Here is a 56150-nt window from a genome sequence, read left to right on the forward strand (position 1 = left end):
TCGTCATCGACATGCAGACCGACTTCTGCGGCTCGGGCGGCTATGTCGACCATATGGGATACGACCTGTCGCTGGTCCGGGCGCCGATCGAGCCGATCAAGTCGGTGCTGTCGGCCATGCGGGCCAAGGGCTATACCATCATCCACACGCGCGAGGGCCACCGCCCGGACCTCGCCGACCTGCCCGCCAACAAGCGCTGGCGCTCGCGCCGCATCAATGCCGGCATCGGCGACCTTGGCCCCTGCGGGCGCATCCTGGTGCGCGGCGAGCCGGGCTGGGACATCATCCCCGACCTCTATCCGGCCGAGGGGGAACCGATTATCGACAAGCCCGGCAAGGGTTCGTTCTGCGCCACCGATCTCGAGTTGATCCTCAACCAGCGCGGCATCGACAACGTCGTGCTCACCGGCATCACCACCGACGTTTGCGTGCACACCACCATGCGCGAGGCGAACGACCGCGGCTTCGAATGCGTGATGCTGGAGGATTGCTGCGGAGCGACCGACTACGACAACCATCTGGCGGCGATCAAGATGATCAAGATGCAGGGCGGCGTGTTCGGCGCGGTGTCGAATTCCGCTGCGCTCGTTGCCCAGCTGCCTTGAGGAGCCGGCGATGAGCGGACCTTCACAGGGCAAGGCGATCGGCGTCGAGACGATCGGCATGACCATGCGCTTCGGTGCTTTCACGGCACTCGACGACGTCTCGATCAAAGTGCCTGCCGGGTCCTTCCACGCGCTGCTCGGCGAGAACGGCGCCGGCAAGTCGACGCTGGTTAAATGCATGATGGGTTTTTACCAGCCGACATCGGGCGACATGCTGGTCGACGGACGCGAAGCGACGATCGCCAGCCCCAGGGATGCCTCGGCGCTCGGCCTCGGCATGGTCTATCAGCATTTCACGCTCGTCCCCTCGCTGACGGGCGCCGAGAACCTCGTCATCTCGCGCGAAAAGGTGCCCGGCGTCATCGACTGGCGCAAGGAGCGCACAGCACTGGCCGCCTTCATGGAGCGCATGCCGTTCAAGCTGCCGCTCGACGTCAAGGTGGCCGAACTTGCCGCCGGCGAGAAGCAGAAGCTGGAGATCATCAAGCAGCTCTATCTCGGCCGCAATTTCCTGGTGCTGGACGAGCCAACATCCGTGCTCACTCCAGGCGAGGCGCAGGAAGTGCTCGGCCTGGTGCGCGGCATGACCAGGGCCGGCGACCTCACGGTGCTGATGATCTCGCACAAATTCCACGAGGTGACCGCATTCGCCGACGACATCACGGTGCTGCGCAAGGGCAGGCTCACCGGGGCCGGTAAGGTCTCCGATCTCTCGCACGCGGAGATGGCGGCGATGATGATCGGCGACCAGCCGATCGCGGCCCTCGACAGCCGCGCCGAACCGAAGCCGGACGCCGAGATCGTGCTCAAGGTCACGGCGCTGAGAGCGCCGGACCGCACTGGCCTCAAATCGATCAACATCGCGGATCTCGGCGTGCGCTCCGGCGAGATCGTTGGCATCGCCGGCATTTCCGGCAATGGCCAGAAGGAATTCCTGGAGGTGCTGGCCGGGCAGCGCGCCCGCGACGCCGGCCAAGTCATGGTTCGCGGCGCCGCCTACGCGGCGACGCGCTCGGAGGCGCGCGCGCTCAACGTCCGCCTCATCCCGGAGGAGCCTCTGAAGAATGCCTGCGCGCCGAGGATGACGGTGGCCGAGAACATTGCCTTCCGCACCTTCGACGTCGACGGCAACGGCAAGCCGGTGAGTTGGGTTAGCGCCGGCGCCATCAAGTCCTTCAGCGCTCGCCTGGTCGAGCAGTTCAAGGTCAAGACGGCGTCGCTCTCCTCGCCCATCGCCTCGCTATCGGGCGGCAATGTGCAGCGCGCGGTGCTCGCCCGCGAGCTGACGGGCGAAGTCGACCTACTGATCGTGTCGAACCCATGCTTCGGCCTCGACTTTTCCGCCGTCGCCGAAATCCGCGCCCGCATCATGAAGGCGCGCAATGCGGGCGCCGCGGTGCTCTTGATGTCGGAAGACCTCGACGAGCTGCTGGAGCTGTCCGATCGCATCCTCGTCATGTCCGACGGCGCGCTGGTCTACGAGACTCCGATCGCGCAGGCGAGCGTGCAGATGATTGGCGAGCATATGGCGGGCCACCACTGATGGCGGAAATCGCAGCCCTGCCCTTCGCCTTTGGCTTCAACCCCGGGACGACGGCGCTCATCGTCATCGACATGCAGCGCGACTTCGCCGAAGCGGGCGGCTTCGGCGCCAGCCTCGGCAACGACGTCAGCCGGGTGGTGGCGATCGTGCCGACCGTGAAGCGGCTGATCGAGGGTTTTCGCGCCGCCGGCCTGCCGGTGATCCACACTATGGAGTGCCACAGGCCGGATCTTTCGGACCTGCCGCCAGCCAAGCGCGACCGCGGCAGTCCCTCGATCCGCATCGGCGACGTCGGCCCGATGGGGCGCGTGCTGATCGCCGGCGAACCCGGCACCGCGATCCTCGACGAGCTCGCGCCCCTGCCCGGCGAGATCGTCATCGAGAAGCCCGGCAAGGGTGCTTTCTACGCGACTGCACTCAACCATGACCTCAAGCGGCTCGGCGCCCGCCAGCTGGTCTTTGCCGGCGTGACGACGGAAGTCTGCGTGCAGACGACGATGCGCGAGGCCAACGACCGGGGCTATGAGTGCCTGGTCGCCGAGGATGCGACGGAAAGCTACTTTCCCGAATTCAAGGCAGCGGCTCTGGCCATGATCAGGGCGCAAGGCGCGATCGTCGGTTGGACGGCGACGACCGAACAGGTGCTCGAGGGAATCGCGAATGCCTAATCTTGCCTTTGCCGGCCTGCTCGACGTCGCCTGGCGTGATCTGGCGTTCGAGCCTTTCCGCGATGGCGTGACGGTGCACTGGTTGCTCAAGGGCGGACCGGTCGAACCGTCGGTGGCGCTTCTCAAATACCAGCCGGGCGCCGGCGTGCCGCGCCATCGCCATGCCGGGTTGGAGACCATCGTCGTGCTGGAAGGCATCCAGAGCGACGAGAACGGCGACTATCCCTCCGGCAGCGTCGTCTTGAACCCGGTCGGCACAGAGCATTCGGTGTGGACGAGAGATGGCTGCGTCGTGCTGATCCAATGGGACCTGCCGGTGATCATTCTGGGGGAGACGGGATGAGCGACATCCGCTTTGACATCGGCAGCCTGCACGCGGCCTATCGGGCTGGTACCGGGGTCGCGGAGGTGGTCGACGCTGTCTATGCCCGCCTCGCCGCCGCCGACGATCCCGGCATCTTCATCCATCTGCCCGACAAAAGGATACTGCTGGCGGCGGCCGCCGCCCTCGGCCCGTTCGATCCGGTGGCGAAACCGCTCTGGGGCATTCCCTTCGCCGTCAAGGACAACATCGACGTCGCCGGCATGCCGACGACGGCGGCCTGTGCCGAATATACCTATTGGCCGGACAGAGACGCCACGGTGGTGGCACGGCTGAAGGCGGCCGGGGCGCTGGTCGTCGGCAAGACCAATCTCGACCAGTTCGCCACCGGGCTTGTCGGCGTGCGCACGCCCTGGCCGATTCCGCGCAACGCCATTGACGAGGACCTGGTGCCCGGCGGTTCCTCCTCGGGCTCGGCGGTGGCGACGGCGCGCGGCATCGTCTCTTTCGCGCTCGGCACCGACACCGCTGGCTCCGGACGCATTCCGGCCGGCCTCAACAACATTGTCGGGCTGAAGCCGACCGTCGGCGCCCTGTCGACGACAGGCGTGGTGCCGGCCTGCCGGACGCTCGACTGCGTCTCGGTCTTCGCCCTAACCGTCGATGATGCCTTCGCCGTGCTCAGCGCCGCCTCCGGTTTCGATCCGACCGATCCCTATTCCAAGGCGGTTCCGACAGGACCACTCGGACCGCGCCCGCCCGCACTGACCGTCGGCGTTCCAGCCGCTGCGGACCGGAAATTCTTCGGGGATGCTTCGATGCAGGCGGGTTTCGAGGCCGCTCTCGCCACGCTGGAGGGACTCGGCGCCCGACTTGTCGAAGTACCGTTCGGCGATTTCTATGCCACCGCCGATCTGCTCTACGAAGGCGCCTGGGTTTCGGAGCGCTATGCGGCGATCCGTGATTTCTTCGAGGAGAATGAAGCGGCGCTCCATCCTGTCACGCGCAAGATCATCGGCGGCGCCAGAAACCTGTCGGCCGCCGACGCCTTCCGCGGGCTCTATGCCTTGCAGGCCTGTAAGGCGCTGCTCGCCCCGGTCATCGCCTCCGTCGACCTTTTTTGCGTGCCTACCGCGCCGACCCACTACACGATCGATGCCGTGCTTGCCGATCCGATCGCAACCAACAGCCGGCTGGGCACCTATACCAACTTCGTCAATCTGCTCGACATGTGCGGCATCGCCGTGCCAACCAGCAAGCGCGACGACGGCCTGCCGATGAGCGTTACCCTGCTGGCCGCCGCGGGGCGCGATACGCTGACGACGGCGCTTGCCCGCGACCTGCATGCGGCGAGCGGCCTGCCGCTCGGCGCCACGGCTTGGCCTCAACCCGGCCCGCAGCCAGCGGCCACTCCGGCTGGCGACGGCATGATCGACCTTGTGGTGGTCGGCGCGCATCTGTCGGGGATGCCGCTCAGCTGCCAGCTCGCCGAACTCGGCGCGCAATTCCTACGGGAGACCAGGACCGCCGCCGCCTACAGGCTCTATGCCTTGGCTGGCCAGTCCGTGCCAAAGCCCGGCCTAATCCGTGTCGCCGAAGGCGGCATGCCGATCGATGTCGAGGTCTGGCGACTTTGCCACGAAGCCTTCGGCCGTTTTGTTGCAGCCATTCCTGCGCCGCTTGGCATCGGCACCATCGAACTCGAAGACCGCAGTTCGGCCAAGGGTTTCCTGGTCGAAACCGTGGGCTTGCTAGACGCTTCCGACATCTCGTCATTCGGCGGCTGGCGCCGCTTTGTTGGCGGTAAACCTATCCGCGAGGGTGATGAGCAGTCGAATCGGCCGCCTGTGATTTCTGCCTGATCGCGTTCCTGCATGAGCACCTGCTTTGAAATTTGCGAAGGCAAGGGCCGATATGAGTTAGTTCACGACCCGACTCGACAGGTTGAACGACCGATATCGTGAAGAGTTTCGGGCGCCGGCAGGCATAGGAAAGTCCTAGAGCGGGCATTTGCACGTCGCCGCGCCGAAGCTGTCTGGACACTAAGCGGTCTCGGCAATATTCAGCACGGCGTCGATCTCGGCCATTACCGCCGCCGGCAGCGGCCCTTTTTCCAGCGCACCGAGATTGTCCTCGACCTGCTCGGGCCGCGTGAAGCCGGGAACCGGCAAGGCGATCGCCGACTTGGCGAGGATCCAGCCCAGCGCGCCCTGTGCAAGCGTGCGCCCGCCCGAGGTGAGCAGGTCGCGGATTGCCGCGAGCCTTGACAGATATTGCGGGTTGGCGGCGCCATCCCTGAAAAACACCATCCATTCGGCGTTCCCGCCGCGCACGTCGTCGGCGGGCAGCTTCATGGCCGGCGTGTATTTACCGGTGAGCAGCCCCATGGCCAGGGGCAGCCGGCTGAACGAGACGAGGTTCTCGCGCGCCGCAACGGCCATCAGCTCGTTCGCCGGGGTAAACACATTGAAGTCGTTCTCTACGGCGACGAAACCCTCGCGCGGCGCGTAGGCAGCAAGCCGTTCGCTGTGATCGGTGCTCCAGCCGAAGCCACCGATTTTGCCCTCCTGGTGCAATTGGCCGAGCGTATCGAACACCTCGCCGGCGCGCTCGATCGGGTACTCGTTGATATGCAGCAGCGCGACGTCGATACAATCGCGCTGCAGGCGCTGCCGCGAATTGTCGATCGAAGTCCGGATCGCCGCGGCGGAGGCATCCTCGGGAGCGATCTTCCGCGTTTCGGGATCGCCGAAATAGCCGACTTTGGTGACGATAACGGCGTCGTCCTTGCCCTTCAACGCCCGCCCGAGGATCAGTTCGGCATTGCCGGCGCCATAGGCGGCAGCTGTGTCGAATACCCGCGCGCCGATGTCATAGGCCAATGCCAGCGCGGCTTGCGACCTGACATCGTCGACCTCGCCGTAGATGGTCGCCGTGTCACGCCAGCGCGCAGCGCCACCTGCCGCCCAGGTGCCGATCCCCATGCGCGGAACCGAGCGGCCATCCCAAAGCTCCATCATCTGCATCCCCGCCTCCATTATCTTAACGACGCAGGCTGGCGTGGCGGGCACGTTCGCGGATCTCATCGCGAGAAATGCCGGCATCCACCAGTGTGCTGTCCGGGGCCTGCCGCAAGCTCGCAAGCGTCTGGCGATAGGCAAGCCAGCGGACGAAACGGTGTCGAAGTTCATACAGCATTGTCGTCTCCTTTGGCGCGGAATCCCCCGCCCGCTTGGGTCACTCGAATGCGCAAAGCATCCGCACAAACCCATACGCGATCGAACGAATTGTGCTGGCGTCCTGGCCGTTCGAGAGGCTTGTCACTGTCGCGCCAGGCAAGATTGTCCAACGCCTGCAATGCCTGCATACTTGCGTCTAATACCCGCTTCGCGCTACAGCCACGGTCGCAAGGAGTTTTTCATTTCTGCAAAATGGATATCGACTGGGACGATCTGAGGTTGTTTCTGGACGTCGCGCGGCTGGGTGGCTTGAGCGCAGCGACGGGAACCACGCGCCTCAGCGCGGCTACCCTTGGACGACGCGTCACCGCGCTCGAAAAGCAGGTCGGCGAACCATTGTTCGTGCGTCAGCAGACCGGCTACCGGCTGACCCCGGTCGGGGAAGAACTGCTGCGGCGCGCCGAAGACGTCGAGGCTGCGATGCAGTCGCTGACCCGCTGGCGCGAGGGAAGCCTGCCCGACCGCATTGTCCGCATCTCGGCCGGGCCATGGACCTCGGCCTTCGTTTCCGCCCATATCGGCGAGATCTGGACGGTCGATGACGGCATCAGGGTGGAGTTCGTCACCACCACCCACCGGGTCGACATCGGACGCCGTGCCGCCGACATCGGCATCCGCAACGAGCGCCCGACCGAACAGTGGCTGGCCGGTCGTCAGAGCGGCAAGGTCGCCCACGCCATCTATTCCGGACGCCACCTGATCAACGGCATCGCCGCCGGGTTGTTCGTCGGCGTCACCGGCGAAGGGGCAAACGTTGCTTCGGCGCGCTGGCTGCAAGCCCATCACGGCGACCGCATCGCCGTGCGCGGCAACAACACCCATTCGGTGCGCGAACTGGTGGCCGCTGGCGCCGGCCTTTCGATCTTTCCATGCTTCGTGGGTGACAGCGATCCGCGGCTGGTTCGCGTCGCTCAGCCTATCCCCGAACTCGAAACCGACCAATGGATTGTTACCCATCACGAGGAACGTCACTCCCCGCCGGTACGAAAAGTAGCCGATCGGGTTACCGCCTTGATGCGGGCGCACCAACCGCTGTTTCGCGGCGAGACGCCGATCCGGTAAGCCTCAGGCGTCGATCGGCCGCCAGTTGAAGCCGCAAGCTGGCCCGCTCATGCCCTGGCCGGGCTCCAGCGCCTCCAGACCTTGGTCGAGATGGTCGTCGACCGCATGCGACACCGGTTCTCGACCATATTGTGCAGGCCAAGGACAAGGGCGAGCTATCTTTTCCCACAGCAAGCATCAATTCGAAAATAGGAACTCAGCGCGTTACCGCCCGGTGCTCGTCAACGACCGCCCTGGCGGTCAAAAACGGCCTCCGGTGTCGAGCCGACGATCCTGGTGTATATCCCGGGATCAGTCGCACCTTCGCATCCGAACAGCAGGACGCGACTCGACGCGTCGAGCCCCAAGGCTCTCTTCAACGCATCGTCGGTTAGGCATTTGATGAGTATGCCTGTGCTTCCGGCCGCCGACTCCCCGCACACGATCGGGACGTCACCGCCGCCATCCGCCAAGGCGCGCATTCCGTCCTCGGCCCAATCATCCGGTATCGTGACGAAGTCGCTAACGAGCCAATCCAACAGTGTCCAGGCAGCGGGAGAAACCTCGCGGCATGCGAGGCCCGCCATGATGGTTCTCAGGGTTCCCGCCGACGGCGTCGGACCGCCCGCCTTCGCGCTTTGGTAGCAACAATCCGCCTCCGAGGGTTCCACGACAACAAACCGCGGGAGACTCGCTTTAAGCCGCTGCGCAATTCCCAGAAACACGGCAGCAGGAATGCTGCCGACCCCGGCCGCCATGAAGACATGGGTGATCCCATCCAGGGACGGCACTTGCGCGATGGCTTCCTCCACCATCACCATGTAACCGCTCATGACATTGCGTGGGAGGCTCGCCCGGTAATCGTCCCATGACGTGCTGGAAACGAAACTCCATCCATTCATGCGGGCATCTTCCTTGGCGCGATTTACCGAGGCCTCATATTCTCCGTCCACGCGGATGACGATCGCTCCGTAGGCTTCCATGGCATCCTTCCGAGCGGCGCTGACGTGGCCATGGATGTAAACCACACATCGGCACCCGAATGTCTTGGCCGCGAATGCCAAGCCCTTGCCCTGGTTACCATCGGTCGCAACGCAGACCGTGATACGCCCGGTGATCTCCCGGAACTCTCCGGTTCGCAATTGCGCCGACGTCGGCCGTCTGCCCGTTTCATTCTCGACTGCGTCGGCCAGCAAGACCGACACGGCGTAGGGCGCACCCAAGGCTTTGAAACTGCCTAACTGGCGGCCGAAGCGCTGACTCTCGTCCTTGAAGAACAGTTCTCCCAGCCCCAGACGCCTGGCAGTCTTGGCTAAGCTATGCAGTGGTTGCTCGCCGTATTCAGGCCAGGATCTGATCTCGCCGACGGCGCGCTCCCAGCCCGAGAGGTTCGCGACGGAACTGGCGGCGCGCTCTTCGGCCTCAGGAGAGAGACGCCGAGGGTTGGCAAAATGGGCGAAACTCGATTCCATGGGCAGTAGCAGGTCCTTGCTGGATCAATGTCGAACACGGCGTCGGCCGCCCCGTGGCCGATGTCCACATTCTGGTCAATGATGCCGTCCAATCAAACGAATAGAATTGTTAATCGCTATTCGATATGCTGATAGCGAAATGCGCACGATACTCGACCTTGAACTCCTGAACACTTTTGTCGCCGTCGTCGAAACGGAGAGCTTCACAGCAGCCGCGCCCTATGTTGGCCGCAGCCAGTCCGCCGTAAGCATGCAGATGCAGAGGCTGGAGCAATCCCTGGGAAAACAGCTCCTTGTCCGAACACCCAAGGCCGTGGTTCCAAATGCGAGCGGCAACCAGTTGCTCGAATACGCACGCCGTCTTTTGGCATTATCCGACGAAGCATCGGCGACGATTACCCGGCAATCGGAATTGGCGCGTGTTCGTCTCGGCGTCCCGGACGACTACGCCGCCTCTCTGCTTCCGCAGATTCTACGGCGGTTCGCGAACGAACATCCGCGGGTCGTCATCGAATTGGTCTGCGAGCCTTCGGAGAGGCTGAATAGGGCAATCCGCGACAATCGAATCGACCTTGCGGTTGTGACGCGCGCCGCGGATCAGAGCATTGAAGTACTGAGGCGGGAACGATTGGTGTGGGTGTCGTCTCCAACACACGCAGCCTGGTATTCCGATCCCCTCCCCGTCGCTCTTTTCGAAACAGGAACGGCCCGCGCGCATGTACTGCGCGCGCTTGCCGATAGCGGTCGCGCGTACCACTGCACCTATTCCAGCGCTAGCCTCTCAGGCCTCGTGACGGTCGTCCGGTCCGGGCTATCCGTCGCGGGCTTGGCGTTGTGCAGTGTTCCCGATTCACTTCGTGTCATCCAGGATGTTGAGGGACTTCCGCAACTCGACGACCTGGAGATCGGGATTCTTCAAAACCCGATATGCGATCTTCGTGCGGTCGATCGTCTGCGCGATAGCCTTCGCCGCGATCTTTCGAACTAGATCCGACCGCCGTCCACGATAAATTCTTGCGACGTGCACAGCGCGCTGTCATCAGCGGCCAGGAACAACGTCATCGCTGCGATATCGTCGGGCTGAATGCGCGTTCGAATGGAGCTTCGATACGGGATTCTCCTTCGGGAGTGAGATGCTCGCGCCTCTGTCTCTCGGTCATCACTTTCGAAGAGCATTCTTGAGGTAGGCAGGCGTCCAGTGCTTTCGATGAGAAGGAGACATTGACGGACAAAAAGCCCAACTAATTTCCTTGGAACCCAGAACTTTGACGGAGAGCACTTACACCTACTTATAAACAAGTAGGTGTAAGCGATCGATTTTTAACAAGTTGGTGGGCCCGGAGGATGTGATACTTCTAAGGAAAATCAATGGTTTAGTGGATGGTTAGCCAACCCATATCCTTCGTATGATCTCGTATGGTCTGGCGAACCGCGGGGCGAAGAATAACATAACTGGTTCGAATCGCCCGCCTGAAAACCCCGCGGTTGGTGCTTAAATCGGACCAGCCACGAGAACCCCATAGAGCATCCCCAAAACGGAACACCCCACAAGCACCTGGATCATACCAACCTTAAAGCGGAAGACTGCCACCATCGCGCCAAGCGTCAGAATCAGGGAGGCGATTTTCAAGGACGTCATGACAGGGGCATCCACAGTAATCCCAAAGCCATGAATCTGATGGAGCTGAGCAAACAGGACGTGCAACGCAAACCACACGGCCAAATTGAGAACGACGCCGACGATCGCAGCTGTGATCGCCGACAACGCCGCAGACAGCGCCTTGTTGCTGCGCAGCACTTCCATGTACGGAGCCCCAAGGAAGATCCATAGGAAGCAGGGGACGAAAGTCACCCACGTCGTGAGAAGGCCGCCGAGCGTGCCCGCGAGCAGCGGCGACATGGAGCCCGGCGATCTGTATGCCCCCATGAAGCCGACGAATTGCGTGACCATGATGAGTGGGCCGGGCGTCGTCTCAGCCATGCCGAGGCCGTCCAGCATTTCGCCCGGCTTCAGCCAGCCATAGTGGTCGACAGCTTGCTGCGCGACATAAGCCAACACCGCGTATGCGCCGCCGAACGATACCGCAGCCGTCTTGGAGAAGAAGAAACCGATATCCGTGAACACGTTGCCTTGCCCGAACATCGCCCACAAGACGAGAGTGGGAGCGAGCCACAGTACCAGGAAGATGCCGGCAACCCTGAGGGACCAGCCTATCGCTGGGCGCGCATGGGCGGGCGTCTCCTCACCGAGCGCCGTGTCGGCATCGGCGACTTGCTTGCCGCCGACCTTGGCGTGGCTACCGCCCGGTGCAAAAGCGGCCCAGCCAACCCGATTGCCGAAATACCCAATGAGGGCTGCTGCAAGAACAACCAGCGGAAACGGAACATGGAATAATGCGAGCGCGACAAAGGCCGCAACGGCCAGCCCCCTTAGGACATTGTTCTTCAGGGCGCGGCGACCGATCCTGAGCACGGCTTCGATCACAATTGCCAAAACTGCTGCCTTCAGCCCGAAGAACAGCGCCTGGACCGCCCCGACGTTGCCGAAAATGGCATAGACCCAGCTGAGGGCCATGATGGCGACAGCGCCGGGTAGCACGAAGAGAATACCCGCAACCAGTCCGCCCTTGGTCTTGTGCAGAAGCCAGCCGATGTAGATCGCGAGCTGCTGCGCTTCCGGACCTGGCAGGAGGTGGCAATAGTTCAGGGCCTGGAGGAAGCGGTTTTCTCCGATCCAGCGCTTTTCCTCCACGATGATCCGGTGCATCACCGCAATCTGGCCGACAGGGCCGCCAAAGCTCAACGCGGCGACACGCGCCCAGACGCGGACGGCCTCGCCGAAGGAAATGCCGTGTGCGGGCACATCGGCAGACTGGGCTGGCGCGATGTCTATGTTTTTGATCTTGCTCATGGCCAATTCCTGCTCGGTCAGCCGCGCTGGGTGCTGAAGTATTGATAGAGGTTGTCGAAGACCGGCCCGCCTTGGGCGATGCGCTGGTCGTCCCGCTCGTTGGCCGCGCAGATACCTGCGACGAGGCTGGCGATGCCCGTCGTCTCCTCGCGGCCGAACTTCGAATCCTTCAGGTCTATGTCATGGACGATCTCGGAGATGGCCTCGAGGGCTGGATCGGCCAGGCCCGCGCGGGTCAGCAGGACCTCGAAGCTGCAGCGGTCTCCTTCGTGAGTAATCTCCCCCTCGAACATGTCGAAGCGCAGTTCCCCCGCTTTCGGGACGTAGCTCTTTCCCGGCACGAAGCGGATGACGGCGTCGGGATCGATGAAACGGCGGATCAGCCAGCTGCAGGCAATGCGATCGACATGCACGCCCTTTCGCGTGACCCAGGTTCTTCCCTTGAGATCAAGCGCCCGCGGCGGTGGTTCCGGCTGTTGCTTGGTCATGTCAGCATCCTCTGCGAGCCTGTGCTCCAGCTCGGCGAGCAAGCCCTCTGCCGAAAGGCGGCCCGTTGCTCCGAAGAAGTCGATCGTCGCGACATCGGCAAGCCGCTTGCGCAGGCGCGCAGCCTGTGTGCGGAGCTCGGCCCGGTCCTCGGCCGGCGCGGCCGCAAGCCGCGTTGACAGGTCTTTCGCTTCCTCGATTATCTCCCCGTAGTCCTCGTCGCGAGCGGCATCGAACAGAGCGCGGGCCTGGTCATCCGAGAAACCGTCGATCAGCCGCGCCTCGCACACCATCGCTTCGCCGCCGCCCTCGACGATCTCCTTCAGGAGCCATTCGAAATCCTCCTGAGTCTCGGCGTTCGCAGGAAGCGCATAGACTGTGCTCCTGACCGCTACCGCGCCGATGCCCTGCAAACGCCGCCAGACCTTCACCCGGAAGTAGGCTGGCTTGCTCGGCAGTTGGTGGATCAATGCACGACTTGCTTTCGGTTCCCCGCGATCAAAACGTATAACTTGGAAAGCTGACCGTCTTTTCCAGTCTCGGCATTCTTCTCGGCGAATTCGGCGTGGTCGACCTTCGGCAGCTTTACCGAGCACGTCTGCACCGCTCGCCCTTCCATGCTGCCCTTGGTGACGGCAACCGTCGTCCCATTCGGCAGGTCTTCCCCTGCCTGCCAGCCACGAAAAGCCTTGACGCCTTGGACCGGGGCAAGGGCCGCGTCGCCGGAGAGCGGTGTCCAACGGCGTGTCATTGCGAGCGCCACCGTTCGCTCGAAGTCAGGACCGTGGGCGAGACAGGTCCTGTGAAAGGCGTCCACGGCCTGATCGACACCGTCGGCAAGCGAAGGCAGCGGAACCAGGGACACACCTGCAAGCGTCACGAAGAAAATGCACTTGCACATCAGCGTGCCTTCCAACGAGGACGGAGCAGCCCCAGACACCCGATGCAGCCAACATAGGTCGAAGCTGGGCGCCGGCAAGCCAGGCCGCCCGGCCCAATTCCTTAGGCTGGCCCGCCCCTGCTCGCCGTCGCGCGGACATAGTTCAGGTTCATTGTCCCGACGGGACCGCTGTCGGCGATCTTGAATCCGTCTTCGGCCAAAAGAACCCCAACCGCATCCATGTCGACATGACCGTGCCGGTGCAGCCGCGGCATCCGGGATTGGCGCGCCGGCCTGCCGAAATCGATCAGCAGCAGCCGGCCGCCAGGCTTCAGCACGCGCCGAGCCTCTCGGAAGAAGGCCGAGCGGACGGGCTTCGATAGGTGGTGCAGCATCAGCGTGCCAATCACGACGTCAAAATGTCCGTCAGGGAAGGGAATTTCCTGGGCGGTCGCATTGACGAAGTCGATTTCCAAGCCGGCGCGAATGGCCTTGGAGCGCGCCTGGTCGATCATCTCGGCAGATGCGTCGACACCAGCGACGCTGCCGGCCGGACCGACCAGCCGCCTTGCTGCAATTGCCAGCGTGCCCGTGCCGCACGCAACGTCGAGCACCGCCTCACCGGACTGGAGGCAGGCAAGCCTCAGCATGCGGTCACGGAACGAGCCCTCGCGGCCGAATGTCAGCACGCGCGCCAGAAGATCATAGCCTGCGGCCCGATGTAGGACGATGCCAATGCCTCTGTCGCTGGCGCCATGCACGCCGCGATTGGACCTTCTGTGGCGAAGGCTGCCCCAGAACAGCACTGCCGCGACAACGGCGAGGATGAGGCCGTGCAGCGCGCCAGTCCAGACACCAGCATCGAGATAGCCGGCCCCGAGCTTCAGCATGATCAGGAAAGCGGCGACTAGCGAAAGTTTGACAACTACGGCAAGCGCGACAAAGCCTTTGCGGGACTGCTGTCCATTGCCGGCTCGACGACCGGTCGAATACATATCTGCCTCCTTTTCAAATTCTTCGGCGGGCTCAGAGACACTCCTGAGCTCTGGACTTTGCGTATCATATTGGACAGAATGTCCAGAAATGCCGTTCTCGGACACCGGGATGCCGAATGTCCGAAACCGCACGCGGCAGAGGACGGTGACCATGAAAATCGATCGGAGCGACGACAGCGGCACGATCGACCGGCGCGTCGCCCGTACGCGCGCCATGCTGCAGGACGCGCTGATCGCACTGATTCCTGAACGTGGCTATGCGGCCCTTACCGTCGAAGACATCTGCGAGAAGGCCAATATCGGCAGGTCGACCTTCTACACCCACTATGCCGGCAAGGATGAGCTGCGCAGCGCGACGCTTGAAGCGCATCTGCGCTCGCTGACCCAGAAGCGCCCGTCGTCAAGCACAGAGCCAGGCAAGCGGCTGTTCGAATTCAGCCTGCCAATGTTCGAGCATGCGCATGCGTTCCGCTCGCTTCACCATGCGTTGTTGTCAAGCAGCGGCGATACGATCCACGACCAGCTGCGTGACCGTATCCGGCGCGCCGTGCGTAGCGAGCTCGCCGGCAATATGCCGGCCGGCATTCCGCTGGAATTCGCCGTCCAGTTCGTATCGGGAGCGTTCCTTGCGGTGCTCGCCTGGTGGATCGCCGAAGGGGCAAGCCTGTCGGTGCCGCAAATCGACGAGCTGTTCCAGCGAATGGCGGCTGAGGGTATCGGCTTCCCCGACGTCGATGGCGTGGATGCCAAACCCGCGCGGCGGTAGCGTTGTGCATCGGCGACTGGCGAGGTGACTCCAGCCGCCTACAGCCAGTTGAGAACGGCGCTCGAGAGGGCGAGATAACGGGCGGCTTTCGCGGCCATGACGATGGGAACAAAGCTCCAGAGCGGTTCACGAAGCACGCCGGCCACCACCGTCAACGGATCGCCGATGACGGGAGCCCAGCTCAAGAGCAGGCTCCATCGGCCGTAACGATGGTATCGTACAGCGGCGCGGTCGAGGACAGTGGGCTTCACCGGAAACCATCTGCGGTCGCGAAAACGGTCGATGCCGCGCCCGAGCAGCCAGTTGACCACCGAGCCAAGCACATTGCCGGCTGTCGCGACCAGGATCAGCGCGGCCGGCGAATGGGCGCCCGCCAGGAGCAGGCCGGCCAGCAGCGCCTCCGATTGCAGCGGCAGCACAGTCGCCGCCGCAAACGCGGTCAGGAACAGTCCGCCGAAGGCGGCAAAGTCGCCAAGCATTCGCCAGTCAGCTTGCCTTCGGCCATTTTGGATGCCGATCGTCGACCACAAAACTATGCGCGTGCTCGTAGCCCTCCTCCGTCCAGAGGGCGTCCTCGAGATGGGCGTGGCCATGCGGCAGGTCGTGATGCACGTGGGCAATGACGTCGGGATCATGACGCGGCCACAACCACAGCGCCGCCAGGAACGCAGCGGCGCCGATGGTACCAAGCAGAAGATAGGTGAACGGCAGGCCCATCGCCGCCCCGACGCGTCCGGCGATCGGATAGGTGATCAACCAGCAGGCATGCGACAGCGCGAACTGCGCGGCGAACAAGGCTGGCCTGTCGACGGCGTCGGCGGAACGGCGGATCAAGCGGCCCGACGGGGTTTGGGCGATGGAGTAGCCGAGCCCGAGCACAAACCAGAGCGCCAGCAGCAACGCATATTGGCCCACAAGCGGCCCAACGAACATGCCGGCCACCAGGATGGCCGCGCCCGTCAGCATCGCCGTGCGGTCGGGAATGTTCTCCAGCAGTCGTGGCAGGGCAAGCGCGGCGATCATGGACCCGCCGCCAAAGGCCGCGAGCGCGAGCGCGGTCTGGCGCTGCGAGAGGCCGAACTGGCCCTGTACGAGGACGACGGTGTTGACGATGACCATGGCGCCGGCCGCGCCGACCGCAAGATTGAGGGCAAGCAAACCCCGCAACCGCGGCGTCGCGAGATAGATACGCAAGCCGCGGGTCGTGCGATCGTAGATGCCGCGCGGCTGCGCGGGTTTCGGGCTCGGCAGCACGACCGAAACCACCAGCGCGGCGGAAGCCAGAAATCCGATGACCGTGCCCGCGAAAAGGCTGTGGAAACTGATCACCGAAAGCAGCGCCGCCGCCAACATCGGGCTGGCGACGCTTTCGAGATCGTATGCCAGGCGTGAGAGGGAAAGCGCCTTGGTATAATCCTTCTCGTCCGGCAGAACGTCTGGGATGGTGGCCTGGAAGGTCGGCGTAAAGCCGGCCGAGGCCGACTGCAAAATGAAGATCAGGACATAGACCTGCCAGATCTCGGTGACGAAGGGCAGGAAAACCGCGACGCCGGCGCGCACAAGATCGAGCGCCACCAGCATGCTGCGCCTCGGCAGCCGCTCCGCGAAGGCGGCCGCTACCGGCGAGACGCCGACATAGGCGATCATCTTGATGGCGAGCGCGGTGCCGAGCACGGCGCCGGCATCCTCGCCTGCGAGATCGAACGCCAGCAGGCCGAGCGCCACCGTCGCGAGACCGGTGCCGATGAGCGCGATGACCTGCGCCATGAACAGGTGCCGATATGTACGGTCGGCAAGGACACTCAGCATAATATTTCTCTTCTTGATTGGCCAACGGCGCGCAACATGACCCGTCGGGTCGCAAGGTTAGTGGTGGTGGCCTTCCGGCTCGATCCTCTTCAACGGCAGCACCCGGTTCCTGCCACAAGTCGCTCTGCTCCCTCTGGAGAACAATCACATCAACAAGGCACGCTTTCGGGCGGGTACCTGCGCAATCCTATCGTTTCAGCCAGCCGGTTGTCCCTCCCCGTTCATCTGGGCCAATCGGTATTCTTGGTTCCCCGCGCGGTCGGCTTCAGATATTGTAGCAAGATTGGATATGATGGAGGGCGACCAGGAGGCCCGACTAAATGCGCAGATTATTTCAAAGAATTTGGCACACCCTACGAACGGCATGCACGGATAACGCGAGCTATATCAACATTTTGCTGGCGTCTACCATGAATAGGCCCTCATATCCTAGGACTGCCCGTTGAATTCTCTGCAAATCAGCCAGTGAGAATTCCACGCCACCTCCTCCGTCGTGTGATACGTTCGCCTTACCGCCTCCATCAGGACTGACATGGTTCAGCATTTCCGCTGTGGCTAGTCAGAATCCCTCACGCGAAAGGTGAGCGAGGTCCACGTCTGATAACCCGTCGATTCCAAGAGCCGGAAGAATATCGTTATCTGCCTTGAGATCGCGACCGTAAGCCGCCGACAAGATCGAAATTCCAGACTCGTGAAGTATGGCCGGATACCCAGTGATCTTGCCCAATAATGCGGTCGGCAGCAGCCCGAACGGAACATCCTCGAGAATGTAACGGCTTTCGATGGTTGTTGGACCAAAACCACCGCGGCCTTGGCGGTCCATCTCCTGATTCATCTCGGAAACGCTTCCCACCGGAACATGGAACGACAACGAAAAATGCTCTTTGACGGTGCGAACCGCGATACCAAAATGGGCGGCGATAGCCAACCGCTCGGCATCCAAAGCCTCGATAAGGCGGCCGACGGCAGGGGTTACGTTTCCCCCCTGGCTCCATTGCTCGGCCTTTTCCATACGCGTCAGATTAAGAAGGGCAATTCCCAAATGGTTTTGCGGATTGAGGTTGCTGAGCGCGATCGCAAGCAGGCCATCGCGCTTGACGAAACGATCGCCGAACAAGATCGTGCAAAGATCGTGTCCTTGATCTTGGTAACTGAAAGGCAACGTCGCAACATCAAGCTTCTGACGAACGGTGGTGACAAGGACTCCGGTTGGTCCCTGCTGGCGGCCTGACAGGAGCGTTGTGCCCCAAACGACGATCGGCAATGAGACCTTGCGTTCAGCCATCCGCTTGGAGAGATAAAGCGCCGCGAACGAACAATGCGAACTGATGATGACCGGTATTCCATCAGTCAGATGGGGGATGGCCGCATCCATCACCATCTTGTGGCCGTAGGCCGGAAGCGCAATCACCACCACGTCCGCGTTGATGATGGCATCTTTGCAATCCTTGGCAATGCGCACCGGAACCGTTGCCTCGATGTCCCCCGTTGCTTTCAACAGTTCGCCAGCAGCCAACGCCCTGGTGCGCTGTCCCGAGGGTGACCAAAGCATTGGCGAATGTCCCGAATTCGCCAAATAGGCGGCAACGCCATAAGCGATTGATCCGGCGCCCAGAATACTCACGCGCATAATATTCCTCCTGCTGCAGGCTTTATGGTTCGCCATTGCTGTCGGTCAGCTTCAATTTTTCATTAGGTGGTTCCGCAAGTTGGAGCCGCGACAACCGTCATTGGCCCTCGCGATCAGCTCTGAGCCGGCAAAATGCACAAAGCCGCAACGAACATTAGTTTCCCCTTGACATATATCAAAAACGAATGAGACGATGTCAATCATTCGGATTATGCATGTAGGGAGAGCATGGAAACCCGGGACCTTCAGACCTTCCTTGCGGTTGCTGCCAGCGGCAGCATCACCAAGGCGGCTGACATGCTCGGTCGTTCCCAGCCTGCGGTGACACGCACCATTCAGGATCTCGAGGCCGAGCTTGGCTTCGAATTGCTGCATCGGATCGGTCGACGCGTGCAGTTGTCTGAAGAAGGAGTCGCCTTCGAGGAGGAAGCGCGGCGCCTGCTGATGTCCTTCACCGAACTCGCGGCGCGGGCCAAAATGATCGCCGCCGGCAGGGGCCGTATCCTGCAGATTGTCACAACGTCCGCGATCGGCACTGGCTTGATCCCGACGGCCCTGGCTGAGCTCAAGGGTGTCGAGCTTCCGCATGAGACGCATCTCGGGCAGTTTCTTCCCTCGATCGTCGCCCAGGAAGTGCGCAGCGGACGTGCCGAAATCGGGTTTTCAAGTCTGCCGCTCGATACGCCCGGTCTGGATGTCCTGCGGCTCTACTCGGCGCCCGATGTTGCTGCCGTACGGGAGGACGATCCACTGGCTGAACTTGATGTCGTTCCGCTTTCGGGTTTTGCCGGTCGCCGCGTCGCCACGCTGCTCAATCCGCTGCGTTTTCAGTTGCACGTCGCCAAAGCGCTGGCGGCCCGGGGCATCGACACCGGCCCGGTGATCCGGACCAATACTGCCTATGGCGCCTTGCAGATCGTGCGCAAGACCGGGGTCGCGGCAGTTATCGATCCCCTCACCGCCTATGGAGTGCCTTTGCCGGGTGTCGTCATTCGCCCGCTCGATGTAACCGTTCTCTTTTATTGGGGCGTTGTGGCTGCAGCAAACCGCCCCCTTCGTCCAGTCGCGCAGGCGTTGATTGACGCGGTCGAAGCGGTGGCTGAACGGTCGATTGCCGGCTTCAGGAAACTCGATCCAGCCCTGGCCGGACAATTGGTGACCGATCCTGCGTCGGGCACAAATCACGGAACCGGAATATGAAGCATACTCCCACCCCAGCAGGCCTTGCTGCGCTGGAAGCTCAGCTTGCCCAAGATCTCGAGTTTCTCGAGCTCCCTGCCAAGCCTTGGGTCCCCAAGCAAATGCATGACGGCGTGCCGGTCCGCGACGTCGTCGTCATTGGCGCCGGCATGTGCGGACTTGCCGCCACAGCAAAGCTTGTGCTGACCGGGATAACCAATGTTGTTGCCTATGATGCGGCTCCGGCCGGGCTCGAAGGACCATGGGTGACGTTTGCCCGCATGCAAACGCTGCGCTCGCCGAAGACCCTGAACGGCCCCTCGCTTGGCCTGCCGCAGCTGACGTTCCGCGCCTGGTTTACGGCACAGTGGGGCGTTGAGGCCTGGCAGGCGCTGGACAAAATCCCCAGGAGCCGGTGGATGGACTACCTGGTCTGGTACCGGAAGGTTCTTGCCCTCCCGATCCGAAACAGCGTGCGCATGACCGGTGTCACGCCCGTTGATGATCTGATTGCGATCGATGTCGAAGGCGCGGAAACGGGCCGGGTTCTCACCCGCCATCTCGTTCTGGCCACGGGTCGATCCGGCCTCGGCGGTTTTGCCGTGCCCGATTTCCTCAAGGGCATCGATCGCACCTATTGGGCCCATTCTGCCGATGAGATCGATTTCGATGCGCTGAAAGGCAAGCGTGTGGCGGTCATCGGCGCAGGCGCCTCTTCCATGGACAATGCCGCAACGGCGCTCGAGGCGGGCGCCGGCTCTGTCGACATGTTGATCCGCCGCAAGGAAATGCCGCGCATCAACAAGCTGACCGGCATCGGCAGCCAGGGAGTTGTGCACGGCATCTACCACCTGCCCGATGCGTGGAAATGGAAATTCTTCGACTACACCGCCTCGACCCAGACGCCGCCGCCACGTTCTTCGACGCTTCGTGTATCTCGCCACCAGAATGCACGGTTCTTTCTCGACTGCGGCATCGTCGCCGTAAAAGAAGATGCCGGCGGGCTTCTGATTGAAACCACGCAAGGGCCAATGCGCTACGACTTCCTGATCGCGGCAACCGGCTTTTCAAACGACTTCAGCGACCGCCCGGAATTTGCGGCGATCGCTCCCTACATCCGGACCTGGTCGGATGGTCGATACACGCCAGATATGGGGCCGCCGCGTCCAGGCATGTCGGAGGCGCCGGATCTCGGTCCCGCTTTCGAGTTTCGCGAACGCGTTCCCGGGTCCTGCCCGATGCTGGCGCATATCCACTGCTTCAACGACGCCGCCATGCTGACCCACGGCAAGGTCTCCGGCGATATCCCAGCCGTCAGTGCCGGTGCCGAGCGTCTGGTCCGCGGCATCACCGCATCGCTCTTTGCCGAAGATGTCGAAACCCACTTCGCCAACCTGATCGCCTACGACACGCCCGAACTTCTGGGCGACGAATGGGCCGATTCAACACCTCTGCTGCAGAAGGAAGCCGTCCAGTGATCGACGCAATGGATAAGGCCGCCGGTCTTTCGCCGGAAGATGCCCTTTTCGCCACGCGGCGGTTTCGACCAGAATTCGTGCAAGGCGCGGAGGAATGTCGCCTCTCCGTGCTGCGGCCGGCAAACGACCAAGGGCTGGCGCCGAATTTGCGAGTTGCTCTGGCCCGTCGCATGGCCGCTCTGAATGCCGATCCGGTCCTGATGGCCGAGTACGATGTGCAACTGGCTCAGCTTGGTCCGACGGAGCAGCTTCTGGCCTTGGCCCGGGGGGACGCCGATCTGGAGGAACCGTTGGCGACCATCGCCAGGCATGTCGACCTGATCACGCTGACGCCGAAAAAGGCAGAGGCGAGCCACATCGTGCTGCTGGCGCAGGCGGGGTTAAACAATCCTCAGATCGTCGCGCTCTCCGAACTGATTGCCTTCGTAAACTTCCAGACGCGGGTCGCGACCGGTCTGCGATTGATGAGGTCGGCATGATTTCTTCGGTTCGCCTGAAGCCTCTGAATTGGCATCCCTACATCGCACCGGTCGAACTCTCCGAGGCCACGCCGGAACAGCTCGAAGCGATGAAGGTCACGCCGTCTGCCAAGAAAGTTTCGGAGTATGTACGCACCCTTGTACATGACCCTGAGAGCTATCTTGCCCGCACTGTTCTATTCAACGCCATCATGTATGTCGAAGGCGGGCTTGCCCGCCCCGATCGCGAACTTGGCGCGCTGGGCGCCTCGATGGTCAACGGCTGCAAATTCTGTGCCGTCGTTCACGCCCGCAGGCATGCAGAGCTGACCAAGAGCGATGAGGTGGTCACCGCGCTCTACCTCGACAAACCCGATAAGCTTGGGCCGCGCGATGCGGCAATCTACAGCTTTGCCCGCCGTCTTTCGGCGGCGCCGTCGGAAGCGACAGCGGGCGACATCGCCTCGCTGCGATCCGTGGGCATGGATGACGCCGAGATCATCGACCTCATCCACGCCATAGCGATCTTCGGCTGGGCAAACCGGCTGATGCACGTTCTAGGCCACGCGGAGAGCGGGTGATGACGTCGCATATGGTCAAGCCAGTCCGTCCCACACTTTGAAGGGCCAACCAGAAATGCTTGAACTCAAAGATATAAAGCTGTCTTACGGAAGCACGCAGGTCCTGAACGGCGTCAATCTCTCGGTAAAGCGAGGTGACGTGGTGTCGATCATCGGTCCGAGCGGGACCGGCAAGACCACGCTGTTGAAATGCATCAACTACCTGGCCAAGCCGTCGTCCGGAACCATCGCGTTCGACCAGATTCGGATGGATTACCAGCGCGCCGACAAGACCGCTGTCCAGGCGATCCGGCTCCGGACGGCTATGGTCTTTCAGCAATTCAATGTCTTCAAGAACATGACGGTCCTCCAGAACGTGATGGATCCGCTTGTCGTCGTGCAGCGCAAGTCCACGGACGAGGCGCGTGAAATCGCGCTGCGAGAGCTTGAAAGGGTCGGCCTTTCAGCGAAGCGGGACAGCTATCCTTCCCAGCTGTCGGGCGGCCAGCTCCAGCGCACCGGCATCGCGCGTGCGCTGGCGGTTCGTCCCGACGTGATGCTCTTCGATGAGCCTACGTCATCGCTGGATCCTGAACTCGTCGGTGAGGTTCTGAAGGTGATTAAGGATGTTACATCCTCAGGGATCACTTCGCTGCTTGTGACCCACGAGATGCAATTCGCAAAGAACATCTCGAACCGGATCGTCTTCATGGATCGTGGCGTGGTTGCCGCCGATGGCAGTCCGGCCGAGATCTTCGATGCGCCTTCCAGCCCACGACTTGCTCAATTCCTGCAGTCAGAACTCGCTTTTCAATAGCTCAACAAGAAGGGAACCCAAGAAATGTCTGCAATCACATCCAGTTTTTCCCGTCGCGCCGCCCTGGCGGTTGCCGGCGGCATCGCGATCGCCCTTGCAACCGCAGGGATCAGTCATGGCGAAACGGTCCGCACGATCAAGATTGCGACGTCGGCGGAATCCAAGCCGCTGGCGTGGGGCGCGATCGGCGTCGAACCGCAAGGCTATGAACCCGATCTCCTGAGGGCAATCAACGCGAAGCTGCCGCAATACAAGTTCGAGATGGAAGGTGTCTCCGATATCGCGCAGGAAACCGGTCTCGCCACAGGCAAGTACGACATCGCGGTCGGTGGCTATTACAAGTCGCCAGAGCGCGCCAAGCAGTTCTTCATCCCGGAAAACCCGATGGGCGCCAGCCTGATGAAGATCTACAGCAAAAAAGGCAGCGGCATCAAGGAAATGAAAGACCTTGTCGGCAAGAGGATCGTTCCGACCACGGCCGGCGGCGGAACCTACAAGTTCATCATGAACTGGCAGAAAGAGAACCCGCAATACAAGCTTGACGTGACGGCATCGAGTGCCGGCATCCCCTACCCCAATCGACTGGACGAAGTGCAAAACGGCAAGTTCGACGCGCTTGTCCTGCCTTCGAACTTGGGCGAGCAGACCGTCATCGAGGAAAAGAAGCTCGACATCGTGGCGTCCGATCCGGTCTTCAGCAACAACACCTACATGCTGATTCACAGATCAGATGAAAACAAGGTTTTGGCTGACGATTTGAACAAGGTTCTCAAGGAGTTGAAAGACGACGGCACGATCGAGAAGCTCTCGCAGAAATGGTTCGGCGAGGGCATCGTCCAGTACATGAAATAACACGGCCGTCTACGACCGTGTTTGTTAGTCAGCGGCAAGGCTGAATTGCAAGAAGGAGTGATTCAAAGTGGATGTTTCTGCTATGATTCCCGAGTTGCTCTCGGCGTTGCCGCTGACGCTCGCCATCACGTTCACGGCCATGTTAGTCGGCTTTTGCCTGGCTCTCGCGGCGACAACACTTCGGGTTCGCCGGATACCGGTGGTCAGTCACCTGACCGATCTCTACGTGTCGTATGCCCGGAGCGTCCCCGTCGTCCTCCAGTTGTTCGTCGCGTTCTACGGCCTTCCCTTGTTGGTGGCCCTGTTCGGCTCCGCAGATTTTTTCTCGCCGACGGTCGCTGCAATGGTGGGACTTAGCTTTTACCACGGGGGATATCTGTCGGAAGTCATGCGGCCCGCATACCTGGCCGTCGATCGCGGCCAGCATGATGCGGCAGACAGTCTAGGATACACCTTCCGCCAGAAGATCGCTCGCGTCGTAGGTCCACAGGCGGTGCACTTCGCATTGCCGGGCTATGGAAACTCCATCATCTACCTGATCCATAACGTTGCGCTGGTCATGTACATCGGGGCGGCGGACGTGATGGCGACCGCGCATTTGATCATGGAGCGCGACTACAATCAGTACCAGTTCGAAACGTACCTAGTGCTGGCGGTCATCTATTCGCTGATGTGCCTGATCGCGTGGCTCATCGTGCGCTTCTTCGAGCTTCGCTCGCCAATGCAAGCCCCAGAGACGACGACAACAGCTCAGATCAAGAACGCGGCCGTCGCAAGCGTGTGACGTAAGGGTAATCCGACCATGTTTGATACCGATATTCTGCTTCAAGACTCGCAGGAAATTCTGGGCGCCGTACCCGTAACGCTTGGCATGGCCTTCACGATTTTCGTCTTGTCGACGATAGTCGGCAGCCTTTTTGCGCTCGTCGAATATAGACGGGTCCCTATCCTGCGAGAGCTTATCATGGCCTACAAGGTCGTCTTCAAAGGCGTTCCGATGGTCATCGTGATTTTCCTCGCCTATTTCGGCCTGCCCCCGGCATTCCAGTTCCTGCTCTCGTTGCTTGGGATCAACTTCAACGGCCACGAAACGCCCAACTGGGTAATCCTTGTCATTGCAGTGACCGGCTGTGTCGCGGCATTTCAAGCGGAGATCATCAAGGGAGCCCTGAACGCCTTCGATACCGGTCAGTCGGACGCCGCCCATTCGCTAGGCTATACGGGCGGCCAACTGTTCCGACGGATTCTATTTCCCCAGGTGGCCCTCACGGCAATTCCAGACCTGACGACCTCGATGATGGTCATCATGAAGGCGCTTTCCCTCGGGTTCGCCATCGAGGTTGTCGATATCTTCGCCCAGTCGCAGCTGACCGCCGCGTTGAACTACTACTACCTCGAAGCCTTCGTGATTGCCGTCGTGATCTACATGGTGATTGCCTATATCGTCACCCAGATTGCCGACCGGCTGGAACGGGCGCTGAGAGTGCGGACCTGACCTATTACCACTCGCCAAGAGTAGAGTTTTCTCCTGCGGAGTGGCAGACGATTGAGACCCCTAAGATCGCGACGCCGACGTGGGTCGGCGTTCGTGGCTCGAACCCCTTGACCGGAACTGGCTCAGCGCAGGCACGTTTTCTGCCCGATGGACTGGCTGCAACTGGGACTGCTCTGCGGCGCGGGCTTTCTGGCCTGGACCCTCAACACGCTGTCGGCGGGCGGCGGCGGACTGCTGCTGATCCCGGCGGTCACCTTCCTGACCGGCAGTGCCGCCGTCGCTCCGGTGATCACTCTCACCGAGCTCATGGCAAATCCGGTGCGGATCTTGGCGTTTCGCCGCGACGTCGATTGGAGCATCGTGCGCTGGTATTTGCCGGGAGCCATCGCCGGGGCGGCAGCCGGCGCCTGGCTGTTCGCCAACGCGCGCGCCGAGTGGCTGCAGATCCTCATCGGGCTCTATCTGATAGGCGCGGTTTGGGAGTTCCGGGCCGGTGCACGCGAGCGGAGTTATAAGGCACGGCGCTGGTGGTTCTTGCCCGCCGGGCTCATCGTGTCCTTGCTTTCAGCCCTGATGGGCACAGTGGGACCCGTGCTGAATTCACTTTACCTGAACTATGGCTCCAGCAAGGAGACGCTGGTGGCGACGAAGTCGGTGAGTTCCTTCGCGACCGATGTGATCAAGATTGCAGTCTTTACCGGCCTTGGAGTGTTCAGCGAGCATGCCCTTGCCTTCGGCTTAGCGACCGGGGTTGGCGCGGCGGTCTCCACGTTTGCGGCAAAGCCCATGCTCGAACGGATGAGTGGACGCCAATTCCGCACAGCCGTCGTGGTGCTGATGGCTGTGAGCGGCGCGGTGATGATTTGGAAACAGCACGAGGTCATCATCACGCTTTATCACGAACTAGGTAAGACCGCGGGACCGGATGTCGACCACTATCCCGCCGGCGGCCCGAGCCTTGCGAGCATTGCTTGGCCGACCGCCGCCGCTGATGGACAGATGTGGAAATCAGGAGACTCGAACTAACCCAGTTTCACAATGTCCAATGCGTTGTCTCGCGCGCCAGCGAGATTTACGCCTCGTGTCCGGAAGCGGCGAACTGTACTCGGCTGAGAGCTTCTAGGCTGCCAGAAGCGTAGTCACGCCGCATTGGCTTCGGGCGGCGCAATGAGCGCCGAGCGCTTCCCACGATGGAGATCCTTAGCGAACACGCATGCCGAACTGTGCCCCGGGGAGAGCTTATAGGCTGGCGGCACCTGCTGCTTGCACTCGTCGATCGCCAAGGGGCAGCGCGTCCGGAACCTGCAACCTGACGGCGGACTGGTTGGGCTTGGCACCTCGCCGACCATGACCGGTGCCTTGCGCTGCCTTTCAGCGACCGGATCGACCTCAGGAGCAGAAGCCAGCAGCATCTGCGAATAGGGATGGCTCGGATGATCGTAGAGCTCCTGCGATGGTCCGTGCTCCACGATCTTGCCGAGATACATGACATAGACGCGCGATGCTGCCTGCCTGACCAGAGCAAGGTCATGGGCAATGAACAAGCAGGCCACCCCCAGGTCCTTCTGCAGGCCCAGAAACAGGTTCATCACCTGGGCCCTGATCGACAGGTCCAGCGCGCTGACCGGTTCGTCGCAGATCAGCACTCTTGGATTGACCGCAAGCGAGCGCGCAATCGCGACGCGCTGGCGCTGGCCACCGGACAGCTCCCGCGTATGACGGTCTTTGACCACCTCCGCCAATCCGACCTGGTCGAGGAGTTCCCTGGTTCGACGGTTGCGGTCGCTTTGCGACCTGACCCCATCGATCAGCAAGGCTTCGTCGATCGCCTCACCGACGGTCTGCCGGTCGTTCAGGGCCGAATATGGATCCTGGAACACGTATTGGAGTGCCCTGCGACTGCTGCGCAGCGCCGCCCCGGAAAGCGTGCTGAGGTCTACCCCGTCAAGCAGGACTCGCCCCGCGGTCGCCTTTTCGAGGCCGACGATGGTGCGGCCAAGCGTCGATTTTCCGCAGCCGGACTCGCCCACCAGACCGACGATCTCGCCAGGATACAGCTCGATCGAAACGTCGTCGACGGCATGGACGAACTTGCCGCGCTGAACGCTTTTGAAGCGCGTTTGCAGGTTTTCGACTTTGAGAACAGGTTCGCGCGTCATGCCGCTGCCTTTCCTTGGTTGACGACCGTGCAGGCCACAACGACCGCGCCGTCGGTCGACCGCACAAGCGGGGGACGGCTTGCCGAGCATGAAGGAATCGCAAGTTCGCAGCGAGGCGCAAACGCGCAGCCCTTGATCGGCGCCCCTAGCGTTGGCGGTATGCCCGGAAGTCCTCGGAATTCCGAACCGATCGGGTCTTCGCGCCGCGGGATCGCGTTGATCAGTCCCCTGGTGTACGGATGGCGCGGGGTGACCAGGACCTTATCCACCGGCCCGCGCTCGGCGGCCCGGGCAGCGTACATGACGACGATGTTGTCGGCGGCCCCGGCGACCACACCCATGTCGTGCGTGATCAGGACCATGGCCATGTTAAGCCGCCGCTGCAGGTCCTTGAGCAGGCGCAGGATCTGAGCCTGGACTGTCACGTCGAGGGCGGTCGTTGGCTCGTCCGCTATCAGCAGTTTCGGCTCGCCGGCCAAAGCAATGGCGATCACGATGCGCTGGCGCAGGCCACCCGAAAGTTCATGGGGGAACTGTCGAAGGCGTGCGGCCGGATCGGAGATACCGACTAGCTTGACGAGGTCCAATGCTCGCTCCTCGGCCCCGCGCGATGTCATGTTGAGATGGAGTTCCGCCATCTCTGCGATCTGCCGTCCGATACGCCGGACCGGGTTCAGCGCGCTCATCGGGTCCTGGAAAATAAACCCGATCGACTTGCCCCGTATCTTGCGAAGCTCGGATTCCGGCAGGCCGATCAATTCCCGCCCGTCGAAGCGCACCGAGCCCGACAAGTTTGTCGTCACACCCGTCGGCATGAGACCGAGCGGCGCGAAGTTCATCACAGTCTTGCCGCTGCCGCTTTCCCCGACGATGGCAAGGCATTCTCCTTGCCGGACGGTGTAGCTGACGCCGTCGACGGGGCGCACCGCGGCCTTCGCAGTCAGGAGATCGACCGTCAGATTGCTGACGTTCAAAAGCGGTTCGTCATGCATCGGAATTCTCCTTGGCCCAGCCGGCAACCTCAATTCCGCGCATGGCGAGCGTCCGCCGTGAAAGCGGCTTTGGCACGCGATTGAGTGCAATGGATTCGCCCAGCGTGTTGAAGCCGATCACCGCGGCCGTCAGGGCCAGGCCGGGCAGGAGAACCTGGCGAGGGTCCGACTCGAGATAGGGCAAAGCATCGACAAGCATCTGTCCCCATTCGGGCGTCGGCGGCTGGATGCCCAAGCCAAGAAAGCTGATGGTCGCGACAGCCAGGGCGGCCGTCCCGGCATCCGCCGTTGCATAGACCATCACCGCGCCGATTGTGCCGGGCAACAGATGGCCGAAGTAAATGCGCCAGGGGCTGGCGCCGAGGACACGCAGAGCCTCGATATGCGGCTTGCTCATGATGCTGACCGCAACGGCCCGGCTGATGCGACCGCTCATAGGCCACCAGGCCAGGGAGAGGGCCAGCACCATGGTCCAGTAACCGGGCCCGACGATTCCGATGACGGCAAGGGCAGTAATCAGGCTGGGGATGGACAAGCCGACGTCGACGATGCGCATCAAAAGGTCGTCGACCCAACCACGGTGATACCCGGCGATGGTACCCATCGCTATGCCTATCGTCATCGCGATGATGAGAACCGCGCCAACGCTGACCAACGAAGTGTTCGCCGCGATGATCAACCGGCTGAGAGTATCGCGTCCGAGGTGGTCGGTTCCGAGCCAGTGGGCGAGAGTTGGTCCCTGACCGGCGTCCAGCAGGTTCTGCGCACTGGGATCCTGTGGAGCGAGCCAAGGCGCGAACGTGCCCAGAGCGATAAACAGGGCAGTCACGATCAAGGCCAGCCGGGGCATTTTGTTCAGGCGGGCGAAAACAAGCTTGAGTCTGTCCATAGTCAGCTCCATTGACGCCGAATGCGGGGATCGGTCATCAGGACTGCGAGGTCGACGACCAGATTCACCACGATGAAGAAGGTGAGGAAGATCAGCAGGCATGCCTGCACGACCATGAAGTCCCGGAACTTGACGCCCGCGAGGAAATAGTCGCCGACGCCCTGCCACGCGAAAAGCGGTTCCACGATGATCGCGGTCGCGGTCATCAGGCCGACCTGGGTTCCGAGCGCATTGATGAACACAGGCGTGATGTTCGGCAGCGCGTCCCGGAACAGGATGGCGGTCCGCCCCAGACCCTTGCTTTTTGCCGTCAGCACGAAGGGGCTGGCCATGGCCTCCTCCAGCCCGACGCGAACGACACGACTGAGCACTGCGGCAGGCAGGACGGCGACGGTAAGCCATGGCAGCACCCAGGTCTCAGGGCCATCGAAGCCGAATGACGGGAACAGTTGAAAGGCGACGGAGAAACCGTAGATCATCAGCGCCCCGACGAAGAATGTCGGTGTCGAGGCGCCAAGGAGCGCCAGACCGCGCGAAACGCGGTCCGGCAGTCTGTAAGGCCAGAAGGCACCGAGGAAGCCGAGAGCCAAGGCCAGGAGCGTCGCGACCACGGCACTGCCGGCGATAAGGGTCCCGGTGACGAACATGCGCTCTGGCAGGTCCGCGCTGACTTCCTTGCCCGTTCTGTAGGAGATGCCAAAGTTCCCCCGGACAGCATCACCAAGCCAATCCACGTAGCGCATCAGCAGCGGCTTATGCAGTCCTATCTCTTCGGCAACCTTTTCGACGTAGCCCGGTGTTGCCACTGCTCCCCTGAGTTCAGCGATGAGAACGGCGACGTTTCCCGGAGCCGATACAACCAAGGTGAAGCAAACCAGGGACGCCATGAAAAGCAGGACGAGGGAATGCTTCAGCCGCTTGCTGATGAAGTGGATCAAGGCGCCCTCCCTTACCCGGCCAGCACGATATTTTCGTATGGCATGTCGTATTCGGTGACCGGGCTGGTGAAGCCCTGGACCCGCTTGGAGTGCGCCCAGATGCTGGGAACGTAGACCAGCGGTGCGATCGCGTCGTTGTCGCGCAGCCAGTCGTAAACTTTCTGGATTGTTGGCTCGATTTGATCCCCCGTGGCTGCCGTCGCCGCGTTGATCAGCGGGTCCAGATTCGCCGGGTCGGTGAACAGCTTGCCTTCGACGTCGTTGTTGAAGGTCGACAGGCACAGCGCCACAACCGTGCCGAACGGATCGTAAGGCGCGCCATAGGTCAGGAAGAAGCCAAGATCGTACTTCCGTTCCAGCATGTCGGTGTGCTTGGAAGCGTGGTCGACCGAACGGATGACCAGATCGATGCCGATCTCCTTCATCTCCGACTGTATGACCTCTGCCACGACACGCGAGCCTGGAACGGCATCAGGGCTGACGACCATCTCGAGGGTAAGCGGCTTGCCGCCCTTGGAACGCACGGGGCCGCCCGTCCAACCTGCCTTCTCCAGGAGCGCCGACGCCGCCGCCACGTCGCGGACGGGAGCGTCGTTCTGCTTTCCAGCAAATGGCAATGCATCCGAGAACAGGTTCCCCGCCGGCTTGGCATAGCCTTGGTAGAGCGCTTGGGAAATCGCCGCGCGGTCGACGCCGAGGCTGATCGCCCTGCGCACCTGCGGATCCTTGAGCGCCTCTGTTCGATCGGGATTAAAAGCCATCACCAGCGTGACGTTGCCCGGATCAATGACCACGTTGAGCCCTGCGGCATCGAGTTGCTTTGCCTCGACGGGGGTCAGCGGGGCGATCCAGAAGCCGCCGATCAGGTCGATCTCGCCGGCGCGCAAGGCGGCAACCCGCGCGCGCGGATCAGGAATTACCTTGGCCTCAAGGCGCTGATAGGTCGGCTTGTCGCCCCAATAGCCGTCGTAGCGTTCGAAGAGGCTTTGAGTATCGTCGGCGCCAACCTGGCGCCACGGACCGGTACCCACGGGCTCAACGAATTTGCCGTTCGCATCGACCGACTTGGGGCTGAGGAACCGCGGTGGTCGGGTGTATGAGAGCTCCTGCATCAGCGCCAGCGGCGGCTCTTTGAAGCGAAGGGTTATGCGGTGGTCATCGACCACTTCCAGCGCCTGAAAGTATTTGGAGCAGTTCATCCAGCTGAATTGATCGAGCCCCAGCCAGCGCTCCAGATTCCACTTGCAGCTGGCTGCATCGAACGCTGTGCCATCCTGGAAGGTGACACCCTGGCGCAGTGTAAGCTGCAGCGTCTTGCCGCTGTCCTCGATCTTCCAGTCGGTCGCAAGGCATGGCTCGATCTGGCCTCCCTTGCCGTACCGCACCAGCGGCTCGAACATCAGGTCCTGGATGGCCCAGATTGCGTAGTGGCTTTGCGGGTCAAGATTGCCCGCGGGTTTGGCGATAGCCACCCGCAATGTGCCCGCCGCTCCTGCGGCAAAGGCAAATCTGGTGAAGCTAGCGTCGGCTAAAGCGAGGCCCAGCGCGCTCGACCCGACCTGCAAGAATGTACGCCTGCTGAATGACATTGGATATCTCCTCTCTTTGCTTCTCGCTCCCCAGCGCCCTTCAGTTCCCTAAAAGGCGCGTCCTTTTTGTATAGACATATTTTGAACTGGTATACAATCTGTTTCTGATATCGTATCCATATTGGATCGCACTCTGTGTTCAGATCATGCAGTTGCGATACGACGGCATCGGCCACTGTCTCGCCCTCCACCAACACGACGTCGCCCCAGCAGCCCGGCGCAAGTCCGTAGCGCTCCAGCGCAATCACTTGGGCGCCGCCGCGCGTGCAGACATCGAGGGCCGCCTCGAGTTCATCGTCGCGACGGAAATTGTTGCGCAGGCCAACAAACATGGCGCGTTCCAGCATGTCGCCGTTACCGTAAGGTCCCCAGGTGTCGCGGATGCCATCATTGCCGGCGCCGACAACCACGCCGGCGGCGCGCAGCTTCGCGACCGGTGGCGACGGCCGCGAGGCTGGCCCGGTGGTCAGGATATGGATCGAAAGTTCGGCCAGTTCGTCGATTAGTCGGCCGACATAATCGGCGTCGGGCATGCCGAGACAGAAGGCATGGCTGACTGCCACTCTTCCCTGCATGCCCAGTGCGCGGGTGCGCTCCATGATGAGCTCGAGCGAAAAGGCGCCAAGCTCTCCCGCTTCATGCAGATGGACGTCGACAGGTCGACCAAAGCGCTGAGCAAGGTCGAAAACCGCATCAAGATGGCCTTTTGGATCGCGATCGATGCCTGCGGGATCCAGCCCGCCGACCACTTCGGCGCCGAGTTCCAGCGCCTTTCCCATGAGTTCCACTGTGCCCGGCCGGATCAGCATGCCGCTTTGGGGAAAGGCGACAATCTCGATGTCGACAATGTCACGCAGTTCTTCACGGGTGCGCATGACGCCCTCGACACCGGCAAGCCCGTGCACGGTGTCAATGTCGACGTGGCTGCGGATATGGGTGGTGCCGTGAGCCACCGAGGCAAGCGCCTGGCGACGCGATTGGCGGGTCGGGTCGATGCCCAGGCGGGTCTTGGCCTCGCGCTCGTTTTCGATCTTGTCCATCAACCGAGGACCGACCTCGTTCCGATACCAGGCCATTCCGATCAGCGATTTGTCGAGATGGGTGTGCGCTTCGACCAAGCCGGGAATGATGATGCGGCCACCACCGTCTTCCACCGGAGCCTCCAATGCGGAGAGCTCCGGTTCGATGCGCGTGATACGCCCGTTCTCAACAAGAATATCGACGTTGGCGCCGCCCATCGGGCGGACATTTCTGATCAACAGATTGGATGTCATGCGGGGCGCTCCTCCCATTGAAGCAGCACACCGTTACGCGGCGCTGCCAAAGCTGTCCTGCAGGTCCGTGTACGCAATTAAGTCATAACTGTATACATAAATCAACGATGATCGTATCCCGTATTGACAGAAACGTGTCTGCAGCGATAAGTTGCGGGGAAGCTAAGGGGGATGCGATGACACAATCGAGTCGGGCTGAAAGCGTCTACGTGTCGCTGCGGCGCGCCATCATTGAACAGGCGCTTCGCCCCGGCATGAAATTGCCCGAAGACGCTATTGGCGAGCAGTTTGGCGTGAGCCGGACCAGCGTGCGAAACGCCCTCGTACGACTGAGTGCCGAGGGCCTTGTGGAGGTGAGGAACAACCGCGGAGCCTGCGTCGCCGAACCGACGCTAGAAGAAGCCCTGGATATCTTTTCCCTGCGGCGATGCCTGGAACGCGAGGTGGTCAACAGGCTTTCGAGAAAGATCACACCCGCACAGTTTGCGGCGCTTGAAGCACACGTCAGGCTTGAAAAGGACGCTGTGGGTAGCAACGGGCCCTTGTCGATACGGCTGGCGGGTGAATTCCACATTCTGCTTGCAGAACTCACGGGATCGAAGCCCCTGACGCGCTATGTCAGCGAAATCGTATCGCGGTGTTCACTGATCCTGGCCTTATACAGCCGCCCGCATTCCGACCAGTGTGGCGTGGACGAACACGTAGAAATCATTCAGGCGCTACGGCAGCACGATCCCAGCCGGGCCATGCATGCGATGGAGCATCATCTCGAGGCTCTCGAGACTAGGGCGCAAATCAGCAATCAGGCTGAGCCCGACGTTCGCTCAATCTTGAGCAAATATGTTCGAACGGGGTGACCACTCCCAAAACAGTTCAGAAAATTCCAGGAGGAAATAATGCTCAATCCCCAGCGCGAGCCGGCGGGTCAGCGGAGCCGTGTGAGTATCGATTTCGCCCGGATTTCGCCGCGCGAACGTTACAAGCTGCTGATCGGTTCGGTGGTACCTCGGCCGATCGCCCTGGTCACGACACGTCACCCGGACGGAACGATCAATGCCGCGCCCTACAGCTTCTTCAATTGCCTTTCTGCCGATCCTGCAATCCTGGCGCTTGGCGTGGAGAACCACAACGACATGTCCTTCAAGGATACCACGCTCAACATCCGACTGACCGAGGAGTTCACGGTCAACATCGTGGACCATGCCTTGGTCGACGCAATGAACGTCTGTGCCGTCCCCTTTCCTTCCCACATCGACGAATTGGCCGAAGCGGGGTTGACGCCCGTGCCCGGCGAGACAGTCCAGTGTCCTTATATCCACGAGGCGCCCATTGCCTTTGAATGCCGCCGACATCTGACGCTCGGCCTCGGCAAATCGCGCGAGATTGTCCTTGGTGAAGTCACACGGATGCACATCCGTGAGGATCTAATCGATCAGGAACGCTTCTACATCGACCAACTCGGACTAGACGCCATCGGCAGAATGGGCGGCCATGGTTATTCGACCACGCGGGATCAGTTTGACCTGCCGACTATGTCCCACGAACGTTGGCTGGCGGTGAAGCCAAAATCGCAGGATGTTGAGATCCCATAGCTGGGCTACATGCCGCCGCTCTGCCCACCCCTCAACTTGCTTGATGGACAGGGTCGGCCAGGCGCTGATCACAGCGCAACTACTCAAGCGCATCCACCTCAAGCGAGCAGCCGCGAAGCCGTAGGATCGCAGATTTCGATATCCTTATCGATTTTGGCAGTTGCATTTGAATGAGGGCCGGTCGCAGCAGTCAAAAACAGGAACGCTCTCGCCCAAAGCTTTCGCACTAACTTCCAGTAAGTATTTGATTTTCTTACGAAATTCCAATTGCCATTGCTTTGAACCAATAGATGGAGGGACGAATTACTGGTTAGTTAGAAATAGTGGGCGGATCAGAAAATTACCAGCAAAATCAATAATTTAAACAGGAATTTTGGTGGGCCCGGAGGGTCATTGTTTTCGACAGGAAATCAATACGTTAGCGGCTGGTTCGCCAACCCGTTTCCCTCGTATTCTCTCGTATGGTCTGGCGAACCTGCGGACGAGGAAGAGGACTAGTTTTCCGTGCGAGCGGATTCTCTATCCAGCCCACACAAAGGGTCGACGAACACGTGTTGGCGGCTGATTTGGGGCCGCGACAGGACTGGCGGCTTTCGGCATCTCGAAACCGGTTACGGATGATCGGTGAGATGAAGGCCTCACAGCGATACCGGGCGGACCCACGACTTAAGAGGGATGATATTCGCGTCGGGTTCCCGCCGCCTGATGATGCTCATCCAGTTGGTCGCGATGGCGCTCGCAGTTTACCTGGCGGTCATGGTGGGGGAGGAGCGCCGATCTGGGCCATTCTCGCGGTGGCGGCGGGGTGTGGCAGACGCGCGGGCACATCCACGCGGTCGTCAGGACGCCGAATGGCAACGAGGCAAGGACTTGCTGCACCACGAAGCACACGCCCATGATCCGGAGCACGGCCACCGCCAACCGTTCGGAATAAGAGTTGCTCGACATCGTACCCAAAGGCTCAGCGAAACATGAACTTCCGAGTCGGAACGCTTGAGAGGGAAGAGGATTCCAATTGACTATTCGGGGGTTAACCTGTCGCGTCCCCTCGACCCGGCTCCCTCGCATGTTCCGCCAACTGCTTCAATTGCTCGGCTTACCCGCACTGCAATGCTGCTGGATGAAGTCCGACAGGAAGGTTGAAGCGTGAACGCACCTCCGATGCACAGCGATCGCCTGAGGCACTTTCGAGAATGTCCCCTCAACAACGCGGAAACCTGGATTCTCTTCGCAGAAACGTGACAGGGACTCGGTCAAGCCCGCAGTCGCATCGCACTGGGAGGATATAAGCATGTCCAGGGCGGAGGCGGGATTTTCGGTATGGAGGAGGATTGCATTTCTAACCTGTCGCTCAAGCTGCTTTGTATACGCAGCGGTTTTGGCGGCGGCAATGCGCACCCCTTCGACGTCGACATGCCCCACGCTGCCTAGCGGGCTACTGTCTGACACCAGAAAGCTGGCGGTCACCGTGGTATAGGGGGGCGAGAAAGAGAACCTGTCGGCACGTGACGGATCGGGAGCAATGAATGCAACGTCCCACTCGTTGCCTTCGGCAGCCGCAAGAATGTCAGCGGCCGATCCGTATCGAACCAGCGACAAACAGCAGTCGAGTTCTGCCGCAAGTGCGATCGCGATCTGCGCACTCGGCCCTGTTAGAACGCCTGTCACTGGATCGAGTTGGACAAGTGCGGCATTCGACATGTTGACCGCCGCTCTGATGACTCCCGTCGGTGCGATTTCAGTGAGGAGTTCATCACGTTCCGGCATCGCGGTACGCTCCTTGCGATGCAAATCGTGCCGCGAGTGCTTCCGATCCCCTCGCCAGAACAGCGACATCGACACCAACGGCAGTAAATAGTGTTCCCAGTGAGATGCACCGTGCCGCGAACTTCTCATCCGGGGTAAGAATGCCCGCAGGCTTGCCCAACGCTTTCAGGCGTTCAATCGCGTCGACAATTGCATCGACCACCTCCGGGTGGTTCGGTTGGCCCCTGTGTCCGAAACTCGCTGCAAGGTCTGCCGGTCCTACGAATACGCCATCCACTCCCTCTGCCGAGACAATCGACTCGAGGTTGCCAAGCGCTTCCCGCGTCTCAACTTGCAGCAACAGGCAAATTTCCCGTTCCGCATTTTGCGCATAGTGCGCAACTCGGCCGAAACGAGTGGCGCGCGTCAGGGCAGAAACACCACGAATTCCATCCGGAGGATATCGCACGGCCGCGACTGCGGCTTTCGCCTCTTCCGCGTTCTGAACGTAGGGAATGAGCAGTGTCTGAACGCCAATATCCAGAAAGCGTTTGATGAGAACGGGGTCGTTGATGGCCGGGCGGACGACTGGGGAAACGTCGTATGGTGCGACCGCTTGCAATTGTGGCAGGACGGTCAGAACGTCACCCGGAGAATGTTCCGTGTCGAACAGGAGCCAATCGAAACCTGAAGGCGCGACGATTTCCGCGGCGTAGTTTCCCGGCAGGCCACACCACAGGCCGATCTGACTTTGACCAGCAAGGAGCTTCCGCTTGAACCGATTGACAGGATGTTCCATCTAGCACCTCACACGAACGACACGCCGATGGAGCCAACAGGGCCATAGTCGGCCTGGATGACATCACCTTTCGCGATATCGACAGGACGCGTGAAGGAGCCGGCCAGAACTATTTGGCCCTTCTTCAGGCCACCGCCCACAGCATGAAGTTTGTTGACCAGCCACGCGATGCCGGCTGCCGGATGTCCCATGATCGCCGCCGACACGCCCGATTCCTCGATGATGCCGTTCTTGGAAAGAGTCGCTCCGACCCAACGGATATCGATGTCCATCGGGCGAATTATACGGCCGCCAACGACGAGGGCGCCGAAAGCAGCGTTGTCCGCAATGGTATCCGTGATCGCTCGAGGGACTTCGGTCCGGTAGTCGATAATCTCGAGCGCCGGGACAACGAACTCGGTCGCACGCATGACGTCATAGATCCTGGTGCCGGGCCCGACGAGATCCTCACCCATAACAAAGGCCAGCTCGACCTCAAGGCGCGGCTTGATAAACAAGTCAGCCCTGATCTGCGCTCCGTCGTTGTAAAGCGCATCGTCAAGAATGCAGCCGTAGTCCGGCTCCGTCATCTTCGAAGCCATCTGCATGGCGCGTGACGTCAGGCCAATCTTATGCCCGACGATCCGTGCGCCCTTGGCTACCCTCGCCTCCGCCCACAAAGCCTGAATTCGGTAGGCGTCCTCGAGCTCGAGGTTCGGGTAGGTCTCGCTAGGCTGTATGATCGGCTTGCGCTCGATTTCAGCTTTGAGCAGCGCGTCTGCCGCGGCCTGGCGTTCTTCTTCGGTGATCATATCGTTTGCTCTGCTGATCGTGATTTATTTGATCGGGGGACGCGGCAAAACGGCTTCGCCGGGTTCCATGACATAGGTGTAGTCGAGCGAGAACCATGGACCAGGAATATCCGTTTCGGCCGGATGGGGCTCCTCATGGCGACTGAAGTCGCCGGTCAGGGCTGCCGTGACACCGAACTGAACATCGGAGTCGATGTTCGGGTCGCTGGGGTCGAAGACCTGGGAAATCAGCGTCTTGTATCCGTGCTTGAAGATCAGGGCGTGCAGGTGCGCTGGTCGGTACGGATGGCGTCCCTGAGCTTTGAGCAGGCGTCCGACCACGCCATCGACCGGTATGGGATACCCGACCATCTTGACGGTCCTGAACCAGAACCGACCTTGCTCGTCGGTCATGAATTTGCCGCGCAAGTTCATCTCGGCCTGGTCCGGGTCCTGGTTTTCGTAAAGACCGACGGGAGATGCATGCCACACATCCACTTCGGCGCCGGCAATTGGCTTACCGTCGCGGTCAACGACCCTGGCATGCACGAACAAGGGAGTGCCCGGCGTCTCGGATCGGATAATCGTACCGCCATTTTCGACTCGCGGAGAGTTGAGGCGCCAGAATGGGCCCAACAGCGACTGGGAGGTCTCAGTCTGTCCCCTGTCGCCATTGTTCAGCAGGCAGACAAGTGAAGACACGCCAAGAGAACCGGCCATCAGCACAAACTCGTTGTGGTGATCAGTATGCAGTTGCCCGATCTCATTCAGCATGGCTGTCGCCTCCCGAAACTCGACCTCCGTCAGTCGAACCTCGCGCACGAAGGCATGAAGATGCGTGACCATCGCCACAAGGATTTCTCGCAGGCGGGGGTCTTCAGTGCGATTCATCACGGCGAGGACGGCTGGCGTCAGATCGCTTTCAGTTTTGATCACCATGTGGGGCTACCTCCCGATTTGCCCGAATATCCAAATAATCGATTATCTGTCAAGGCCGCCGCCGCGCACCATCGCGACACCAAGATGCCGAAGGATCGGGATGGAAACATCTAGCTGGTTGATTTAATTAGATTTTGTCGCAAGAAGCGAAATTATCGCTTGGCCTTTTTGCAAATTTCGGCGCGCCAAAGTTGACAGGAATAATCGTTTATAATACCGATCATCGACGATCAATTTCGGGAGCCTGGACAATGGTACCGCATGATGACGGCGCATCTGCTCCGCCGGCACAAGATGCTCCATCGTCTTCTGGCTTTCTCGATGACGGCAAAAACACGATTGGGAGCCAGCTTGCATCCCGTCTTCGTGAGGCGATCATCTCCGGCGAGCTTCAGGCCGGCAGCAAGATCAATCTCGACAAGGCGCGCAAGACGTTCAACGTGAGCCTCAGTCCGCTGCGTGAAGGGTTGGCGCGGCTGATATCGGACGGTCTAGTGGAGTTCGAGGACAACCGCGGCTACCGCGTTTCATCAATTTCCTTGGCCAATCTGGAAGAGATCACCACCCTGCGCGAAGAGCTCGAAGTCTTTGCGCTTCGCGAGTCCATGCGGCTCGGCGATGTGGAGTGGGAGGGCAACGTCATGCGCGCGCTGCATCGCCTTAACCGCACCGAGCGCGACGCGGCTCGGCCGGAGACACTGGAGCGCTGGGAAGAACTCCACCGCGAATTTCATCTGACACTCATCTCTGGCTGCGGGAAGCCGATCCTGCTCCATTTCTGCAGATTGCTTCTTAATCTCAACGACCGTTATCGCCGGGTGTTTCTGACCCGCACGTCGGGTGACCGCAACGTCAGCCAGGAGCATAGTGAGATCGCTCAGGGAGCCGTCGCGCGGGATCTGGACTATGCGTGCGATATGTTGCGTCAGCATATTCACCGCACGGGAACCAACCTGCGCAATCACCTTGCGACAAAGGGGACCTTGTGATGACCGTCGCGACGCCAAGGCGCCTTGAACTGGGCGTGGCGCACTTTTCATCGATCGGGCTGCCGCCCAAGGAATTCGCGGTGATAGCTGCTCGGGCGGGTTTTGCCTCGATAGGGCTTCGTCTTCACCCCGCCTTTCCCGGAGCCCCTTTCTACGAGTTGCCTGTGGGCAGCCACAGTGCCCAGGAGTTCAAGACAGTTGCCAATGGCGAAGGCATCAAGGTGTTCGATATCGAGTTCTTCGTGATCGACGAGAGCTTCGTTGCGGCCTCCCATGAGGCGACCGTGGCAGCCGCTGCGAACATAGGGGCGCGCCGGCTGAGTGTTTGCGGCGATGATCGAGACGGCGGCCGTCTTGCCACAAACCTTTCAGAGTTTTGCGCCGTCGCGGCGCGATATGGCATGTCAGTCGACATCGAAAACATGGGCTGGCGGACGGTAAGGACCTTTCGCGACAGCGTAGCGGTCTTGAATGCCTGTGGAGCAGAGAATGCCGGTGCCCTCGTTGACGGGATTCACTTCTTCCGAAACGGAGCCTCGATCGACGAGCTTCGCGCAAATGCTGGGAAGGTAAAACACATCCAGCTTTGCGACGCCCGCGGTCCTGCGCCCAAAACATCGGACGCAATGATCGCCGAGGCGAGAAGCGGCAGGTTCGCTCCAGGAGAAGGCGAACTGCCATTGGAGGACCTCTGTGCGGCAACTGAATACGGCGCTGCTATCTCGGTCGAAGTGCCACTCGTCGGGTCGGTCGACCCGGAGGCACATCTAAAACATCTGCATGCCAGCGCACTGGGAATTTTGAAACCGGATCATTGATCCGGCGCCGACGCGGCCTAGGCCGGTCAGGAGGAGGAAGTCTTAAATGCGGTATACGTTCGATTTCGGTGCGGTCCTCGACCGCGCCCCGGAATTGCTATGGGGTTCGCTTGGAACGGTTGGCCTTGCGTTAGCTGGGATGCTCCTCGCACTCGTCATCGGGCTCCTGGGCGTCGTTGCAAGGAGTTCCAAGAGCGAGATCACGCGGGCTGCCGTGATCGTGTTCGTCGAGGTTGTACGTAATACGCCATTCCTGGTGCAGATCTTCTTCATATATTTTGCCCTTCCTCTCATGGGCATCCGCCTCAATCCGACCGTCACGGCCATCATTGCCCTCGGCATCAATGGTGGGGCCTACGCAATCGAGATCATCCGAGGCGGGATCGAGAGCGTGTCGCGCGGCCAGATCGAGGCAGGTTTCGCACTTGGTCTTCACAAGGCGGACGTCTTCCGGCTCATCGTGCTCAAGCCGGCGCTGCGGGCGATTTATCCCTCGCTCACAAGCCAGTTCATCATGCTGACACTGACAACGTCTGTCTGCACGTCGATCGCCGCCTACGAGCTGACCTCGGCCGCTCAGCGCATTGAGTCTGACACCTTCCGCAGCTTCGAAGTCTATTTCACGGTGACCGCTATCTACCTGGTCATCTCAAGCCTGATGATGGGCCTCTTTGCCCTCATTTCTCGCCACTACTTCAACTACCCGACGCGATAGGAAGCAGCCATGGGTCCCATCGGCGAAGATCAATTTTTCTTTTTGATGCAGGGTTTGAAATGGACCGTGCTGCTTGCGATCGTGGGCTTCATCGGTGGGGGGACATTCGGAATCCTGATCGCGCTCCTGCGCACCTCGAAGAACAAGGTCGCCCGGACGATCACCGCAGGGTATATCGGCGTCTTCCAGGGCACGCCCCTTCTGATGCAGCTCTTCGTTGTCTATTACGGCGTTGCGCTGTTGGGCATCGACGTTAACGCGTGGATCGCGGTCGCAGTCGCCTTCACGCTCCATGCCAGCGCCTTCCTGGGCGAGATCTGGCGCGGCTCCATCGAGGCTGTGCCGAAGGGCCAGACGGAAGCCGCCAACGCCCTCGGCCTGCATTATGTCTCGCGGATGAAAGACGTCATTCTGCCGCAGGCCCTGAAAATTTCGATGCCGGCCACGATCGGCTTCCTTGTCCAGCTCACCAAGGGCACGTCGCTGGCAGCAATCGTCGGCTTCATTGAACTGACTCGCGCCGGTCAGATCATTTCAAACCAGACCTATCGTCCGCTGCTCGTCTTCGGGATTGTCGGCGCAATCTACTTCATCATTTGCTGGCCGCTCTCCCATGCGGGAAGTCGCCTTGAAAAACGGATGGCGAAAGCTGCCCGCTAACCGCTTCGCTCGAAGCAAAACTCTCTGAGGAGGAGAATAAGCATGCATAACAGTCGTAGGATTTTTCTCGGACTTGCACTGGCAACTATTGCCTTCGCAACCGTTGGCACTGCCGCCGCCTCTGCGGCAACTGTAGAGGAAATCAAGGCAAAGGGCACGCTCGTGGTCGGCATCCAGGGCGACAATGCGCCATGGGGGTTCGTCAACACAAGCGGCCTGCAGGACGGCTTCGACGCTGACGTCGCCAACCTTTTTGCCAAGGAATTAGGCGTGAAGGTTCAATTCCAGCCGCTCGCCGTTGCCAACCGAATTCCGGCGCTTACCACCGGCAAAGTCGACATCCTGTTCGCAACGATGGCGATGACGGAAGAACGCGCGAAAGCAATTCAATACAGCAAGCCTTACGCCGCCAACACGATTTCGCTTTATGCTGCCAAGTCCGACACGGTTACGAAGCCTGAAGACGTTGCCGGATGGGAGATCGGCGTTCCGAAATCCAGTTCGCAGGACAAGGCAGTAACGAACGCCGTCGGATCCACCGCAACGGTTCGCCGCTTTGATGACGACGCCGCAACCATCCAGGCTCTGGTCTCCGGACAGGTAAAGGCGGTTGGCGGCAACCAGTTCTATGGTCAGCGTCTGGATGCGGCGAGTGCCGGCACGTACGAGCGCAAGATTAACTTTTTGACGACCTACAACGGCGTCGGTACCCGTCTCGGCGAGAAGGACTGGAACGAAGCCGTCAACGCCTTCATCGACAAGATCAAGGCCAATGGTGAGCTTGCCGCCATCACGAAGAAGTGGATGGCGATCGATCTGCCGCAGTTCCCGGAATCCATTCCGAACATCCCGTTCACCGTGAAGTAAAGCCCAAATGGAGGGTTCCGTGCTCAATTCCGCAAAAGATCAATCGACGCTGATTTCCCTTGAGGACGTGCAGAAGTGGTACGGCACTTTCCATGCCTTGAAATCCATCAGTTTGTCGGTCCGCAAAGGTGAAAAAATCGTCCTCTGCGGGCCGTCAGGCTCCGGGAAATCAACGTTAATCCGCTGCATCAATGCCCTCGAGACGATCGAGGAAGGCAAGATCGTCGTCGAGGGTCACGTACTGGACGGAAGCACCAAATCCATCGACGCTGTACGTCGCGAAGTGGGAATGGTCTTCCAGAGCTTCAATCTCTTCCCCCACATAACCGTACTTCAGAACTGTACCCTCGCCCCAATGCGTGTTCGAGGCGTAAGCCACGCTGACGCACAGCGACTGGCTCGAAAATATCTCGAGCGCGTTCGAATCCTTGACCAGGCGGACAAATATCCCGCGCAGCTATCGGGCGGACAACAACAACGCGTCGCCATCGCCCGCGCGCTCTGCATGGAGCCGAAGGTCATGCTCTTCGACGAACCGACCTCTGCCCTCGATCCCGAAATGGTGAAAGAGGTGCTCGACACCATGATCGGGCTCGCCCGTGACGGCATGACGATGATCTGTGTCACGCACGAAATGGGGTTTGCCCGTCAGGTCGCTGACCGCGTCATCTTCATGGACTCCGGAGAAATCGTCGAAGAGGCCGAACCGGAGGTCTTCTTCAAGTCTCCCGAGCATCAGCGCACGAAAACCTTCCTCGGTGAAATCCTGGCCCATCACTGACTTTCGAAAGCGATGCCAATGCACGACAAGAAATTCCTCGTGGGACTGATCGGTGCCGACATTCAAATGTCAAAGTCCCCGGCCCTCCACGAAATGGAGGGGCGACGCCAGGGCCTCGATTACCGTTACGAGCTTCTCGACTTCGCCGAGCGCGGCCTTCCCGCCTCCGCGCTGCCGGACCTCCTAGACGAGGAAGAGCAGCGCGGTTTTGCCGGCAGCAACATTACACATCCGTGCAAGCAGACAGTGACCGCCCACCTCAATCGCCTTTCCGAGGATGCAAAGATGCTCGGTGCGGTCAACACCGTGGTCTTCCGCAACGGCGAGAGGATCGGCCACAACACGGATTGGTACGGTTTCTACGAGAATTTCCAGCGCGGCCTTCCGGACGTCGCGAAGTCACATGCCGTCCTGCTTGGCGCCGGCGGCGCCGGTGTCGCCGTGGCGCATGCCGCCATCAAGCTCGGATTTGACAGATTATCGATCTTTGACCAGGAATCAAAACGGGCAGAAACCTTGGCCCAGCAGTTGAACGATCGGTTCTCGTGGGATTGCGCGCGTGCCACGACAAATGTCGGCAGCGCCCTGCGCTCCGCGGACGGCCTTATCCACGCGACGCCGACGGGTATGAAGAGCCATCCTGGTTTGCCGATCGATGCGGAATGGCTTCTGCCACGGCATTGGGTGGCCGACATTGTCTATATGCCACTCGTCACAGAGCTCCTTGCTCTCGCCGAAGGAAAAGGCTGCCGGACCCTTCGGGGCGGCGGCATGACCGTCTACCAGGCAGCAGCGGCTTTCGAATTGTTCACCGGGATAGCACCGGACGCAGAGCGCATGTCCCTTCACTTTACGGACCTATGCCGCCTGTCGGCTTGATGGGGATATCCCAAATGCCGCATATCATCATCGATTATAGCCGGGGCGCAGGCGAGCATGTAGCCATGGACCGACTGACGCTGACCGTGCATCGCTGCGTTCGCGATGGCGGCCTTGTGAAACCTTCCGCCGTGCGCACGCTTGCGCGGGAGGCGACATACTCCTGCGTGGGCGATGAGCATGTCGATCATCATTTCATCCAAATCATCGTGCGGATGGCACCGGGTCGTACTGCAGAGACCAAGCAGAAGCTTCTCACTGCCGTTCTCGAGGCCGCGCGGACGATCGCCGCGCCTGCTCTCGAAGCTGGAAAGCTCGGCTTGCGCGCAGATCTCTACGAGTCGGACCCTGATTTTGCTGTTCAAGCAATCGCGTTCGTCTGACCAGAACAGAGTGCTCAAGAAGGACACTATGCTATGAGCCTGATCTACGTTCTCAATGGACCAAACCTCAATCTGCTTGGCAAACGCCAGCCGCATATCTACGGGCATGAAACGCTCGCAGACGTAGAGGCAGACTGCCGCAAGCTAGCAGCCGAACTTGGCCATGAAATCCGCTTTCATCAGAGCAACCGGGAATACGAGATCATCGATTGGATTCATGAGGCGCGCGAGGACGGTGCGGGCATCGTCATCAATCCGGCAGCCTTCACCCATACCTCACTCGCCATCCTCGACGCTCTGAACACATTTGAGGGGCCTGTGATCGAGATTCACATATCCAATGTGCACAAGCGCGAAAGCTTCCGACACCATTCGTTCGTTTCGCACCGCGCGGATGGTGTGATCTGCGGCCTTGGAACGGAAGGATACCAGCTTGCCATCCGACGCGCGGCGACTATGAGCAAGGCGGCGGGCAAGGGCTGAGGTGACCATGACCCAACGGGTTAAGCTGGCCGTTGTTGGGGCCGGCCTCATCGGTAAGCGCCATATTCAGCACGTCCTGGCCGAGCCCTCGGCGCAACTCAGCGCCGTGGTCGATCCCACGCCGGCTGGCGAGACCATTGCCAAGGAAGCCGGCGTGAAGTGGTTTCCAAGCTTCGCGGAAATGATTGCCGCAGACCGACCTGATGGGATCATCGTGGCTACGCCCAACCCGGCTCACGTTCAGAACGGGTTGGAAGCCGTTGAAGCCGGCATTCCTGCACTCATCGAGAAGCCTATCGCCGACGACATTATATCCGGCGAAAAGCTGATCGCAGCGGCTGAGGCAAAAGGTGTTCCTCTTTTGACCGGTCATCACCGCCGACACAATCCGGTGATGCAGAAGGCAACGGAAATCATCGAAAGCGGAAAGCTCGGCCGCGTTCTTGTTGTCAATGCGATGTTCTGGCTATTCAAACCCGACGACTACTTCGACATCTCGTGGCGTCGTGAGCGCGGTGCGGGGCCGGTTTTCCTCAATCTCATCCACGATGTCGATAATCTGCGCTACCTTTTCGGCGATGTGGCTGCGGTTCAGGCACGCGAGTCCAACGCGGTGCGCGGCAACGCAGTTGAGGAAACAGCTGTGATCCTGATTGAGTTCAAGAACGGAGTGTTGGGAACTGCGACAGTCTCGGACGCGGTGGTCGCACCGTGGAGCTGGGAGATGACAACCGGAGAGAATCCGGCTTACCCCAAAACCGAGCAATCCTGTTACTTGATCGGAGGAACGCACGGGTCGCTGGCTGTTCCGTCGCTCGAGGTCTGGCGCAATCCTGGTAAACGGAGTTGGTGGGAACCCTTTGACCAAACGCGTATCGAGGTTGACGACGAGGACCCGCTCGTTCTGCAGATCAGGCAATTCTGCAAGGTGATCCGCGGAGACGAACCGCCGCTTGTCAGCGGGCGTGAGGGGCTCAAAACCTTGAGGGTAGTCGATGCGGTAAAACGCTCGGCGGCAACGGGAGAACGTATCGAGTTGAACTGACGCCTGAGTAATGTGACCGCCTGCTCGTCCTTCGCGTCTCCTTGCATCCGATGCGATGAGAACGCCGCCTCAACACCGACGTTAGGCATCGCGCTTCTGGCGGAGGAAATCGTCGCCGCCGCTCTGTCTTCGCCGCATGGCGCTTGGTCAGGTGCTTCAGCGGTTGAGCACAATGCAGATAGATAGATAGATATCTGTTTCATTGCCGAGGTTTTCTATGAGCGAGCAAAATCGATATTCCTGGCGGGAGCGCATGACGATCCTCGGCGATGTCGAGGCGGCGTCCTTCCTTCCGTGGATCGAGCGTCATGCCGCCAAGCTCGGGCTCGCGCAGGCAATATGCGTTGCCGGTCCCGACCGCATCGAACTCGACATTGCCGGTCCGGCCGAGCTCATCGACATGATGGAGATGGGGTGCTCTCTTGGACCAATCGATGTCTGGGTCGAGGCCATCCGCCGGGCGCCGATCGAGAGCGAATCGGGCTAGTTTCCGGCCTGCGCCCTCTGCCTGCCAAGGTGCCGTGCACCTTTTTTGGGCATTATTGCCAGTGAGGAAATGTTGTGCAAACGTAACCGGCCTATTAGCATATCCTTGACCGCGAAGCTGCGCTCGGGAAGATGCTGGTGTTGTTTGAAAGTTGATGTATGCCGCCTTATCCGACCGGCGCATGGATGCCTGTTGCCCTCTCCGCGGACTTGCCGGCGGGAACCGTGATGCCGGCGCAATCCCCAGTCGGACCGATTGCCCTTTGGCGAAGCCGCTCCGGCCGTGCGGTGGCCTTCGCCGATAGATGCCCTCATCGCGGCATGCGGCTTTCCCATGGCTTCGTGCGCGGTGAGGCCCTCTCCTGCATCTATCACGGCTGGAGCTATGCCCAGGCGGGAAACTGCCTGCGCATTCCGGCCCATCCGGGGCTGGCGCCGCCGGAGACAATTCGCGTCGCGACCCAGGCCGTCGAGGACAGCGGCGGAATCATATGGATTTCCGTCGGCGAAGCCGCTGCCCCGCCGCCGCGGCTCGACGGCCTTGCCCCGCTGCGCTCCATGATGGTGGAGGCGGACGTCGCGGCGCTGGAGGCGGCCGCGGGCGCGAAGGCCAACGACGGCCTGCTCGACCATACCCACAATGGCCGGACGCTGCGGCTGCTGCTTGCCTCCGAAGGGGAAGCGCGGACGCTCATGCATGTTCTGGTGGGCGAGGATGCCAATCCGACCGAGCGGATCGCCGCGTCGCGGGCCGCCGAAACGCTGCGGCGGGCGGCCGAGGGCATTCGGCGCAGCAGGGCCGTCCAATGACCCGCAATGCGATGATCGACGAATGGTATCCGGTCGGCCTCGCCAGCCAGCTCGATGCGCAGGGGCGCAAGACGGCCCTCATGGGCGAACCGATCGAGGTGCGGCTCGGCGACGACGGAAACGCCAAGGTCACGGGCGGCAACGGACGCGCCCTGCCGGTCTGCGTGCGCTATGGCCATGTCTGGGCGTCGCCCGGTGATCCGCAGAAGGCGCTGTTTGCGATCCCCGAAGCCGATCAGCCCGGCCGCCGGCTTGTCGATGTCGGGGTGGTGCGCGTGCGCTGCTCGCCGTTGCGCGCGGTGGAGAACTTCCTGGACATTGCGCATTTTCCGTTCGTCCATACCGACATATTGGGGGCCGAACCGCATACGGAGGTCCAGAACTACAAGGTCGAGATCCGCGAGGACGAGGACGAGGTTTGGGCGACCCAGGTGAGGTTCTACCAGCCGCAGGCCGCCAAGTCCGCGGAAGGCGGCATAACCACGGAATACATGTATCGCGTGCCTGCGCCGACCTGCTCGATCCTCTACAAGACCTGTCCGCCGCGCCCGGGCGAATGGGACGTCATCACGCTTTTCGTGCAGCCTCTTGCCGAAGACCTGTGCGACGTGTGGCCATGGATGGCGCTGTTCGACGACGAGACGCCCATGACAGACCTGATCCATTTCCAGCAGACGATCTTCGTCCAGGACCGGTCGATCCTTGAAAACCAGATTCCGGGGCTGCTGCCGCTCGATCCCGGCATGGAGATTCCCACGCGAGCCGACCTGACGTCGGTTGCCTACCGGCGCTGGCTGAAACGCCATGGCTACACCTACGGCGCGCAACTGGTGGCGCAATGAAGCTCTACGACTACGTGCTGTCGCCGAGCTGCTACAAGGCGCGCCTGATGGCTGCGCTGGCCGGGGTGAAGCTCGACATCCGGCCGGTCGACTTCCATCCCGGTGCCGAGCATCGCGGTCCCGAACTTATGGCGCTTAACCCGGCGGGTTCGATCCCGATCCTGGAGGATGGCGACCTCGTCCTGACCGAATCCTCGGCCATGCTGGTCTACCTCGCCGCGAAGGCGGCACCGCAATGGCTGGGCAACGATACGGCCGGAGAGGCGGCGCGCGTCCAGCAATGGCTTTCCTTCTCGCATCGGCTGACCGCCAGCCTGGGGGCGGCGCGCCTGCATGAGATGCTGCTGCGTCCGGGCAATATCGATGTCCTTCAGGGACAGGGGACAACGGCCCTGCGGGAGCTGGAAGCCGGCCTCGTCGAACAGCATATCCGCGGCCAGCGCTTCCTCGCGTCGGACCGGCCGAGTGTCGCCGACATCGCCTGCTTTCCCTATGTGGCGCTGGCGCCGCACGGCGGCGTCTCGCTCGATCCCTATCCCGTGATCCGGCTGTGGTCGCGCGCGATCCGCGGTCTCGACGGCTTCATCGAGATGCCCGGCATCCACCGGCTGCACGAGCTCAGACCCGAGCCCGTCCCAGGCGAGGCCTGACGTGGCGGGCTATCTGTTGAAGAACTGCGCTGCGGTCATCGTGGACGATGGCAACGGTCCGCGCGTCCGTCGCAATGTCGATATGTTGACCGACGGCCCGGCGATACGGGCCATCGGCGAAGGCCTCGACAAGGAGGATCTGCCTGTCGGGACCGTCGCGCAGGATGCCGCCGGCTGGTTCGTCTATCCCGGCCTCGTCAACACCCATCACCACTTCTTTCAGTGCTTCGTGCGCAACCGCGCCGATCTGGACTGGACGAAGCTGTCGGTCATCGAATGGCTCGACCGCATCTATCCCATCTTCTCGCGGCTGACCGAGGAGTGCTTCTACCACGCATCGGTCACGGCCATGGCGGAGTTGATAAAGCACGGCTGCACGACGGCGTTCGACCATCAGTACTGCTTTCCGCGGCATGCCGGCAAAAGACTGATCGACCGGCAGTTCGAGGCGGCCGAACTGCTCGGCATGCGCTTCCATGCCGGACGTGGCGGCAACACGCTGCCGAAATCGGAAGGCTCGACCATCCCCGACGCCATGCTGGAAACGACGGGCGAGTTCATCGCCGACTGCGCCCGGCTGATCGACGCCTACCATGATGCCGGTCGCTTCAGCATGCGCCAGGTCGTCGTCGCGCCCTGCCAGCCGGTCAACTGCTATCGCGAGACATTCGTGGAATCGGTGGCGCTGGCGCGCGACCGCAAGGTGCGCATGCATACCCATGTCGGCGAGGGCGAAAGCCCGGTCATGCAGACCCGCCATGGCCTGCGCACGGTGGACTATTGCGCGGAGATAGGCTTCTGCGGGTCGGATGCCTTCTATGCCCATTGCTGGGAGCTGACCCACGACGAGCTGCGCAAGATGGTCGCCAGCGGCACCGGCATCGCGCACTGCCCGGAGCCGGTCTATCTCGTCGGCGCCGAAATCGCCGACATACCGGCGATGTCGGCCCTCGGGCTCATTGTGGGCTTGGGTTGCGACGGCGCCGCCTCGAACGACAATTCCAACCTGATGCACTGCATCCATTCCGCTTACATGCTGCAATGCCTGTCGGCGTCGACACGTGACCATCCGGTTCCGCCGCCGGCCGATTTCCTCGGCTACGCGACAACCGGGGGCGCGGTGCTGCTCGGGCGCGGCGACATCGGCAGGCTGTCGCCCGGCATGGCCGCCGACCTGTTCGCCATCGACACGCGGCGCATGGACTATGTCGGCACGCGGCACGATCCGCTGAGCCTGCTGGCCAAGGTGGGCATCGGCACGCCGACCGACATGACGATGATCAACGGCCGCATCGTCTGGGCCAAGGGAGAATTCCCGGGGCTCGACGAGGCCAGGCTGTTCGCGCAAGCCGAGGCGGCGCTCGCGACCGTGGAATTCTAGAAGCCAAAACCAAAAGCAAGGGGAATCGACATGCTGACAAATCTTACCCGCAGAACATTGATGAAGGGCGCTGCCGCTACCGGGCTCGTCGCCGCGGTGGGTAGCCGCGCGCTTGCCGCCGACGAACCGCTGGGCATCGTGCTTGTGGTCCCCTCGCCGGTCGGCGACGTCGGCTGGGGCCGTGCGCTGGCCGACGGGCTCGAGCCGGTCAAGGCCGCCTATGGCGACAAGGTGAAGGTCACCATCATCGAGAACATTCAGGAAGGCCCCGACGCCGACCGCATCATGAACAAGGCGGTCGCCGACGGGAACAAGTTCCTGATCGCCGGTTCCTTCGGCTACCAGAACGGCGCCCTGCAGATCGCGCGCCGCAATCCCGACGTCACCGTGCTGCACGCTTCCGGTTTCCAGGTGGCGCCGAACTTTTCGCCCTTTGCTGCCCAATACTCCCAGGGCACCTACCTGATGGGCATGGCGGCGGCCGCGCTTTCGAAGACCGGCAAGCTCGGCTCGGTCTCCGCCTTCGCCATTCCCGAGCTGATCACCTCCATCAACGCTTTCACGCTGGGGGCGCAGGCGGTGAAGCCCGATGTCGAGGTTTCGGTCGTATGGGTGAACTCCTGGTTCGATCCGGCCAAGGAGCAGGAAGCCGCCAAGGCGCTGCTGGCGCAGAAATGCGACGTCATCTTCTCCAACGCGCAGGACACGCCTTCCGTCGTTGCGGCCTGCGAGGAGGCCGGCATCCCCGCCTTCAACCTCAACTCGTCGATGAAGAAATACGCGCCCAAGACCTATCTCGGCTGCGTGGCGACTGATTGGTCGCCCTTCTTCAAAGCCTCGGTCGACACCCACCTTGCCGGTACCTTCAAGGGCGCCAACGCCTTCTTGGGTGTCGGCGACAAGGTCGTCGAAGTCGTCGACTGGAACCCGGGCATCCCGGCCGACATCATGACCAAGATCAAGGAGGTTGAAGCCAAGATCGCCGAGGGCAGCTTCTCGCCCTTTGCCGGTCCGATCGCCAAGGCCGACGGCAGCGAAGCCGTTCCCGCCGGCAAGACAATGACCGAGGCCGAGATCGTCGCCATGGACTGGCACGTCAAGGGTGTCACCACGCCGCTGCCCAAGTAATCCATGACCGCCCCGCTTCTGTCGCTGCGCGGCATCTCCAAGAGCTACGGCCAGATCCATGCCAATCGGGACATCGATCTGGACGTGGCTCCGCGCTCGATCCACGCGATCCTTGGAGAGAACGGGGCGGGCAAATCGACGCTGATGAAGCTGATCTACGGCGTCGAGCAGCCAGACGCCGGAACGGCGAGCTGGAAAGGAGAGCCCCTCGCGCTCGCGTCCCCGGCGGATGCGAGACGCAAGGGGATCGGCATGGTCTTCCAGCATTTCTCGTTGTTCGAGACGCTGACGGTGGTGGAGAACATCCGGCTGGTCGTGCCCGGGAAAAAATCGGATCTTGCGCAAGGCATCCGTAAGCTCGGCCGCGACTTCGGCCTGGAGGTCGATCCACTTGCCCACGTGCACGCGCTCTCGGTCGGAGAGCGGCAGCGGGTGGAAATCATCCGCTGCCTGATGACCCGACCGCAGCTCCTGATCCTCGACGAACCGACCTCCGTCCTGCCGCCGCAATCGGTGGACAAGCTTTTCGAGACGTTGCGGCGGCTGCGCGACGGCGGCGTGTCCATTCTGTTCATCTCGCACAAGCTGGAGGAGATCCGCGCGGTCTGCGACCGCGCGACCATCCTGCGCGGCGGGCGCATCATGGGCCATGTGGATCCCCGCGACCACGACGCGCACGACCTCGCCCGCATGATGATCGGCCGCGACATGCCGCAGCCCATGCCGGCGCTTGCGCATTCCGCCGGGGAAAAGCGCCTTGAAATCGTCGGCCTCGACCATCGGCCGGACGATCCCTTCGCCGCGACGCTTTCCGACATCAGCCTGACGGTCCGGGCGGGCGAGATCCTCGGTATCGCGGGCATATCGGGCAACGGGCAGAGCGAACTCGCGGCGCTGATCTCGGGCGAGACGGTGCTGCCGCGCGACAAGTCAGAGCGTATCTTCATGATGGGAAGGGACGTCGGCGCGCTCGATGCGGCGGCCCGCCGCCGGCTGGGCTTTGCCTTCGTTCCAGAGGAGCGGCTGGGCCGCGGCGCGGTGCCGGAAATGTCGCTCGTCCTCAACAGCCTTCTGACCGCCCATCCCTCCGGCCTCTTGAAGCGCGGCCTCGTCGACACGGCCCGCGCAAAGGCTTTCGCCGACGACTGCATCCGGCAATACGACGTGCGCACGCCGGGTTCCGAAACGGAGGCCGGGGCGCTTTCGGGAGGCAATCTGCAGAAGTTCATCGTAGGCCGCGAGATCATGCTGTCCCCGAAATTGCTGTTCGTGGCCCAGCCCACCTGGGGCGTGGACATCGGCGCCGCATCTGCCATCCGCCGGCGCCTTGTCGCGCTGCGCAACGAAGGCATGGCCATCCTGGTCATCTCGGAGGAACTGGAGGAACTGTTCGAGCTCTGCGATTCGATCCAGGTGATTCATCAGGGCCGGCTGAGCCCGCCGCTAGTCACGCGCGACACCAGACCCGAGGAGATCGGCCGCTACATGATCGGCGCGCATTCGACGGCCGAAAAGGTCCCCGCATGAGCGCTCTGTCCCGGCCGTTCCTTCCCGTTCTGGTTCGCCGGGAACACGCCTCGCTTGCAATCAAGCTGGTCGCCCCGCCCGCCGCGCTCGGTCTGGCTACGCTGCTCAATCTCGGGCTCTATCTCCTGATGGGCCGCGATCCGGTCGCCGTTTTCCACGCGATGCTTCTGGAACCCTTCCTGTCCTGGGCATCCTTCTCGGAGGTCCTGCTGAAGATGGGGCCGCTGCTGCTGATCGCGCAGGGGCTTGCGATCGGCTTTCGCGCAAAGGTCTTCAACATCGGCGCCGAGGGCCAGTTCATCCTCGGCGCGATCTTCGCATCGGCCATTCCCATTTGTGTCCCGCAGGCGACGGGCCAGTGGATCTGGCCCGCCATGCTCGTCCTCGGCGCACTGGGCGGCGCGCTTTGGGCCTCGCTCACCGCGTTCTGGCGCGTGCGGCTCAACGCAAACGAGATTCTCGTTTCGCTCATGCTGGCGCTCGTTGCCGCGCAGGTACTCAACTATCTGCTTCTCGGTCCCTGGAAGGACCCGGCCGGCTTCAACTTCCCGCAGTCGGTGATGTTCCAGTACGACGCGATGGTGCCGATCCTGATCCCCGGCACCCGCGTCAACGTCTCGCTGCTTATCGCCTTCGCGTTCTCCCTCTCGGCCTGGGTCTTCATGCAGAGGAGTTTCGCCGGCTACAAGCTGCAGGTCGGCGGCCTCGCGCCGCGCGCGGCCGGCTACGCCGGCTTCAACGAAGGACGCGCGATCTGGCTTTCCCTCCTCATCGGCGGCTTCGCGGCAGGCCTCGCCGGGGCGGCCGAGGTGGCCGGGCCGCTCGGCCAGCTGCAGCGCTCCATCTCGACCGGCTACGGCTACGCGGCAATCATCGTGGCCTATCTCGGTGGCCTTCACCCGATAGGCATCGTTTTTTCCGCGCTGCTCATGGCGGCACTCTATATCGGTGGCGACAACGCCATGGTCTCGGCAAACCTGCCAGTCGCCGCGGTCCGGGTTTTCCAGGGCAGCCTGCTGCTCGCCTATCTCGTCGCCATCGCCTTCGTCCGCTACCGGCTCGAATGGCGCCATGCCGCTCACGGAAGCGCTCCATGAATGCCCTCGAGTTCATCGTCGCCGGAATGCTGGCGGCGGCCACGCCGTTCCTTTTGGCGGCGCTGGGCGAAATGGTGGCCGAGCGGGCCGGCGTCCTCAATCTCGGCGTGGAGGGACTGATGGCCCTGGGGGCGGTCATCGCCTTCATCATCGTCTATCACGGCGGCGGTCACCTCCTGGGTTTCGTCGCCGCGGGCCTCGCCAGCACGGCTCTTTCCCTTGTCTTTGCCGTCATCGCGCTGGGGTTCCGCGCCAACCAGGTCGCGGTGGGTCTCGCCATCGGCATACTCGGCCAGGGCCTCTCGGCACTGTTCGGCAAGAACTATGAGAGCCTCACGGTCAAAGGCCTACCGAAGCTTTCATTGCCCTGGCTTTCAGATATCCCGGTCATCGGCGGCCTGTTCGTCGAGGACGTCGTCGTGTGGCTCTCGCTTGCTGCGACCGTCGCCATCTGGGCGATATTCGCCTACACCAAGACCGGCCTTGTCGTGCGCGCCGTCGGCGAGAATCCCAAGGCGGCCCGTGCGCTCGGCTATCCGGTAATCGCCGTGCGTTTCGCCGCGGTCGCTTTCGGCGGCGCGTTGGCGGGTTTCGCCGGTGCCTACGCGGCCGTGGTCTACACTCCGCTCTGGGCCGATGGCATGATCGCCGGGCGCGGCTGGATCGCGATCGCGCTCGTGGTCTTCGGCACTTGGCTTACCAGCCGTATCTTCCTCGGTGCTTGCCTCTTCGGCGCCGTGTCCCTCGCAAGCCTCGCGGCCCAGACAACTGGGCTCGACGTTTCCTCGCAACTTCTATCGAGCCTACCTTATCTCGTGACAATCGTCGTGCTGGGCATCATTTCTTCGAACCGGCGTCTGCTCAAGCTCAACGGCGTGGCTTCGCTGGGGGAGCCTTTCGAACAATAGTGTCGCTCGCCGCCCGGGCGCGCAATAACCCGACATCTGAGCGCAGATCGCACCGATCCTGGGGCATGAAACTGCAGAGTATCAGGCGCTCACCAAGATCATTTGAAACTCGTCCGTTCATGAGCTCGAACCTCTTGTCGAACTGCAGAGGGGGCGGATTGCCCGAGACGTGGAGCCGCGCGGGAAGTCCCGGATGTCCCAAGGTGGCGTCAGCTACTGGCGAACGACAGCGGTGATGTCATCGGCAGATATGAGGCGCATTGCTGACTGGCAGTTTGGGCTCAGAAGCGGTTCAACAGGCCACGAGGAATATCCGAAAATCCGACGAAATCCCTTGCATTGACAGCCCGAAGCCAAGCGCTCGAACGAATTACGAGGCACTTGACGCGACTGCAAACGGGGGCATGCTCGGCGGGCGCGGCCTGCTTCCCGACCCGACGGAGTCACATCATGCAGTGGTCCTACCCGATCCTCCGTGTCGGCGATACCGAGATCCGCATCCACCTGACCTTCCTGCTGCTGCTCGCCTGGATCGGTATCGCCTATTTCCAGGAGGGTGGAACGTCGGCTGCGATCGAGGGCGTCGGCTTCATCGCCGCCGTGTTCGCCTGCGTGGTATTGCATGAACTCGGCCATGCCGCCGCCGCTAGTCGCTACGGCATCCGAACTCCAAAGATCACGCTCTTGCCGATCGGCGGCGTCGCGGAGCTGGAGCGCCTGCCCGAGAAGCCGTCGGAAGAGATCGTCGTGGCGCTCGCCGGGCCGCTGGTCAATGTCGTCATTGCCTCTTTCCTCGTCGTCGCGCTCG

60 protein-coding genes (2 of these 60 cut by a window edge) are annotated in these 56150 nt (G+C 61.6%); 39 read left to right on the plus strand and 21 right to left on the minus strand.

Translation table 11 applies throughout. The annotated features are described in order from the left end of the window. The 5 genes in view from biuH to atzF are tightly spaced (at most 10 nt apart) and all read left to right on the plus strand, a layout consistent with a single transcriptional unit that may run on beyond the window. Positions 1-605, plus strand: the 3' portion of a protein-coding gene (biuH, locus tag RFM40_RS19275) for a biuret amidohydrolase (protein ID WP_320227958.1). 97 nt of this gene lie to the left of the window's left edge; the window shows 605 of its 702 coding nt (coding positions 98-702); its start codon lies beyond the left edge, outside the window; it ends in the stop codon at positions 603-605. A 10-nt stretch (positions 606-615) separates the two neighbouring features. Beyond that, the gene (locus RFM40_RS19280) at positions 616-2148 is read left to right on the plus strand and encodes an ABC transporter ATP-binding protein (protein ID WP_320227957.1); all 1533 of its coding nucleotides are present in this window, start codon (positions 616-618) and stop codon (positions 2146-2148) included. Next, positions 2148-2816 carry a cysteine hydrolase family protein gene (locus RFM40_RS19285; protein ID WP_320278025.1) on the plus strand — a complete coding sequence of 223 codons (669 nt, stop codon included), beginning with the start codon at positions 2148-2150 and terminating at the stop codon, positions 2814-2816. The genes RFM40_RS19280 and RFM40_RS19285 overlap by 1 nt, the downstream gene beginning before the upstream one ends. Next, positions 2809-3159 (plus strand): cupin domain-containing protein, encoded by a 351-nt coding sequence (locus RFM40_RS19290; protein ID WP_320227955.1) that lies wholly within the window; start codon positions 2809-2811, stop codon positions 3157-3159. The genes RFM40_RS19285 and RFM40_RS19290 overlap by 8 nt, the downstream gene beginning before the upstream one ends. After that, positions 3156-5000 carry an allophanate hydrolase gene (gene atzF, locus RFM40_RS19295; RefSeq protein ID WP_320227954.1) on the plus strand — a complete coding sequence of 615 codons (1845 nt, stop codon included), beginning with the start codon at positions 3156-3158 and terminating at the stop codon, positions 4998-5000. The genes RFM40_RS19290 and atzF overlap by 4 nt, the downstream gene beginning before the upstream one ends. Positions 5001-5180: 180 nt before the next feature. Here atzF and RFM40_RS19300 read toward each other — a convergent pair whose 3' ends face one another. Next, on the minus strand, positions 5181-6164 hold the full coding sequence (locus RFM40_RS19300) for an aldo/keto reductase (protein ID WP_320278026.1): 984 nt from the start codon (positions 6162-6164) through the stop codon (positions 5181-5183). A gap of 16 nt (positions 6165-6180) precedes the next feature. After that, entirely contained in the window at positions 6181-6336 is a 156-nt protein-coding gene (locus RFM40_RS19305) for a YjiS-like domain-containing protein (RefSeq protein WP_320227952.1), read from the minus strand. A gap of 233 nt (positions 6337-6569) precedes the next feature. Between RFM40_RS19305 and RFM40_RS19310 the strand changes: the two genes are divergently transcribed. Next, positions 6570-7439: a LysR family transcriptional regulator gene (locus RFM40_RS19310; protein ID WP_320278027.1), complete on the plus strand. Its 870-nt coding sequence runs from the start codon at positions 6570-6572 to the stop codon at positions 7437-7439. A 221-nt stretch (positions 7440-7660) separates the two neighbouring features. Here RFM40_RS19310 and RFM40_RS19315 read toward each other — a convergent pair whose 3' ends face one another. After that, on the minus strand, positions 7661-8890 hold the full coding sequence (locus RFM40_RS19315) for a diaminopropionate ammonia-lyase (protein ID WP_320278028.1): 1230 nt from the start codon (positions 8888-8890) through the stop codon (positions 7661-7663). A 139-nt stretch (positions 8891-9029) separates the two neighbouring features. Here RFM40_RS19315 and RFM40_RS19320 point away from each other — a divergent pair, with 139 nt between their 5' ends. Next, positions 9030-9878 carry a LysR substrate-binding domain-containing protein gene (locus RFM40_RS19320; protein WP_320227949.1) on the plus strand — a complete coding sequence of 283 codons (849 nt, stop codon included), beginning with the start codon at positions 9030-9032 and terminating at the stop codon, positions 9876-9878. On the opposite strand, the gene RFM40_RS19325 is transcribed toward RFM40_RS19320, so the two are convergent. The 5 genes from RFM40_RS19325 to RFM40_RS19345 all read right to left on the minus strand — a co-directional run bounded on the left by RFM40_RS19325 (position 9875) and on the right by RFM40_RS19345 (position 14162). Further along, entirely contained in the window at positions 9875-10066 is a 192-nt protein-coding gene (locus tag RFM40_RS19325; RefSeq protein ID WP_320227948.1) for an SDR family oxidoreductase, read from the minus strand. The genes RFM40_RS19320 and RFM40_RS19325 overlap by 4 nt on opposite strands. Positions 10067-10382: 316 nt before the next feature. Then, positions 10383-11801 (minus strand): chromate efflux transporter, encoded by a 1419-nt coding sequence (chrA, locus tag RFM40_RS19330; protein ID WP_320227947.1) that lies wholly within the window; start codon positions 11799-11801, stop codon positions 10383-10385. Between the two features lie 17 nt (positions 11802-11818). After that, positions 11819-12757 carry a chromate resistance protein ChrB domain-containing protein gene (locus RFM40_RS19335; protein ID WP_320227946.1) on the minus strand — a complete coding sequence of 313 codons (939 nt, stop codon included), beginning with the start codon at positions 12755-12757 and terminating at the stop codon, positions 11819-11821. After that, positions 12754-13203, minus strand: coding sequence for a hypothetical protein (locus RFM40_RS19340; RefSeq protein ID WP_320227945.1), 450 nt, complete (start codon positions 13201-13203; stop codon positions 12754-12756). Before RFM40_RS19340 ends, RFM40_RS19335 begins: the two co-directional genes overlap by 4 nt. Before the next feature lie 86 nt (positions 13204-13289). Continuing rightward, a complete protein-coding gene (locus RFM40_RS19345; protein ID WP_320227944.1) occupies positions 13290-14162 on the minus strand; it encodes a class I SAM-dependent methyltransferase in 873 nt (290 codons plus the stop codon). A 151-nt stretch (positions 14163-14313) separates the two neighbouring features. On the opposite strand from RFM40_RS19345, the gene RFM40_RS19350 reads away from it, so the two are divergent. Beyond that, positions 14314-14928 (plus strand): TetR/AcrR family transcriptional regulator, encoded by a 615-nt coding sequence (locus RFM40_RS19350; protein ID WP_320227943.1) that lies wholly within the window; start codon positions 14314-14316, stop codon positions 14926-14928. A gap of 38 nt (positions 14929-14966) precedes the next feature. On the opposite strand, the gene RFM40_RS19355 is transcribed toward RFM40_RS19350, so the two are convergent. The 3 genes from RFM40_RS19355 to RFM40_RS19365 form a co-directional block, all read right to left on the minus strand. Further along, positions 14967-15407 carry a YqaA family protein gene (locus RFM40_RS19355; RefSeq protein ID WP_320227942.1) on the minus strand — a complete coding sequence of 147 codons (441 nt, stop codon included), beginning with the start codon at positions 15405-15407 and terminating at the stop codon, positions 14967-14969. 7 nt (positions 15408-15414) lie between these two features. Then, the gene (locus tag RFM40_RS19360) at positions 15415-16737 is read right to left on the minus strand and encodes an MFS transporter (protein WP_320227941.1); all 1323 of its coding nucleotides are present in this window, start codon (positions 16735-16737) and stop codon (positions 15415-15417) included. A 559-nt stretch (positions 16738-17296) separates the two neighbouring features. After that, positions 17297-18367: an NAD/NADP octopine/nopaline dehydrogenase family protein gene (locus RFM40_RS19365; RefSeq protein ID WP_320227940.1), complete on the minus strand. Its 1071-nt coding sequence runs from the start codon at positions 18365-18367 to the stop codon at positions 17297-17299. A 228-nt stretch (positions 18368-18595) separates the two neighbouring features. On the opposite strand from RFM40_RS19365, the gene RFM40_RS19370 reads away from it, so the two are divergent. The 9 genes from RFM40_RS19370 (at position 18596) to RFM40_RS19410 (ending at position 26232) form a co-directional block, all read left to right on the plus strand. Next, entirely contained in the window at positions 18596-19567 is a 972-nt protein-coding gene (locus tag RFM40_RS19370; RefSeq protein ID WP_320227939.1) for a LysR family transcriptional regulator, read from the plus strand. After that, the gene (locus RFM40_RS19375; RefSeq protein ID WP_320227938.1) at positions 19564-21024 is read left to right on the plus strand and encodes an NAD(P)/FAD-dependent oxidoreductase; all 1461 of its coding nucleotides are present in this window, start codon (positions 19564-19566) and stop codon (positions 21022-21024) included. Before RFM40_RS19370 ends, RFM40_RS19375 begins: the two co-directional genes overlap by 4 nt. Then, positions 21021-21503 carry a CMD domain-containing protein gene (locus RFM40_RS19380; protein ID WP_320227937.1) on the plus strand — a complete coding sequence of 161 codons (483 nt, stop codon included), beginning with the start codon at positions 21021-21023 and terminating at the stop codon, positions 21501-21503. Before RFM40_RS19375 ends, RFM40_RS19380 begins: the two co-directional genes overlap by 4 nt. Beyond that, positions 21500-22063, plus strand: a complete 564-nt coding sequence (locus RFM40_RS19385; RefSeq protein ID WP_320227936.1) for a peroxidase-related enzyme — start codon at positions 21500-21502, stop codon at positions 22061-22063. The genes RFM40_RS19380 and RFM40_RS19385 overlap by 4 nt, the downstream gene beginning before the upstream one ends. A gap of 55 nt (positions 22064-22118) precedes the next feature. Continuing rightward, entirely contained in the window at positions 22119-22859 is a 741-nt protein-coding gene (locus tag RFM40_RS19390; protein WP_320227935.1) for an amino acid ABC transporter ATP-binding protein, read from the plus strand. Between the two features lie 24 nt (positions 22860-22883). Beyond that, positions 22884-23711, plus strand: coding sequence for a transporter substrate-binding domain-containing protein (locus RFM40_RS19395; protein ID WP_320227934.1), 828 nt, complete (start codon positions 22884-22886; stop codon positions 23709-23711). 67 nt (positions 23712-23778) lie between these two features. Further along, on the plus strand, positions 23779-24495 hold the full coding sequence (locus RFM40_RS19400; protein ID WP_320227933.1) for an amino acid ABC transporter permease: 717 nt from the start codon (positions 23779-23781) through the stop codon (positions 24493-24495). Between the two features lie 18 nt (positions 24496-24513). Then, positions 24514-25206 carry an amino acid ABC transporter permease gene (locus tag RFM40_RS19405; RefSeq protein ID WP_320227932.1) on the plus strand — a complete coding sequence of 231 codons (693 nt, stop codon included), beginning with the start codon at positions 24514-24516 and terminating at the stop codon, positions 25204-25206. 147 nt (positions 25207-25353) lie between these two features. After that, on the plus strand, positions 25354-26232 hold the full coding sequence (locus RFM40_RS19410) for a sulfite exporter TauE/SafE family protein (protein ID WP_320227931.1): 879 nt from the start codon (positions 25354-25356) through the stop codon (positions 26230-26232). 113 nt (positions 26233-26345) lie between these two features. Here RFM40_RS19410 and RFM40_RS19415 read toward each other — a convergent pair whose 3' ends face one another. From RFM40_RS19415 to RFM40_RS19440, 6 genes are read right to left on the minus strand one after another with little or no spacing between them, the layout of a single operon-like run. Next, positions 26346-27365: an ABC transporter ATP-binding protein gene (locus RFM40_RS19415; RefSeq protein ID WP_320227930.1), complete on the minus strand. Its 1020-nt coding sequence runs from the start codon at positions 27363-27365 to the stop codon at positions 26346-26348. Then, positions 27362-28357: an ABC transporter ATP-binding protein gene (locus RFM40_RS19420; RefSeq protein WP_320227929.1), complete on the minus strand. Its 996-nt coding sequence runs from the start codon at positions 28355-28357 to the stop codon at positions 27362-27364. Before RFM40_RS19420 ends, RFM40_RS19415 begins: the two co-directional genes overlap by 4 nt. Continuing rightward, positions 28350-29258, minus strand: a complete 909-nt coding sequence (locus RFM40_RS19425; RefSeq protein ID WP_320227928.1) for an ABC transporter permease — start codon at positions 29256-29258, stop codon at positions 28350-28352. Before RFM40_RS19425 ends, RFM40_RS19420 begins: the two co-directional genes overlap by 8 nt. Beyond that, entirely contained in the window at positions 29249-30184 is a 936-nt protein-coding gene (locus tag RFM40_RS19430; protein ID WP_320227927.1) for an ABC transporter permease, read from the minus strand. The genes RFM40_RS19425 and RFM40_RS19430 overlap by 10 nt, the downstream gene beginning before the upstream one ends. Before the next feature lie 11 nt (positions 30185-30195). Next, positions 30196-31773: a nickel ABC transporter substrate-binding protein gene (locus RFM40_RS19435; RefSeq protein WP_320219867.1), complete on the minus strand. Its 1578-nt coding sequence runs from the start codon at positions 31771-31773 to the stop codon at positions 30196-30198. Next, the gene (locus RFM40_RS19440; protein WP_320227926.1) at positions 31713-33047 is read right to left on the minus strand and encodes an amidohydrolase family protein; all 1335 of its coding nucleotides are present in this window, start codon (positions 33045-33047) and stop codon (positions 31713-31715) included. Before RFM40_RS19440 ends, RFM40_RS19435 begins: the two co-directional genes overlap by 61 nt. Before the next feature lie 176 nt (positions 33048-33223). On the opposite strand from RFM40_RS19440, the gene RFM40_RS19445 reads away from it, so the two are divergent. Together RFM40_RS19445 and RFM40_RS19450 are read left to right on the plus strand one after the other, a co-directional pair. Next, positions 33224-33904, plus strand: a complete 681-nt coding sequence (locus RFM40_RS19445) for a GntR family transcriptional regulator (protein ID WP_320227925.1) — start codon at positions 33224-33226, stop codon at positions 33902-33904. A gap of 39 nt (positions 33905-33943) precedes the next feature. Beyond that, positions 33944-34639 (plus strand): flavin reductase family protein, encoded by a 696-nt coding sequence (locus RFM40_RS19450; RefSeq protein ID WP_320227924.1) that lies wholly within the window; start codon positions 33944-33946, stop codon positions 34637-34639. A gap of 1083 nt (positions 34640-35722) precedes the next feature. Here the strand turns inward: RFM40_RS19450 and RFM40_RS19455 are convergent. The 4 genes from RFM40_RS19455 to RFM40_RS19470 are packed head-to-tail and all read right to left on the minus strand — an operon-like array spanning position 35723 to position 38893. Further along, positions 35723-36406, minus strand: a complete 684-nt coding sequence (locus RFM40_RS19455) for a transporter substrate-binding domain-containing protein (RefSeq protein WP_320227923.1) — start codon at positions 36404-36406, stop codon at positions 35723-35725. Next, complete coding sequence (hpaI, locus tag RFM40_RS19460) at positions 36393-37184, minus strand: 4-hydroxy-2-oxoheptanedioate aldolase (RefSeq protein WP_320227922.1); 792 nt, start codon at positions 37182-37184, stop codon at positions 36393-36395. Before hpaI ends, RFM40_RS19455 begins: the two co-directional genes overlap by 14 nt. An 8-nt stretch (positions 37185-37192) precedes the next feature. Beyond that, positions 37193-37975 carry a fumarylacetoacetate hydrolase family protein gene (locus tag RFM40_RS19465; RefSeq protein ID WP_014766265.1) on the minus strand — a complete coding sequence of 261 codons (783 nt, stop codon included), beginning with the start codon at positions 37973-37975 and terminating at the stop codon, positions 37193-37195. Positions 37976-37999: 24 nt separating this feature from the next. Then, on the minus strand, positions 38000-38893 hold the full coding sequence (locus RFM40_RS19470; protein WP_320227921.1) for an intradiol ring-cleavage dioxygenase: 894 nt from the start codon (positions 38891-38893) through the stop codon (positions 38000-38002). A gap of 251 nt (positions 38894-39144) precedes the next feature. Here RFM40_RS19470 and RFM40_RS19475 point away from each other — a divergent pair, with 251 nt between their 5' ends. The 20 genes from RFM40_RS19475 to RFM40_RS19570 form a co-directional block, all read left to right on the plus strand. Beyond that, positions 39145-39882 (plus strand): GntR family transcriptional regulator, encoded by a 738-nt coding sequence (locus tag RFM40_RS19475; protein WP_320227920.1) that lies wholly within the window; start codon positions 39145-39147, stop codon positions 39880-39882. Then, positions 39882-40700: a sugar phosphate isomerase/epimerase family protein gene (locus tag RFM40_RS19480; RefSeq protein ID WP_320227919.1), complete on the plus strand. Its 819-nt coding sequence runs from the start codon at positions 39882-39884 to the stop codon at positions 40698-40700. The genes RFM40_RS19475 and RFM40_RS19480 overlap by 1 nt, the downstream gene beginning before the upstream one ends. Positions 40701-40746: 46 nt before the next feature. After that, positions 40747-41415 carry an amino acid ABC transporter permease gene (locus tag RFM40_RS19485; RefSeq protein ID WP_127860453.1) on the plus strand — a complete coding sequence of 223 codons (669 nt, stop codon included), beginning with the start codon at positions 40747-40749 and terminating at the stop codon, positions 41413-41415. 9 nt (positions 41416-41424) lie between these two features. Continuing rightward, entirely contained in the window at positions 41425-42075 is a 651-nt protein-coding gene (locus RFM40_RS19490) for an amino acid ABC transporter permease (RefSeq protein ID WP_320227918.1), read from the plus strand. A 42-nt stretch (positions 42076-42117) separates the two neighbouring features. Then, the gene (locus tag RFM40_RS19495; protein WP_320227917.1) at positions 42118-42942 is read left to right on the plus strand and encodes a transporter substrate-binding domain-containing protein; all 825 of its coding nucleotides are present in this window, start codon (positions 42118-42120) and stop codon (positions 42940-42942) included. A gap of 7 nt (positions 42943-42949) precedes the next feature. Beyond that, positions 42950-43723 carry an amino acid ABC transporter ATP-binding protein gene (locus RFM40_RS19500; protein WP_320227916.1) on the plus strand — a complete coding sequence of 258 codons (774 nt, stop codon included), beginning with the start codon at positions 42950-42952 and terminating at the stop codon, positions 43721-43723. 18 nt (positions 43724-43741) lie between these two features. Further along, positions 43742-44602, plus strand: a complete 861-nt coding sequence (locus RFM40_RS19505) for a shikimate dehydrogenase (protein WP_320227915.1) — start codon at positions 43742-43744, stop codon at positions 44600-44602. Positions 44603-44616: 14 nt separating this feature from the next. After that, positions 44617-44985 (plus strand): 5-carboxymethyl-2-hydroxymuconate Delta-isomerase, encoded by a 369-nt coding sequence (locus RFM40_RS19510; RefSeq protein WP_126092641.1) that lies wholly within the window; start codon positions 44617-44619, stop codon positions 44983-44985. 33 nt (positions 44986-45018) lie between these two features. Next, positions 45019-45468, plus strand: a complete 450-nt coding sequence (aroQ, locus tag RFM40_RS19515; RefSeq protein ID WP_320217295.1) for a type II 3-dehydroquinate dehydratase — start codon at positions 45019-45021, stop codon at positions 45466-45468. A 7-nt stretch (positions 45469-45475) separates the two neighbouring features. After that, a complete protein-coding gene (locus tag RFM40_RS19520; protein ID WP_320227914.1) occupies positions 45476-46513 on the plus strand; it encodes a Gfo/Idh/MocA family protein in 1038 nt (345 codons plus the stop codon). A 217-nt stretch (positions 46514-46730) separates the two neighbouring features. Beyond that, entirely contained in the window at positions 46731-47000 is a 270-nt protein-coding gene (locus tag RFM40_RS19525; protein WP_320227913.1) for an acylphosphatase, read from the plus strand. Positions 47001-47158: 158 nt separating this feature from the next. Beyond that, positions 47159-47809, plus strand: a complete 651-nt coding sequence (locus RFM40_RS19530; protein ID WP_320278029.1) for an aromatic ring-hydroxylating oxygenase subunit alpha — start codon at positions 47159-47161, stop codon at positions 47807-47809. After that, the gene (locus RFM40_RS19535) at positions 47806-48651 is read left to right on the plus strand and encodes an aromatic ring-hydroxylating dioxygenase subunit alpha (RefSeq protein WP_320275782.1); all 846 of its coding nucleotides are present in this window, start codon (positions 47806-47808) and stop codon (positions 48649-48651) included. The genes RFM40_RS19530 and RFM40_RS19535 overlap by 4 nt, the downstream gene beginning before the upstream one ends. Then, positions 48648-49301: a glutathione S-transferase family protein gene (locus RFM40_RS19540; protein ID WP_320227910.1), complete on the plus strand. Its 654-nt coding sequence runs from the start codon at positions 48648-48650 to the stop codon at positions 49299-49301. Before RFM40_RS19535 ends, RFM40_RS19540 begins: the two co-directional genes overlap by 4 nt. 1 nt (position 49302) lies before the next feature. Then, on the plus strand, positions 49303-50682 hold the full coding sequence (locus tag RFM40_RS19545; RefSeq protein ID WP_320227909.1) for an amidohydrolase: 1380 nt from the start codon (positions 49303-49305) through the stop codon (positions 50680-50682). Between the two features lie 33 nt (positions 50683-50715). Beyond that, a complete protein-coding gene (locus RFM40_RS19550) occupies positions 50716-51810 on the plus strand; it encodes a BMP family ABC transporter substrate-binding protein (RefSeq protein ID WP_320228003.1) in 1095 nt (364 codons plus the stop codon). A gap of 3 nt (positions 51811-51813) precedes the next feature. Next, the gene (locus RFM40_RS19555; protein ID WP_320227908.1) at positions 51814-53337 is read left to right on the plus strand and encodes an ABC transporter ATP-binding protein; all 1524 of its coding nucleotides are present in this window, start codon (positions 51814-51816) and stop codon (positions 53335-53337) included. Continuing rightward, positions 53334-54434, plus strand: a complete 1101-nt coding sequence (locus RFM40_RS19560) for an ABC transporter permease (protein ID WP_320278030.1) — start codon at positions 53334-53336, stop codon at positions 54432-54434. Before RFM40_RS19555 ends, RFM40_RS19560 begins: the two co-directional genes overlap by 4 nt. Continuing rightward, a complete protein-coding gene (locus RFM40_RS19565; protein ID WP_320278031.1) occupies positions 54431-55342 on the plus strand; it encodes an ABC transporter permease in 912 nt (303 codons plus the stop codon). Before RFM40_RS19560 ends, RFM40_RS19565 begins: the two co-directional genes overlap by 4 nt. A 450-nt stretch (positions 55343-55792) precedes the next feature. Then, on the plus strand, positions 55793-56150 hold the 5' end (the start) of the coding sequence (locus RFM40_RS19570) for a site-2 protease family protein (RefSeq protein ID WP_320278032.1). 725 nt of this gene lie beyond the right edge of the window; the window shows 358 of its 1083 coding nt (coding positions 1-358); its start codon is at positions 55793-55795; its stop codon lies off the right edge, out of view.

Origin of the sequence: Mesorhizobium captivum (assembly GCF_033977165.1) — a bacterium.
GTDB classification, from domain to species: domain Bacteria; phylum Pseudomonadota; class Alphaproteobacteria; order Rhizobiales; family Rhizobiaceae; genus Mesorhizobium; species Mesorhizobium captivum.

Coding starts and splice junctions, on each gene's coding strand:
- RFM40_RS19280 (WP_320227957.1), top strand. CDS start 616: ATGAGCGGACCTTCACAGGGCAAGGCGATCGGCGTCGAGACGATCGGC.
- RFM40_RS19285 (WP_320278025.1), top strand. CDS start 2,148: ATGGCGGAAATCGCAGCCCTGCCCTTCGCCTTTGGCTTCAACCCCGGG.
- RFM40_RS19290 (WP_320227955.1), top strand. CDS start 2,809: ATGCCTAATCTTGCCTTTGCCGGCCTGCTCGACGTCGCCTGGCGTGAT.
- atzF (WP_320227954.1), top strand. CDS start 3,156: ATGAGCGACATCCGCTTTGACATCGGCAGCCTGCACGCGGCCTATCGG.
- RFM40_RS19300 (WP_320278026.1), bottom strand. CDS start 6,164: ATGCAGATGATGGAGCTTTGGGATGGCCGCTCGGTTCCGCGCATGGGG.
- RFM40_RS19305 (WP_320227952.1), bottom strand. CDS start 6,336: ATGCTGTATGAACTTCGACACCGTTTCGTCCGCTGGCTTGCCTATCGC.
- RFM40_RS19310 (WP_320278027.1), top strand. CDS start 6,570: ATGGATATCGACTGGGACGATCTGAGGTTGTTTCTGGACGTCGCGCGG.
- RFM40_RS19315 (WP_320278028.1), bottom strand. CDS start 8,890: ATGGAATCGAGTTTCGCCCATTTTGCCAACCCTCGGCGTCTCTCTCCT.
- RFM40_RS19320 (WP_320227949.1), top strand. CDS start 9,030: ATGCGCACGATACTCGACCTTGAACTCCTGAACACTTTTGTCGCCGTC.
- RFM40_RS19325 (WP_320227948.1), bottom strand. CDS start 10,066: ATGCTCTTCGAAAGTGATGACCGAGAGACAGAGGCGCGAGCATCTCAC.
- chrA (WP_320227947.1), bottom strand. CDS start 11,801: ATGAGCAAGATCAAAAACATAGACATCGCGCCAGCCCAGTCTGCCGAT.
- RFM40_RS19345 (WP_320227944.1), bottom strand. CDS start 14,162: ATGTATTCGACCGGTCGTCGAGCCGGCAATGGACAGCAGTCCCGCAAA.
- RFM40_RS19350 (WP_320227943.1), top strand. CDS start 14,314: ATGAAAATCGATCGGAGCGACGACAGCGGCACGATCGACCGGCGCGTC.
- RFM40_RS19355 (WP_320227942.1), bottom strand. CDS start 15,407: ATGCTTGGCGACTTTGCCGCCTTCGGCGGACTGTTCCTGACCGCGTTT.
- RFM40_RS19360 (WP_320227941.1), bottom strand. CDS start 16,737: ATGCTGAGTGTCCTTGCCGACCGTACATATCGGCACCTGTTCATGGCG.
- RFM40_RS19365 (WP_320227940.1), bottom strand. CDS start 18,367: ATGCGCGTGAGTATTCTGGGCGCCGGATCAATCGCTTATGGCGTTGCC.
- RFM40_RS19370 (WP_320227939.1), top strand. CDS start 18,596: ATGGAAACCCGGGACCTTCAGACCTTCCTTGCGGTTGCTGCCAGCGGC.
- RFM40_RS19375 (WP_320227938.1), top strand. CDS start 19,564: ATGAAGCATACTCCCACCCCAGCAGGCCTTGCTGCGCTGGAAGCTCAG.
- RFM40_RS19385 (WP_320227936.1), top strand. CDS start 21,500: ATGATTTCTTCGGTTCGCCTGAAGCCTCTGAATTGGCATCCCTACATC.
- RFM40_RS19390 (WP_320227935.1), top strand. CDS start 22,119: ATGCTTGAACTCAAAGATATAAAGCTGTCTTACGGAAGCACGCAGGTC.
- RFM40_RS19395 (WP_320227934.1), top strand. CDS start 22,884: ATGTCTGCAATCACATCCAGTTTTTCCCGTCGCGCCGCCCTGGCGGTT.
- RFM40_RS19405 (WP_320227932.1), top strand. CDS start 24,514: ATGTTTGATACCGATATTCTGCTTCAAGACTCGCAGGAAATTCTGGGC.
- RFM40_RS19410 (WP_320227931.1), top strand. CDS start 25,354: ATGGACTGGCTGCAACTGGGACTGCTCTGCGGCGCGGGCTTTCTGGCC.
- RFM40_RS19415 (WP_320227930.1), bottom strand. CDS start 27,365: ATGACGCGCGAACCTGTTCTCAAAGTCGAAAACCTGCAAACGCGCTTC.
- RFM40_RS19420 (WP_320227929.1), bottom strand. CDS start 28,357: ATGCATGACGAACCGCTTTTGAACGTCAGCAATCTGACGGTCGATCTC.
- RFM40_RS19425 (WP_320227928.1), bottom strand. CDS start 29,258: ATGGAGCTGACTATGGACAGACTCAAGCTTGTTTTCGCCCGCCTGAAC.
- RFM40_RS19435 (WP_320219867.1), bottom strand. CDS start 31,773: ATGTCATTCAGCAGGCGTACATTCTTGCAGGTCGGGTCGAGCGCGCTG.
- RFM40_RS19440 (WP_320227926.1), bottom strand. CDS start 33,047: ATGACATCCAATCTGTTGATCAGAAATGTCCGCCCGATGGGCGGCGCC.
- RFM40_RS19445 (WP_320227925.1), top strand. CDS start 33,224: ATGACACAATCGAGTCGGGCTGAAAGCGTCTACGTGTCGCTGCGGCGC.
- RFM40_RS19450 (WP_320227924.1), top strand. CDS start 33,944: ATGCTCAATCCCCAGCGCGAGCCGGCGGGTCAGCGGAGCCGTGTGAGT.
- RFM40_RS19455 (WP_320227923.1), bottom strand. CDS start 36,406: ATGCCGGAACGTGATGAACTCCTCACTGAAATCGCACCGACGGGAGTC.
- hpaI (WP_320227922.1), bottom strand. CDS start 37,184: ATGGAACATCCTGTCAATCGGTTCAAGCGGAAGCTCCTTGCTGGTCAA.
- RFM40_RS19465 (WP_014766265.1), bottom strand. CDS start 37,975: ATGATCACCGAAGAAGAACGCCAGGCCGCGGCAGACGCGCTGCTCAAA.
- RFM40_RS19470 (WP_320227921.1), bottom strand. CDS start 38,893: ATGGTGATCAAAACTGAAAGCGATCTGACGCCAGCCGTCCTCGCCGTG.
- RFM40_RS19475 (WP_320227920.1), top strand. CDS start 39,145: ATGGTACCGCATGATGACGGCGCATCTGCTCCGCCGGCACAAGATGCT.
- RFM40_RS19480 (WP_320227919.1), top strand. CDS start 39,882: ATGACCGTCGCGACGCCAAGGCGCCTTGAACTGGGCGTGGCGCACTTT.
- RFM40_RS19485 (WP_127860453.1), top strand. CDS start 40,747: ATGCGGTATACGTTCGATTTCGGTGCGGTCCTCGACCGCGCCCCGGAA.
- RFM40_RS19490 (WP_320227918.1), top strand. CDS start 41,425: ATGGGTCCCATCGGCGAAGATCAATTTTTCTTTTTGATGCAGGGTTTG.
- RFM40_RS19495 (WP_320227917.1), top strand. CDS start 42,118: ATGCATAACAGTCGTAGGATTTTTCTCGGACTTGCACTGGCAACTATT.
- RFM40_RS19500 (WP_320227916.1), top strand. CDS start 42,950: ATGGAGGGTTCCGTGCTCAATTCCGCAAAAGATCAATCGACGCTGATT.
- RFM40_RS19505 (WP_320227915.1), top strand. CDS start 43,742: ATGCACGACAAGAAATTCCTCGTGGGACTGATCGGTGCCGACATTCAA.
- RFM40_RS19510 (WP_126092641.1), top strand. CDS start 44,617: ATGCCGCATATCATCATCGATTATAGCCGGGGCGCAGGCGAGCATGTA.
- aroQ (WP_320217295.1), top strand. CDS start 45,019: ATGAGCCTGATCTACGTTCTCAATGGACCAAACCTCAATCTGCTTGGC.
- RFM40_RS19520 (WP_320227914.1), top strand. CDS start 45,476: ATGACCCAACGGGTTAAGCTGGCCGTTGTTGGGGCCGGCCTCATCGGT.
- RFM40_RS19525 (WP_320227913.1), top strand. CDS start 46,731: ATGAGCGAGCAAAATCGATATTCCTGGCGGGAGCGCATGACGATCCTC.
- RFM40_RS19530 (WP_320278029.1), top strand. CDS start 47,159: ATGCCGCCTTATCCGACCGGCGCATGGATGCCTGTTGCCCTCTCCGCG.
- RFM40_RS19535 (WP_320275782.1), top strand. CDS start 47,806: ATGACCCGCAATGCGATGATCGACGAATGGTATCCGGTCGGCCTCGCC.
- RFM40_RS19540 (WP_320227910.1), top strand. CDS start 48,648: ATGAAGCTCTACGACTACGTGCTGTCGCCGAGCTGCTACAAGGCGCGC.
- RFM40_RS19555 (WP_320227908.1), top strand. CDS start 51,814: ATGACCGCCCCGCTTCTGTCGCTGCGCGGCATCTCCAAGAGCTACGGC.
- RFM40_RS19560 (WP_320278030.1), top strand. CDS start 53,334: ATGAGCGCTCTGTCCCGGCCGTTCCTTCCCGTTCTGGTTCGCCGGGAA.
- RFM40_RS19565 (WP_320278031.1), top strand. CDS start 54,431: ATGAATGCCCTCGAGTTCATCGTCGCCGGAATGCTGGCGGCGGCCACG.